This window comes from Citricoccus parietis, assembly GCF_042433045.1.
Classification (GTDB): Bacteria; Actinomycetota; Actinomycetes; order Actinomycetales; family Micrococcaceae; genus Citricoccus; species Citricoccus parietis.
Genome location: NZ_JBHLWH010000011.1, coordinates 115,343 through 169,203, shown reverse-complemented (window position 1 = coordinate 169,203; position 53,861 = coordinate 115,343). Strand labels below are relative to the sequence as shown.

Below are 53,861 nucleotides of genomic sequence, written 5' to 3'. Positions count from 1 at the left end.
CTCGAACTCAGCGCCTGAAACCCCCAACGAAGGATCAGGCCGTTACACCACTACTCGGGACTTGACCGCCTGTCCGACCATCTCGAAGATCTGCCCTCTCAAAGGGATCCAAGGCGCGTTGTGGGGCCCACCCTGACGGCACACTTCCGTAGTCACTGAAGGTGCTCGTTGGGGTACAGGCCAATGTTGGTCTGTCCGTCTGCACCTGCCATATCCCAGAGTTCACACAGCCGGTGCCGGGTTGACTGACAAGTCCGATCACTACGCTGGGGAATACCTCATCCAGGTGCGAGTGATGAAGGTGCGAGTGATGACAGGGGCCCCGGGCCCGGCTACGCGACTCTGTTGCGTAGCCGGTTGCCCGGGGTCTCGCCACGTCTGCTGGCGCCGAGGATCGTTATGCTTTGATGTCTCACGATGCGACCGGGAGGTCCCCCTGCAGCAACTCAGACCCCTTTCGCGCCGGGCCGAACTAAAAATGGTCGCGCCCGTGCTTGCGGTCTTGCTCGGCGCCCGGATCACCGTGCAGTCCAACCGCCGTCAGGGGGTCTCGTGCTAGCCGCGGACGGCCTAACCGCCGGGGCACCCGGCGGTTGTCTGCAGCGGGCCCGGGGTTCGCGGACAATCGTATTACTGGGCACCGACGGGGTGGGGAAGACAACCGCAGCCGCGGCCTTGGCCGCCGCCGAGCACAAGGCAGACCGGCCCGCGTTGGTGCTGCGCAACCGGTCCTGTCGCCGTTGGCTGCTGCGAACCGCGCACCGCTTCGGTAGGGAACTGCCCGCAGTGTGGGCGGACCGGATCGAAACCGTGGTGCGCACCGCCAACGTCCTACTCGCTCACACTCGGGCCGGGCGCCGGGCCGGGCTGATAGTCATGGACCGCCACCTGGTGTGCCAGCTGGTACTCCGGGATCTTAGCCTTGATCCACCGATTGTCGCGCTGAGCGGGGGGCGTCATTAAAGACGAAATGCCCGTCTGACCGGGGAGAATGGGACTTGCTTAGGGTTCCGTTCCACCGCGATGAGAGGGCATCTCGTAGATGCAAGTTTCCCATACCCGTTCTGCCCTGTCAGTTTCCTTCGATGAGCCCAATCTCGTGGGTTCCGCGGGGCTGGTGCCGTTGATGGAACTGGCCGCCGAATCGGGCCTGCACTCACTGGCCGGCCGGCAGCTGACGGTGCCCACGGACAAGGGCGCCAACGCCGGGGCCAAGGTGGCGGCCCTGGTGGCCGGGATGTGCGCCGGCGCTGACAGCATCGAGGACATGGCCATCCTGCGCCATGGTGCGATGAAGCGGCTCTTCAACGCCTGTTATGCGCCCTCGACGCTGGGCTCGTTCCTGCGCTCCTTCACCTTCGGCCACGTCCGCCAGCTCGACTCGGTCGCCTCCCGCTTCCTGGCCGGACTGGCTGACCGAGCACCACTGCTGGGTGCCCCGACCGATGGTGATCCGGGGTTCGTGTTTGTTGATGTGGACGACACGATCATCGAGGTCCACGGTTACCAGAAGCAGGGCTCGGGCTATGGATACTCCGGAGTGAGGGGCCTGAACGCGTTGCTGGCCACCGCCAGCACCTCAGACACAGCCCCGGTGATCCTGGGCCAACGCCTACGCAAGGGCTCGGTGGGCTCCCCACGCGGGGCCGCCCGGCTCATCGGGGACTCGTTGGCCACGCTACGGCGAATCAAACCGGCCCTGAGCACCCGGGTCCTGATGCGCGCGGACTCAGCGTTCTATTCCCATGCTGCGGTGGCCGCAGCGCTGAAAACAGGTGCCGATGTCTCGGTCACGGTCAGGATGGACAAAGCCGTCAAGAAGGCCATCGCCACCATCGACACGAAGGCCTGGACGCCCATCAAGTACCCCCAGGCGGTCTTTGATGAGGCCACCGGGACCTGGACCTCGAAGGCCGAGGTCGCCGAGATTCCTTACACCGCCTTCACATCCCGGAAGAAGGCCGAGAGGATCCCCGGGCGACTGGTGGTGCGCCGCATCCCCGAACTGAACCCCGAACACGGGGACGGGCAGCCCACCCTGTTCGACACCCACCGGTTCCACGCCTTCTTCACCACCACCGATCCCGAAGTCCTGGACATCGTGGCCGCGGACGCCACTCACCGCCAGCATGCGATCATCGAGCAGGTCAACGCCGACCTGAAAGACAGCGCCCTGGCCCACCTGCCCTCCGGTCATTTCTGGGCCAACAGCGCTTGGCTGGCCTGCGCGGTGATGGCCTACAACCTCACCCGTGCAGGCGGGATCCTTGCCGCCGGGGCCTTCACCCGTGCCCGCACCGGCACCATCAGGGCCAAACTCGTCAACCTGCCGGCCCGGATCGTTTCCAGCGCCCGGCGGATCCGGCTTCGCTTACCCGAGTCCTGGCCCTGGCACCAGGCTTTCAAGCGGCTCTTTACCGCCCTCCACCGGCCACCGCAGCTCGCATAGAACCGGTCACCAGCCGTTCAACGGCCAGACCAGAGGAACCACAGTGGAACACGACCGGCAGCGAGGCCGGCTACACCACCATGCCCAAAAACCAGATCACCAGGCGCTTACGGAATCAAACCCAAGCTCCGACTCGGGTCGGTGGATCGAGGCTTAGGGGCCTGCCGTCGGGCCGGTTGATGCCGTGGCTGTCGGCGAAGTTGCTGCAGACGGTGACCGTGGCCGTCCTGGACGTACCGGCCGAGACAGCGCAGGAGCGGATCCTGGCCCGCGGAGAGGACCACGAGACGCTGGAGTACCTGGGGGCGGCCCGCGCCGCCTATCTGGACCTTGCCCGGTCCCGGGGGTGGCTGGTGGTGGACGCGACCGGAACGCCCGAGGCGATCGTGGCTCAACTGATGGACGCGGCTGCCTCTGGCCAGCCAAGGAACGCACTCCAGCCCGTGGCTCGTGCCGGGCACGGTGCCGCCGCCCGCGGGCCCTGCGATTCGTTCCCGGGCAGGGCCTCGTCCGGCCGCCGGTGACACTAGGATCGTCGTCATAAGCCTCGGGTCCGGAGTGAGCGCCGAGTGGATGGCCGGAGGGCGTCCTTCAGATCCTTTGCGGCCGGCATCGTCCTGGCAGTGATCTCCACGACGACGGCCCTGGTCAGCTTATGGCTGACGCACTGAGATCGGCGCGTACCGACCGCCGGTGGCATTCAGGAATATCGTCGGCAATGGGCCGATGGCTTCGGGGGCTGCGCTTCGGTGTGCAATGGGTCTACCCCCTGCTCGTGGCCGGACCGACCCGCAAAGCCGAGGCCTTCGCACAGCTGAACTGAATGCCGGGACGGACCCTGACGCATCAGTGCATCAGGGGGGTCGTCCGGGGAGGCGTGGGCGTCGGGGCGGGGGTGAGGTGGATGGTGGCCTGCTGCAGGTGAGGGACGTGTCCGCGCAGGCCGTCCTCGACGGCGTGGGCGATGCCATGGGCGGTCTCCACGGTCAGGGTGCTGTCGACCGCAATGTCGAGATCGACCTCCAGACGGTGCCCAGTCCACCGGGCCCGTGCACAGCCCACCGAGACTACGCCTGGCACCGCCGCGGCTGTTTCCTCGACCGAGTCCAGGGTGCCGGGCTCGATGCCGTCCATGAGCCGACGCACCACCGTGCGCATCGAGCCGACCAACACGACGACGATGACCGCGGCGATGAACAGCCCGATCACCGGGTCGACCCAGGGCAGGCCCAGCCAGGCACCGATGACGCCGAGCACCACCGCCAGGGAGGTCAGGGCGTCCGTGCGGGCGTGCTGGCCCTCGGCGATCAGGGCCGCCGAGCCGATGCGCCGCCCGGCCCGGATGCGGTAACGGGCCACGAGCTCATTGCCCGCGGCCCCGACGATGGCGGCGGCCAGGACCCAGCCCAGGTGCGTCAACTCCCGCTGGGTGGTCAATGCCCGGACCGATTCCCATACGATCAACGCAGCCGAGAGGGCGATCACAGCCCCAATCAACAGGCCCACGAGGTCTTCGGCCCGCCGAAGCCCGTAGTTGTAGCGCCTGGTCGGGACCCGGCGGCCGAGCCGGAAGGCGATGATCAGCGGAATCGTCGTCGCCAGATGCCCCAGGTTGTGCATGGTGTCCGCCAGTAGGGCCACCGATCCGCTGAGCCAAACGATCACGATCTGCAACAGCGCCGTAGCGCCCATCCCGGCCAGGCTGACCCACGCGGCCCGGATTCCGATGGAGCTGGCCTGCTCAGCGGTCTGGATCGCCTCGGAGTGGTCGTGGCTGTGCGGGACCATGGCGTGCTTGAGCCGGCCCCAGGCACTGCGGTGACCATGCCCCTCACCATGATCGTCGTGGTCGTGGGAGTGGCCGGGAGTGCAGTCGTGTGCTTGGGCGTGCTCTGCGCGTTTCACGCTAGGAGCATAGCTACGTAGCTACGCAGATAACAACTCCCGGGGTAAGATGGTGCTGTGCATGAGCAGCCTGTCCACCCTGCCCCCGATGACGAACATGCGCGGATTGCCGCGGAGACTTTCCGCATGCTTTCCGACGCCACCCGGGTGAAGATCCTCTGGGCGCTGTTCCAGGGCGAGTCCAGCGTGAACTCCCTGGCGAACCTCGTCGGCGCCGCCCCCACGGCGGTGAGCCAGCACCTGTCCAAGCTACGCCTGGCCGGCCTGGTGGACAGCCGGCGCGAGGGCACCTTCGCCTACTACTCGGCGAGTGACGCGCACGTGAACCGCCTGCTGGCCGAGGCCCTGTCTCACGCCGAGCACATCACCGGCGCCGCCACGGCACAGAGCTCGCACGGCTACCGCGCGGCAGGGCGTGCGTCGCAGCGGTCCCGCTGACCCCGACTGGCCACACCGGGGGCGCGGGTAAGACACCGCCCGCACCTTTGTTTGGCGCGCCGCGGCGGCCAGAGGTGGGAAGGAACCCGCGGTCCACCTGTTTTGCAGAACCATCCGCGCCGGTGGCCTCGGCCAGCTCGGTTCCACGGCTCTGGTGGACTACTCCCCCCTCCCCCGATACGTGCCCCGTCTGGTTGTCGCCTTCCGTCTTCGCAGGTGCAGCAGCATCACCAATGGTCCGGTCTGGAACCGTCCGGTCCAGAGCCAGGTGAAGGCGACCGCCGCGGTCCATAGGACCACCGTGACGAGGATCCCTCCCGCCAGGGAGTCCGGGCCGGGGCGGACGATCACGGCCAGGGCTAGCAGGTGTCCCACGTAGACGGTCAGGGACAGTCGGCCGGTGGCGGCCAGCTGAGACAGGTACCGGGACGCAAAGTTCTCGCCCACCAGGCACGGGCCCAGCACGAACAGCGCGGCGCCGGAACTGGAGATTAGCCACAACGGCATCTGCGAGTGGGTGGTCGCGGAGACGAGCCGGTCCAGCCCCACGGTCCGTCCCGGCGCGCCCAGGACCAGGATGAGGACCTGCGAGAGCAGGTACGCGCCTGGGCAGATGGGGACGCGTGGGTCCTTTCAGTGCAACAGCAGAACAGACGGCGCCGATCGGGCCGGGGCGGTGGATCCCGTGAGAGGTTCTCGAGCATCTGCTCCATCTCGGCGATCTCGGCCTCCTGGGCGTCGATGACTTGTTCGGCCAGGACCACGGCCTGCGGGTTCTGGCCGCTGTCGACCTCGTCCTGGGCCATGTCGACGGCGCCCTCGTGGTGGGTGGTCATCTGTTCCAGGTACAGCCGGGCCGCTCCGGTGCGCAGGGGGAGAATGGAGAGTCGGTCCTCGCCATGTGGAGCGAGGCGGAAAGGAACCTGTGACCCCCTTGTCCCGCAGAACCATGATCGCCAGCGGCCTCGGCCTGCTCGGCTCCACCGCCTTGGTCGCCTGCTCGCCCACGATCCCGGCCACCGGCGGCGTCGGCACAGCCACCCCTGGCGGAGCCACAGGTACGCTTGACCCCCGGGCCCGGGATCTGCTTTCCGTCCACGGCATCGAGGCCGCGACCGCCGAGGACGCCGTCACCGCCGTGGACCGGGTTCCCCAACCGCGCCCCCTGAGACTCACTGGCTCCGTCGGCTACGACCAGGTCACCTTCGCCGACGACTCCGACGAGGTGACCGTTCCCCTCACCGGCGGGCAGTTCTATCTGTCCATGGCGCCCTACCGCACCCAGACACACGGGTGCTATTACCACAACCTCGGAGGGTGCCAGGGCGAACTAACCGACACCCCGGTCCACATCACCGTGACCACCGATGCAGGCCAGACCCTCCTCAACGAGGACACCACCACCGGCACCAACGGCTTCATCGGTTTCTGGATCCCCCGCGACCACACAGGCACCGTCACCATCACCGCCGACAGGGCAACGGCCAGTACACCCTTCGACTCCAGCCCAGACGGACCCACCTGCCTCACCACACTGCACCTAACTTAAACCGACACGGCCCTCTCGCCATCCCGGAGCCGCACCGCCGGGAGACGGTGGCACTGCGCCTGCTGCGCCCACTGACCTCGGCCCCTACGACGCCCCTGTCACCGTGACGGACGGGCCCGGTGCCGGCGGACGGCGGCTCGATTCGCACACCGCACGGAGCAGTACCGCTGGCGGCCGTTGCGGGTGATGTCGACGACGACGTTGCGGCAGGGCTCGCCGGCACAGCGGCTCAGACGGTGCATCCCCCGCGTGGCCAGGTGCAACGAGGTGCCGACGCTGATGACAGCGCGCAGGACGAAGGGCATCGAGTCGTTCTCGTCCCGATAGTGGAGGTGCCACCCCTCGCCGTCGTGATCGGTCAGGCGCGGGTAGGCCGCGGCTGCTGCCATCTGCTCGTTCAGCAGGCGGGCACGCTCACCGTCCTCCGGGGCATCGACGACGCGCAACCAGTCCTCCACCACCACGCCGGTCGCGGCATGGTCATCTGCTCCGGCGGGGAAGATCATCGTCATCCCGAAGTCCCGGGTCCGATCCTCGATGCCCTGGCGGTCATCAGGCCACTCGTTGGCCAGGGAGGCCGCGAGCAGGACCGCGTATTCTCCGTAAGGGTTGAGATGCATAACGCCATTACATCACGATGGCCTCATGACCTCACCCCACACGTTTCCCCTGCCCCTCCAGGAAGATCGGTCCACCCGGCACGAGCATGCGTGGCGGGCGGAATCGCGGCATCTGACGTCCGAGGGATTGGTCCTCTATGTGCGCTGCGGGGACTGCGGAGTCCTCCGGGTCGATGTCCAGGAGAACCAGGGCCTGCCGCCCGCGGCCCTGAGCCGGGTGATCGGGGTCAGTCCACTGGAGTGGCTCGGCGGATGACGGCCTTGGCCCGGTCATAGGACTCGGCGTCCTTGGCCACGAAGTGGTCGTCCGCGGTCACCACCGTGGGGACGGTCTCGAAGCCGTCGTGGTAATGCCGGACGCGGTCCGCGGCGCCGGCGTCCTCCCAGATGTTCACCCAGTACACGCGCTCCCGCTCCTCGGTGCCGAGCTCGCGGATGAGCCGGGCGCAATACTGGCAGCCGGGCCGCCAGTACACCACCACTCCCCCGGCCGCCAGGTGCTCGTCCACCCCGGAGACCGGCAGGGACCGCACCTGGGTGGTGGAGACGAAGCGCAGGGCGAAGAACAGCAGGATGGCCGCGGCCACGTAGTTCAGCGGGCCTCGGCCGATCAGCCCCCAGTAGGCGAAGAGCAGCCCGAGGGCGAGCATGACGGCGGGCACTAGCCAGGCCTTGGACATCAGCTGGCGCATGGATTCAGTCTCCCACGGTCGGCATCGGCAATAACCACTGTGCCCGTGGGCTCGACTGACCAGTCGTCTCCGACGGGTCCAGCACCCCGGCCACCGTCCAGTCCGGGTGATTGGTGCCGTCCCCGGACGCCGGGCGCCGCACCGGGACTCCGGCCTCCTCGGCGATCAGGGCCGCGGCCGCCCAGTCGTGTTCCTGGATGCCGAACTCGGCGTAGGCATCGAGCGTGCCGTCGGCGACCATGCACAGATCCAAGGCCGCCGCACCGATGCGCCGCACGTCCCCGAAGTGGGGCATGAGCGCCGCCAGAGCACCGAGTTGGAAGTCGCGTCGCTCCCCCGCATAGGCGAAGCCCGTGGCGAGCAACCGTCCGGAGCGCCCCGGGATGGGCCCGTTCAGGCGCACCGGCTCCCCCGAGGCCGGCGGAAGGTCCGCCTGCGGGATCCCAGGGGTGTCCACAGTGGAGAAGGCCCCGCCACCAGCCGAGGCATACCAGGTCCGGCCCAGGGCGGGCGCGACGACGGCCCCGGCCAGCCAGCGCGTCTCGCCTGCCGCCGCCGGCCCCTCCACGGCCACGGAGGTGCAGAACTGGGGTATCCCCCGGATGAAGTTCGTGGTGCCGTCCAACGGGTCGATCGACCAGCGGTAGCCCGAGGGGTGCTCCGGCTCGGTGTGGCCGTACTCCTCGCCGGAGATCGCATCATGCGGGCGGTAGGCGGTGATGACCTCGCGCACCGCCTGCTCCGCACGGCGGTCGTAGTCCGTGACCCAGTCCGAGCCCGAGGACTTGGTGACCGCTCCGAGCTCGGCGCGCGTGGCCGGCGTCGGACCCAGGGGACGTTCGGCGAGCACCGCGGCGCCGGCGCGGGCCGCGGCCCGGGCGACGGCCAGCAGTCCCTTGGCGCTCATGCGGTCTCCTCCACAGTGTCGGTCTCAGTGTCCGTGTCGGCGTCAGTCTCGTCAGGGCCCTCAGAATCCGTCGGCCCCTCGGCCAGCAGCGTCCGGAACCCCTCCTCGTCCAGCACCGTGACACCGAGGGACTCGGCCTTGTCCAGTTTGGAGCCGGCGTTCTCCCCGGCGACCAGGTAGTCGGTCTTCTTGGAGACGGAGCCGGACGCCTTGCCCCCACGGACGATGATCGCCTCCTTGGCGGAATCCCGGCTGAAGGTCTCCAGCGACCCGGTCACCACGATCGTCAACCCCTCCAGGGTGCGCGGGGTGTCCACATCCTGTTCGTCCTCCATCACGACGCCGGCCGCATGCCAGCGCGCGACGATCTCCCGATGCCAGGCTGAAGCAAACCAGTCGATGACCGCTTCGGCGATGATCGGCCCGACCCCGTCGACGTCCGCCAGGCGCTGTTGTGCCGCGGCGCGGCGCTCGTCCGCGGCCGTTGCTTCCGTCCCGGCGTGCCCCGCGGCCCCTTCCGTGGCCAGTGCCTGGAGGGCCTGCAGGGAGCCGAATGCCGTCGCCAGGGAGCGGGCCGCCGTCGGGCCCACATGCCGGATCGAGAGCGCGACGAGCACCCGCCACAGCGGTTGGGTCTTCGCCTTGTGCAGTTCCTGGAAGAGCCGGCGGGTGTTCGCGGTGGGCTCCGAGGGCTTCTTGGCGGTGCCCTGCGTCCAGAAGTAGGGCTTGAGTTCCCACTCACCGGAGGGCACGGGCTTGTCGGTCTCGGGATCCTTCTTCCGCTTCTCCCGCCAGACCATGACCTCGCGCAGCCGGGCCTGGAACGCGGACAGGTCGTCCGGATCGAAGGGGACCTTCAGGTTCTTCTCGCGGTGGTCCGCCAGGTCGAAGAGCTCGGCGTCCTCCGTGATGATCCCCGGCCCCTCGGGACGCACGTGCTGATTGTTCTCCGCCGGATCCGGCCCCGGGCCGTTCGTCAGCCAGAGGGCAGCCTCCTCGCCGAGCGCCTCGATGTCGAAGGCCCCGCGAGAGGCGGCGTGCTCGATGCGGCCGGTGAGCTGGGCGGGGCAGGAACGGGCGTTGGGACAGCGCAGGTCCACATCCCCGTCCTTGGCCGGCGCGAGGGTGGTGCCACAGGACGGGCACTCGGTGGGCATGACGAACTCGCGCAGTTCATCCTCCCCGACTGGGCCGGTCCCCTCCACCTGCTTCTTTCCCTCGCGCAACGGCAACACCGGACCGACGATCTCCGGGATGACGTCCCCGGCCTTGCGCAACACCACGGTGTCCCCGATGAGCACGGCCTTGGCCTTGACCACGTCCTGGTTGTGCAGGGTGGCCATCGAGACGGTGGAGCCGGCCACGAGGACGGGCTCCATCACGGCGTACGGGGTCACGCGGCCGGTGCGCCCCACGTTGACCCTGATGTCCAGCAGCCGTGTGTGGACCTCTTCCGGCGGGTACTTGTAGGCCGCCGACCAGCGAGGCACGCGGGAGGTGTGGCCCAGGGCCCGCTGCAACGCGAAGGAGTCGACCTTGATGACGATGCCGTCGATCTCATGGACGAGGTCATGGCGCTGGTTGCCGTTGTCCTCAATGAAGCCGAGTATGCCGCCGTTGCCCTGACCGCCGTCCCCCTCGCCCTCGCCCTCGCCCTCGAGGGAGTCCACGATCTTCGTGTACGGGCTGGTGGGAAGACCCCAGGAGGCGAGAAGGTCATAGGTGGCGTGCTGGGACTCGGCGTCGAGGCCGGTGTGGGCACCGATGCCGTGCACGAACATGCTCAGCGGCCGCTTGGCCGTCTCGGCGGGATCCTTCTGCCGCAGGGAGCCGGCCGCGGAGTTGCGGGGGTTCGCGAAGGGGGCCAGGCCATCGCGCACCCGCTGTTCGTTGAAGGTGCGGAAATCCGCGCTGGGCATGAAGATCTCCCCGCGGACCTCCACCTCGGAGGGCCAGCCGGACCCGGCGAGCTGCTGCGGAATGTCCTTGATGGTCATGACGTTGTGTGTGACGTCCTCACCCGTGGTGCCGTCCCCCCGGGTGGCCGCCCGGACGAGCTTGCCGTCCCGGTAGAGCAGGTTCACGGCGAGCCCGTCGATCTTGACCTCGACGAGCCAGCGGACGCCCTTCTCAGCAGCGCTGGGGGCGATGTTCGCGATCGAGGCGGAGGTCTTCGCGTACCAGGCGCGCAGCTCATCGATGGAGAACAGGTCGTCCAGGGAGTACATGCGGGCCAGGTGGGTCACCGGGGCGAAGGCGGCGGAGGCCTCCCCGCCGACCTCCTGGGTGGGCGAGTCATTGGAGACGATCTCCGGATGCAGCGCCTCCAGGTCCTCGAGGCGGCGGTAGAGCGCGTCATACTCGGCGTCCGCGACCAGCGGGGCATCGTTCTGGTAGTAGGCCGTGCGGTGTTTGCGGACCTCATCCACGAGGTGTTCGTACTGCTCTCGCAGGGACTCCGGCGGGATGTCCCCCGCCTCGGGCTGGACGGCGGAATCGACCTGCGGATCGACGCTCGGATCCGTGACGTTCTTCTGCTCGCTGCTCACCGGTCCAGCCTAGCCGGGCGCACCCCCGGGATAACCCTCTGCCTGATCGCGAGCGCTCACCGGGCCTGGGCCGCCCCGAGCACCGTGCCCTCGGCGTCCAGGGCCTCGACAACGGCGTAGGGCAGTTCCGCGGCATCGTCCGGAACGGGGATGGCCGTCTCGAACCCCTCGCGGTCGACGACGGCCTGCTCGGTGGCGCTGCTCTCGTCCTCGCCGGCCACGAGCCGCCACCGGGCGACCTCGGTGGCTCCGTTCCAGGAGACGTGGGCGAGCCGTTCACCGTCGCGCTCCTGCACGGTGACATCCGGCTCGACGGCGGGCCGCCCCTCCCAGGCGAACTTGTACGCCCGGTAGCTGCCGCCGCCGCCCTCGAACTCGTCCCCCATGCACTCGTCGCCGTGGCAGACGTCGTAGATGAGCTCGCCACCGGGCGTGTACTCGGAGTAGTGCGGGCGGGCACCCCAGCCGATCAGCATGTTCCCGTTGGACAGCTGCTGCGCGTTGGCCATGGAACTGGCCACTCGATCGGAGGGCGGAAGGTACTCGGTGGCCACCTCCGCGGTCATCGCGTCTCCGTCCAAGGCCAGGCGCAGACCGCGGGAGGACTCGTCATCGCTGCCACCGTGGGAGTGGTTGTCCAAGAGGGTCAGCGTGCCGTCTGGGCTCCGGTGTGCATCGTGCTGCCAGGTAAAGTCCGCTCCCTCGCCCATCTCGAAGTCGCCGGCCGAGCCGCCCAAAGTCCATTCGACCGCGCCGGTGGCGCGGTCCAGCTTGTACACCGCGTTGGTGTGGCGGGCCGAGACCAGCAGGGAGCCGTCGTCGTCCTCCGTCACGGAGTTGATGTGGAAGTAGTCGAAGGGGTGCTCCTCAGTGCCCAGCTCGGGCGGTCCGGTCTGTGGGTCGGAGGCTTCGGACGAATCGGCCTGTTCGGATTCCTCGGCTTCCTTTTCCAGTTCCGCCTGTTCGTCATCGAAGTCGAGCATGGTCTCCGTGAGGGGAACATGGCCGATGGCGCTCCACTCGAAGAGCACGTCACCGGTGGCGATGTCGACCTCCTGGATCACGGCGTCCTGGATGTACCCGTCCTCCGGGCCGCCCACGTCGCTGAGATCTGCCGGTGCCGGCACGTAGGCGGCGATCAGCATGGTGTCCTCTGGCGTGATCGTCGTGTCGTGGAAGTCCGCCAGGCCAGGCCCCAGCGAGCCGCCGGTGGTGACGCGGGCGATCTCCTCATAGGACTGGTCGAGGACGATCACCTCACCATCGCCCATGCCCCCGTCACTGGTTCCCTCGTAGACGGTGAGCACCGGTTCTCCCTGGTACTCCTGGACCCGCAGGTCGAACGGGTTGTCCTCCGAGTCGTCGTCCTCGGCCGGGCTCATCCACACCAGCTCGCCCCGGGCGTCCAGGATCACGGCCCCGTCCGAGGGAGTCTCCGAGCCGTAGTTCGGGGTCAGAAACGTGAACTCCTGGGACTGCTCGTACTCGTCTGACCAGGCGGGACCAGGGGTGATCTCCACCACCGGAGGCTTGAGGTCCGGGCGGCTGGCGAAACTCTGGTGCGGTATCGGCTGCTTCCCCACTGCCGCTCCGCCCCCGCCGTCAGCCGTACAGGCGGAGACCGCCAGCGCCACGGTCAGCATCGCTGACGCCGCGAGCACCCGAGAAGGATGCTCGCCTCCATATCCAGACCCGGCGCGCATGCGTTGTGTCTACCTTGCGCGGCAGGGCCGCGCCAAGCTTCGGCCGACGGCGGCCGGTGATTTGCTCAGTCCGGTCGGCCCCGCCCGGCACAGCCGGTTCAGTCCAGACGGCGGCGCAGCCGGGTCAGTCCTCGTCGCCGAGGGCCTGATCCAGCAGCGGCAGGTCATCCGGAGTGACCAGGTGGGAGGTCACGGCATGCTCCACCAGCCGGGCACGGCGGTTCGTGGCCAGCTTGCCGCCACCGCCGCGCAGTCCGGCCACGCCCACGCGGTCCAACTTGTCACAGACGTTGTCCAGCTTGCGGTTGAACCGGGTCAGCGGCCAGCCCAGCCTCTTGGCGGCATTGGCAGAGGACGGCACCGTGGAGAACCCGGTGCCGCCGCGGCGCAGGATCGGCTCGGCCAGGGCCACGATGAGTGCCTTCTGGGCCGGGGTGAAGATCACCGGGCCGATGGTGGTCTCCCCCACGGCGTCATTGCCGTTGGACTGCTGCATGAACGAGGGACTCTTCAGGTGCGCCGAGAACTCATAGGTGGTCGGCCCGGCCGTGAACACCACGTTCAGCTGGCCGAAGACCAACGGGATGCGGGAGCCGGGCGAGACCCAGGCCTGCATGCCGCCGGAGGAGTCCGCCACGGTCGCGGAGATCATGGTGCCCACGTTGGACAGCCACCACAGCCCGTCGATCTGCCGGATCTCCATGAACCGGCGGTGCAGGTACGGGTTGTCGTCGATCTCCAAGTCACCCTCGCGGCCGATGGTGAACACCTGGTCCGGCATGACCTCGTACCACTCGCCGACGAAGTCGATCGACAGCGCCGCCGCGCTGCCCTCGGTGGGCTGCTGGTCTCGATGGTCCTGCCCGTCCGGCAAAGCCGGCTGGACCCGTTGGCCTTGCTCGTCCACGCTCATCGCCACTCCCCCCTGGTTGTAGGTCTCACTCCCATGATGCCGGTAAAACCTGTCCAGAGCCGTCATTGTGTCGACCTGGCGGTTCCGTGCCCGGCCATGACCGCCCGTGCGTGCGCTGCAGCACAGACAGGGTCGTCAGTCCGCACACCCGACCGTCGGGTCAGACTGCTTCCCGTTGGACCGGATCACCACGACCTCGATGCACGTCCGGTCCTCCTCCAGCACGGGGGTGGTGGCCGAGGCCTCGTCCGCAGTGGTGATCCGCCCCTGACCCGTGGCCGTGGACGTCCTCCACATGTAGGTGTCCCCCTCCTTCGGATCAGGGTTCTCCCACGTGAACACGGCTTCGGCCCCGTCCGCCGTGGCCGTCACGTTCTCGGCGGCCGCCACGGGATCCTCGGGTTCCGGCAGGGGCAGTCCCGGCGACTCACTGATGAAGGTGGGGTCCGGGTCCTCCCGCGGCTGGACGGCCATGCTGTTCGCCAGCCAGACGGCACCCACGATGCCCAGCACCAGCACCGCCAGCGAGGCGATGATGCCGACCTTGTTCTCGCCCATCCAGGCGGCGAACGGCGAACCCGCCGGTTGTTCCTCCACGCGCCGCGCGGTGGTGCCGTCGGGCTCCCACTCCCCGCCGGCGTCGGGATAGGACCTCGCCGGGCGTGACGGCGCCCGGGAACCGGCCAAGCCGCCTCCGACGCGCCCGCCCATGATGGTGGGATCGTCGTCCGGGGTCGGGCCGGCCGGCGCGGTTCCCCGGGCAGGTCGCATGACCGTGGCATCGTCCACTTCATCCTGCCGACGTCCCGGCGCGGAGGGCGGGGGCATCGGTGGGAAGTGGCGTGAGGTGTTCGTGGAACCGCGATCAGGATCGATGGAGACGATCTGCCGCACGCGGGTGGCGTCCCCGCCCTCCTCGACCTCGTCATCCTCCGCTTCCAGGGAGCCCGACTCGTCCATGACCTCGAACGGTGTGACGGACAGGCCCAACTCGGCCTGGACCCGTTGCAGCGCCAGCGCGAACGAGTGCGCCGAGGGGAAGCGGGATCCGGGGTTCTTGGCCATCGCCGTGGCCAGCACCAACTCCAGCGAGGCCGGCATGTCCGCCCGGTTCAGGGGCGGCAGAGGGGCCTTGGCGATCCTGGAGATCAGTTCCTTCTGCGAGTTGTCCGCACCCGGCCGCACGAACGGGGACCGCCCGGCGAGCAGGGTGTAGAGCGTGGCACCGAGGGACCACACGTCCATGGCGAAACCGTCCGGGCTCCCCCCGGCGAAGGCCTCCGGCGCGGACCACGGGATGGACATCCCGGCATCGTCGTCCAGCATGTCCGTGGTGCCGGAGATGCCGAAGTCCGTGAGCGCGGGGCGGTTGTAGTCCGTGGTCAGGATGTTGGCGGGCTTGATGTCCCGGTGCACGATCCCGGCCCGGTGCGCGGACTCCACGGCAGAGGAGACCTGGATGCCGACGGCCAGGACCTCGTCCACGCCCAACCGGGAGCGGCGGTAGCGCAGGTCCAGGGAGGGCCGGGAGCAGTACTCCATGGCCAGGTAGGAGTGGCCGTCCTCGGTGATGTCCGCCTCGTAGATCGTGACGATGTACGGGTGCGAGGACAGCTGGGCCATGAGGTTGGCTTCGGATTCGAAGGACTTGCGCGCCCGTTCGGTCTTGAGGCCGGAGAGCAGCACCTTGACGGCCACCTTGCGGCGAGGCCGGTCCTGCTCGTAGAGGTAGACGTCCGAGAAGCCGCCGGAGCCCAGCAGGCTGACGTACCGGAACCCGTCGATGTGCGGCGGCGGGGCCGGTGGCCGTTTACCGCTCACAGCAGCCCCTCGAAGCGCAGCGAGACGCCATCACCCAGATCGGCGATGTCACCGTCCAGCACCATGAGGGACTCGCCCTGACCCAGCCGTCGCGGCGCCTGTCCCTCGCGGATCAGCACCGTGCCGTTCGTGGCCTTGAGGTCCCGCAGCTGCACATGCCATCCCTCCAGCACCACCTCGCAGTGCGAGCGGGAGATGTCACCGTTGGGGCTGCGGACCTGCAGCATGCGGGGCATGGTGCCGGAGCCGACCCGGTGGGCCTGCGGCTGGCGCCCGATCACGGCCGGTCGGTCCAACTCCACGACCTCCCCCGTGGACATGCGGATGCGGCCCAGGGACGGACGGCGCAGCTGTTGCGCCTCTCCCGAGAGTGACTGGCCGCAGATGCCGCAGGTGGCGCTGGTCGGCGGGTTGGCGTGCCCCTGGGAGCACTGGCGGGCCAGGACCACCGGCCCCGTCGACGGCGGCGGGACCGGGCCGGGGGCGGGCGCGCTGGGCGGCAGGTCCTGGGGGTCGAGGTCCGACTTCATCACGGTCTCACCGTCATGGTCCTCCTCCCTGGCGGTCCCCGCAGGGCCCGACGTCGGCCCGGCCGAGGGCGCTGGCGGAGCCGGGATGGGTGCCGGGATGGATGCCACGCCAGGAGCAGACGGGGACATGACCGTGTCAGCGTCATCCGCATCCTGCGCGTTGGTCGGGATCCCGCCGGTGGCATCGGAACGGGACTCCGAGTCGTCGTGCGAGTGATCGTCCGGTGACTGGTCCGGGGCGACCGTCATCCCCAGGTCCGCAGGGACCACGACCATCTCACTGGCGACTGGCTCCGGAGGCTGAGCCGGGACGGTCTTGCGGGCTGCGGCCAGCCACGGCACCGAGTCGATCAGCTCCTGGGGGCCGGGGACGGGGCTGCTCGGCCGGGGCTGCCTGTCGCTTGAGGCCTCCACGGCGCTCGGCGAGGCTGGGGGCCCAGCAATGGTCCGGTCATCGACATCGTCGGTGTCGGTGCCGGCCTCGTCGTGGGTCTGCTCCTCCTCGCCGTGCACGTCGTCGTTCTTGTCAGCGTCCTCGTCAGCGTCCTCGGCGTCGGCCGTCTCCGTGCTCGGCTGGACCTGGGTGGTCTCCCCCGTGGCAGCCGTTTCCTGCTCGGATACGGATTCAGACGGCTCCGTGCGGGGGCCCGGTTCAATCGTGGCGTTGATGTCCGGTTCGAACTCTGGTTCCGACTCGTTCTCGGGGCCGGCTTCGTCGGCATCGCCATCATCGTCCGCTGACTCGCCGCCCTCAACGTCGGATGTCTCGGCGTCAGCCTCGGACGTTCCTGCGTCGTCGTCGATGTCCTCAGCCGGCGCTGAGCCGGCATCGGCGTCCACGCCGTCGTCCGTCTCGGACGTCTCTGCATCGTCGACGGCGTCGGCCGAGGACTCTTCGGCATCGTCGGCCGGGATGTCAGCGGCGTGGTCCGCCGGGCCGACGGCAGGCACGGCGAGATCGACATCAACCGCCTCGTCGGCCTCGTCGGCCTCGTCCGAACTCGACTCGGAACGCACCACCAGATCGGCGTGCAGGGCGGCCAGTCGAACGGCACCGGCCTCCAGAGGCAGGTTCTCCACGTCCGCCACGGCATCGTCCACGAGCAGCTCGAAGGATTCCACGCCGTGGACGACCCGCTCATTCCAGGTGGCCACTCCGGTACCGATCAGTTCCGTGTGGCTTCCGTCGGTGCAGTTCATCCGCAGCACCACATCACCCCGCAGGATGGCGTGCAGCGTGGTGCCCTCGCGGAAGGACACGATGGCGAAGGAGGGCAGTCCCGTGAGGTCCAGGCGGCCGGACAACACGGTGGCCAGCAGCCGTTCGACACCGGGCGTCCCGGCGAGCAGGTCCCAGGCCACGGCGGCCGTCTCCTCGCTGGCGTCCGCGGGCAGCGCCACCAGGCACCGGCCGCGTACGAGGCCCAACCATGGGCCCGCACTGTAGCGGACCTTCGCCGTCTGGCTCACCGTCATTCCCCTTCACCCTCGTCCATGCCGAACACGCGTTCCCCGTTGACCATCCGTCCGCCGCTGCCCCCGTCGAACCGGGGGCGCGTGGTCTGCTGCTCGTCCGCCTCACCGGGCCGCGGGGACGTGGACTCACGGTCGCCCTCGGCATCCGTGTCCTCCACGTCCACCACGATCACCGTGATGTTGTCCCGGCCGCCACCGTCCAGGGCCCGCCGGATCAACGCATCCACGGCATCCTGCGGCGAGTGGTTCTCTGCCAGTTCACGGCGGATCTCCTCGTCGGGCACCTCGGACGTCAGTCCATCCGAGCAGACCATGAGCCGGTCGCCGTCATGGACGGACAGCATCCAGAAGTCGGACACGGACGCCTCACCGGTGCCCAGGGCCCGGGTGATGACATGCCGGCGCGGGTGGTGCCGGGCCTCCTCATCCGTCAGGTACCCCTCGTCCACCATCTCCTGGACCTCCGAGTGGTCCACGCTGACCTGCTCGAACTCGCCCTCGGAGAGCCGGTAGGTACGGGAGTCCCCCACATTGAAGACCATCCAGTACAGCCCCTGCAGTTCCCGGACGATGGCCACCCCGGCCAGCGTGGTCCCCGCACGGGATCCCCCGACCCGGCGGATGGCCTGGTCCGCCGTGACCATGAGCTGCTGCAGCTCGTCAGCGGTGAGATCGTTGCGGACCTCCTTGACCCCCGCCGCCAGCGTCTCCACGCAGATCCGGCTGGCGACCTCGCCGGCCTCGTGGCCGCCCATGCCGTCGGCCACGGCGAAGAGGTTGCCGGTCACCACCAGCGAGTCCTCGTTCAGTTGCCGGCGCAGGCCCCGATGGGAGCCGAAGCCATAGTTGAGGCGGAAAGGTCTTTGGGGCACATCCACACTGGAATTCAAGGTCATGCAGCCGACACCGTGAAGGAACGGTCACCGAAATGCACCGTGGCCCCGACCGCCGCCAAGACGGGCTGGCCGGGATCGAGGCGCTGACGTTCGCCCCCGCGTGGGGTCACGCCCGAGCCGTTGGTGGAGTTGCGGTCGGTCACCCACACGCCGGTCGAGTCGACGGTCAGGTGCAGGTGCGTCTTGGACACGGAACGGCCCATGTCAGCGAACGGGATGAGCAAGTCCACGGTCTCCCCCGCGGCGGCGGCCGGGTTGCGGCCCACCAAGGCCGAGCCCGCGAGCACGTGGCTCTGGCCGTCGTCGAACCGGAGCTTGACGGCGGCGGGTCCCCTACTCACCTGGCTGCGCAGCTGGGTGGATCCCATTTCCTGGTCCGGGTCACCCGGGTTCGCCGTCTCGGCAGCGCCCCCGACCAAAACGACCTGATTCTCGTTGTAGCCCGAGGAGGACTGCCCCGCACCGGACGTGGCCGGGGCCGGAGCACCCGCAGGGGCCGGAGCTGATGCTCCGGCGGCGGCCGGCGCGTTGGCCGCCGCCTGGACGGCGGGAGCCGGTCGGACTGCGGATGTGCCGGTCGCGGGTCCGGGGAAGGGGCCCGACGGCGGCTGGGCCGGCTGCTGCGGTGCGCCCGGCTGGGGTGCCCCGGGGGCGGCGGCCTGGCCCGCGCCGGGCACGGAGGTGATGGGGCCGGCGGCGACGGCCGGGTTGAAGGCGGGCCAGCGGGACGCCGGCGGCACGGACACCCCGGTCTCCGGATGACCGGGGTCCCCGGGCTGCAGGGCGCCGGGCGCGAAGGTGGACGGGCCGTAGAGGCCACCGCTGGTCAGCGGGTTGCGGCCGGTGTTCACATCCACCACGAGGGTGCGGGCCACCTTGTCATGCCAGCCCTGGCGCTGGTGGTTGGTGTCCCAGATGTTGGACAGCAGCATCAGGATGGGGCCGATCACCGGGACGATACCGCTGACGGAGACGATGACCCAGCGCAGGAAGATCGGGCCCCAGCCGGCGGGAGTGCCCTCCTCGGAGGTGACGCGCAGGCCCAGGACCAGGTTGCCGGGAGTCTTGCCCGCGGACGCCTGCCAGCCCCACAGCCACACCGTGTAGGCCAGCGACACCACCGAGGCGATGAGCAGGGCCATGGTGTAGGTGGCCAACGCCTCCTGTTGGGCCACCCCGGCGGAGTCCAGCACCGCGGGGAACGTGGCACCGGTGGCGATGCCCACGGCCAGCGCCGGAATGATCTGGTCGATCACCCAGGCCGCCAAGCGCTTGCCGGCCGGTGCGTTGACCAGGTTCAGGGTTTTCTGCACGGGGTACCTTATTCCTGTTTCTCGCTAGCTTGCTGGTCCACTGTACGGACTCCGCGGCTCCGGCCGCCACGCCGGGCGGCACGGGCCTGGCGTTCTGCGGTCCGGTCGCCTCCGCGCCGTTCGGCCATCCGGGCACGATCCGCCTGACGCTGCTGTCTCTTCAGCTGGCGGCGCTGACGGTGACGGGCCCGGGCCTCGAGCATGAGCGACCGCGGCGTGTACTTCGCCCGGAACCGCTGCCAGCCGCTCACCGAGTCACGCATGCCGGCGATGTTCTCGTCGACCCTTGCCCAGTAGTCGGCGACCTGGGCCTCGTTCGGCTCTCCCGGGCCGAAGACGGCCTGGTCCGCGCGGCGGGCCAGCAGCGTGGTGCCGGCGGCCGCCGTCGGGAAGGCCCCTACCAGCTCCGTGGCGTGCTCGCGCCGGGTGCCGGAGCGTTGGGGTTCGGAACCGAGGTCCGTGGCGAGGCTGAGCACCTCGGACCAACCGCCCGAGACCTGCTCGGCGGGTGTCTGCGCCTCACGCCGCCTCTTGCGGCGGCGGCCCTTGAGGATCGCGATGATGAGCAGCGGGATCATCAGGATCAGCAGCGGGATCAGCGAGTAGACCACGATCATGACGATATGGCCCCACTGGTCCCACCAGGACCGTTCCTCCTGCTCGGCATCCTGGGGCTCCGGTGCCGTGTCCGGAGGCAGGTCGGCCTGCTCCTGCGGCGGCGGCGGGGGCTGGAGCACCTGCGGTTTGGGCGTGGACTTGGGTTCCTGCTGCGGCGGCGTGGGGACGTTGTCCTTGTCCGGGGTGGGGTCCAGGGCGATCCAGCCGACGTTCGCGAAATTGACCTCGACCCAGGCGTGGACATCCTTGCCCTTGATCTGGATCGGGCCGCCGTCCGCGGGATAGTTCTCCGGATAGAAGCCCATGACCACGCGGGCCGGGATGTCCAGGGACCGGGCCATCAGAGCCATGCCGACGGCATACTGCTCGTCATCTCCGATCCACTGCTCGGCGTCCAGCAACTGGGTGATGCGGCCGGCGTAGTGGCCGGAGAGGGAGGTGACCTCGCCCTCGCGGCCGTTGGAGAAGGCGCCGGACTCGTGAAGGGTGGACGCCAGGCCGCTGACGATGCCGAAGGGCTGGTCCTGGTTGCCCGTCAGTTCAGCGGCCTTCTCCGGGACGACCTGCGGCACCCCGGTCAACTCCGGCATGACGATCTCGCCGAAGTCCTGCCCCTCGAGCTCCTCGGGCGCCACCTGCACCGGGAAGACCACGTCCGCGGTGTAGGAGTCGCCCTCCTGCAGCGGGATGGTGGACAGGGCGGTCTCGTTGCCGTCGTTGTAGTAGAGCGACGTCGAGAGCTGGTCCGCCCGCGGTCCCTGCAGCACGGCGCCGTTGAGCTTGCCGCCGCCGGGCAGCCAGACCCCGTTGTAGGCCTCGATGCTGATGTCCAGGGTGCCGGTGGCCCGGTTCGGGATCTCGGTCTCGGCCATACCGGAGAGCCGGGAGGCATCACCGACGGGCGAGAAGTTGCCCCCGGACTGCGGGTTCACGTTGTAGACCATGCCGTCATAGGCATCCAGCGCGGCCAGCCGGACCCGCTGCCCCTCCGGCAACCCCTCGACCGTGAACAGGACCTCCTCGTGCTGGTCCTTGACGTACTGGCGGAACTTCATCAGCGGGCTCGGGTAGTCGAACAGCTCGATGGGCGGATCCACGACGTCGCGCAGCACCTTGCGGTCCTGGTCCTGCAGCAACAGCGGCGAGGCGGAGGCGGTCAGCAGACCGGCGACGGCAAGCACGGCGGCTCCCATGCCGACGCGGCGCCAGACCATCTTGCGTGCGGTCGCCGGATTGGACACCGTGGTGGTGTCTGCCGCGTCAGCGCCGCCTGTGTCTGTTCGAGTTCCCTGCACGCGCATCCGGTGGTGACGCCACGCGAGCCAGGCGACGGCGCCCATGATCAGCAGCATGCCGCGCACCACGGCCATGGGCGCGTCCTTGGTGCCGAACATGATCCCGACGACGGTCATCACCAGCACGGGGATGACGGTCCAGTAGGGCATGCGGACCCGCCAGGCCAGGAGACCGGCCACGAGTGCGGTGAACATCCCGGACAGGTAGGGGGCCACGAGCATGCCGCCGTTGACGCCCACCGGGGCGGCCACGGTGAGGATGTCCTTCCAGGCCGTGACCGGCCCGGTCACCAGGACCACGAGTGCATCCAGGCTTGGAAGGAAGCCGACGGCGGCCTCTGCGGGAGCCGCCAGCGCGAACCCGAAGACGAGGTAGCCGAGGATGGCCGCGCCGGTGGACATCCACACGTTCCAGCGTAGGTAGGCGCTGGCCAGGGCGATGCCGAGGCCCAGCACGATGCCGCCGAATCCGGCCACCAGGTAATGCCAGTCTCCGGCGAAGGTGTCCTGGAAGCCCAGCAGGCCGAGGCCGAGCAGCACGATCAGCACCGCGGCGTCGATCACGATCTGGGCCCAGGATAAGCCGAACCTGAATCCCTTCTGCCGGGCCTGCTTCGGCAGGGTCGGCATGGACTTCCTCGCGCCGCGGGCCATCATGCCGCCGCCTTGCGCAGGGCCAGCCCGAGGTCCTGCAGGTCGCCGATCGAGACGACGGTGAGGTCGCCGATGTTGGCGCGCTGGGTCTCCAGGCCGTGGGCACAGCGGATGGCGAACGCACGCACGCCCGGGGGCACGTGGTTGGTGGCCTTGCGGAGGTCTCCGGCGGTCGGCTGGTCCCCGGTGATGAGGAAGAACACGGAGGCGTTGGGGACGTGGTCAGCGGTCTCGCGAGCCACGTCCACACTGGTCTTGCGCAGGGGTTTGCCCTCAATCCGGGTCATGTCATCCAGCATGTTGCGCCCTGTCTCCGTGTGTACCGGGCCGGCATGGGTGCGGATGGACAGGTTGCGCTGTTCCTTGAAGGCCTCGAGACCGATGGAGGACGCGACCGAGATCGCGAGCTCGAAATCGTTTTCGGTGGCGTACTCGGACGTACTCGTGGACAGGGCGATGGCCAGGTGTGCGCGCCGGGTCTCCTCGAACTGGCGCACCATGAGCTTGTTGGTGCGGGCCACCGTCTTCCAGTGGATGTGGCGGCGATCGTCTCCGGGGACATAATCACGCAGCGCGTGGAAGGAGACGTCCGCGCTGGACAGGTCACGGGTGGGCAGGCCCTCGAGGTCGCGGATGAACCCGGCCGAGGAGCCCTGCAGTGCCACCGTCCTCGGGTGGACATACAGTTCCTCCGGCTCGGTCCACTTCAACTGGCGGCGCAGCAGGGCCAGCGGATCCTGGCGCACGGAGCGCACGGGGCCGACCGTGATGACCGCACGGCGATGCGTGGGAATGGTGAAGAGGTCCTCGTGCACGGCACCCGGGCGCATGCGCGGCAACTGGAAGACGGCGGTGGCCCGCCCCACGGGCAGTTCCATGGCGGCCGGCATCAAGGCCTTGTCCGCCGTGTTGGTCACCTCGATCGCGCCGACGGCACGGTCACCCACGGCCACGCGGGACCGCGCGAGGTCCAGATCCACCCGATAGGAGGACCGGCCCAGGATGAACCCGATGGCGAGCAGCAGCAGGAACACGCCCACCAGCCCGGCCACGATGGCCTCGGCCCAGCCGAAGACGAGTCCGACGACCCAGGACCCGACGGTGATGACCAGCACGAGCCAGCCCAACGGGGAGATGACCTCCAGGACCGGCTGGACGTTCTTGCCCCACCACCCGGTCGCGGCCTCGAGGGCCGGCTCGGTGGTGACCGCCGTCGTCTCCCGCAGGCGACGCCAGCGGTCCTGAAGCTGGACCGCCGCCTTGCTGGCCCGTTCGGAGGACTTCGAGGGGCCCTTCTGCTGCGGGGTGGTGGCCTGGGGTGCCGATCCACGGCGGCTGGGGGCCTTCGTGGAGCGCCGCGAACGTCGCGTTTCGGGTGATGACTGCGTGCTCATGTGGTGCGGGGGCCTCTCATGCGCCGGTGGCGGACGAGCCACCGCGGTACACGGTGTCCTCGTTCGCCTCGTCGGCGGCAGAACCGGCAGCCGGACCGGACGCCATGGCGGCGGCCGGCACGGGGGCCTCGGACCGATGCTGCGGGGCTCCGACAGTGGCCAGGACGCGCGTCAGGACAGCCTGGGGCGTGGCCCCGGCGAACTCGGCCTCCGGGTCCAGCACCAGTCGGTGGGTCCACACATGCGGGGCGAGGTCCTTGATGTCATCCGGCAGCACGTAGTTGCGGCCGTAGGAGGCGGCACGCACCTTGGCCGCGCGCACCATGGCCATGGCCCCGCGCACGGAGACGCCCAGCCTGGTCTCGTCCGCCAGGCGGGTCTCCTCGGTCAGCTCGGCGATGTAGTTCAGCACGGCCCCGTCCACGTGGACGGTGGTGGCCAGCTCGGTCATGTCCCGGATGGCCTGGGTGGTGATGATCGGGGTCAGGGCACCGGAGCGGTCCTTCGTGGCGGCGCCGGAGAGCAGCTCCACGGTGGACTTGCGGTCCGGGTAGCCGATCGAGGTCTTGATCAGGAAGCGGTCCAGCTGGGCCTCGGGGAGCTTGTAGGTACCGGCCTGCTCGATGGGGTTCTGGGTGGCGATGACCATGAAGGGGCGCTCGTTGGTGTAGGTGACGCCGTCCACGGTCACCCGTGACTCCTCCATGACCTCCAGGAGGGCCGACTGCGTCTTCGGCGAGGCGCGGTTGATCTCATCGGCCAGCACGATGTTCGCGAAGATCGGCCCCTGGTGGAACTCGAACTCCTGGGACTTCTGGTCGTAGATGGTCACACCCGTGACGTCCGAGGGCAGCAGGTCCGGCGTGAACTGGATGCGGGAGTGGGTGCCCTTGACCGTGGCGGCCAGCGAGCGGGCCAGCATGGTCTTGCCGGTGCCGGGGGCGTCCTCGAGCAGGACGTGGCCATCCGTGAGCATGGCCGTGAGGACCAGCGAGATGACGTCCTCCTTGCCCAGGATGGCCTGGCCGATGTTGTCCGAGATCTTCTCGAACGTCCCGGCGAACCACTCGGCCTGTTCGGTGGTCATGGTCATGGGTGTTGCTCGCTTTCGTGGGGCTTCAGTGTGCTGAGTGGTGAGGTGAGGACCGAGCGACCAGGAAACTACCAGGGCCGCATCTTGTTGGAGTCGATGCCGTTGACACGTGCCCAGACGTTGAAATGCGGACCCGAGTAGGTGCCGTGCCAGCAATTGATCATCTTGCGGGCGCTGCCCCCAGACCCCACCGAGATGGTGTGGGTGGAATTATTGAACTGGTGCGTCCCGCCCCGGTCAGACATGCACTGGACAACGTGGTTGCCCGCTGGGAAATCCTGGACCGATACCTCCAGCTTCCGGCAGTCTGACGTGCACTGACCGGGGATGTTGACCGTGTCACCCGGCTGCATCGTGACCTTCGGCTGTGGCGGTGGCGGCGGGGCCTCGTTCGAGGTGGCCGGCTTCGGCCATTCCCTCGACTGCTGGGCGGAGGAGTCCAGGGTCGTGGCCACCTTGACCACGACCGTGGACGTCGTGGAATACCCGACGTCCTTGGTGAAGGAGCCCGACGTGGCGTCGACCTTCTGGCCGTCCACCGTGACGGTCATGGTCAGCCCGCGCCCGTTCTCGTAGTCACGTACGTTGGGGTTCCAGCTGAACGACACCTTCTTCTCGCCGCCGCTGGCCTTGACGTTCGCGGCGTCCTTGATCGGGCCGTAGGCACTGGTCTGGTTGGAGGATCCGGAGGCGTCACCGGCACCGGCCGCATTCAGGGCGCGGACCCTCACGGTCACGTCCTTGCCGTTGCTGCCCACGTTGATGGTGCTGCCCGGCCTGCTGATGTTATTCCAGCTGCCACCGCTGACCTGGTACTGGTAACCGGTGATCGGCGAGCCGTTGGCCGAGCCGGGGCTGAAGTCCACCTTGATGGTGTTGTTCTTGCCGGTGGCATCGATCGAGGGCTTGGATGGCGCCTTCGGCCGCCCGTAAGGGGTGACCGCAGTCGAGCGTGGCGAGCCTTCGGATTTCCCGACCCGGTTCTCTGCCACCACGGAGAAGGAATACGACGAGGTGGTCTTCAGGCCGGTGACCTGTTGCGATGTCCCACTGATATCGCTGATCGTCCTGTCCAACTTGCCGCCCTCGTAGACGTGCAGGTGGTACTTCGAGATGGACGCGCCATTGTTGTTGGGCGCACTCCACCGCACGTTGGCCACACCTCCGTTGACGGCGGACTCGGCCCGGGAGGCCGAGGGGGCCAAAGGCTGCATGGGTACCCCGGCCGGGGTGATCGATGACGACCATCCGGAGAATTCGCTGGGCCGGTCCGCGTCGTTCACGGCCTGGATCCGGAACTGGTAGGCGGTGCCGTTCGTCAGGCCCTCCCACGTGGTGGAGGTGCCCGAGACCGTCTTCTGCGTCACACCGCCCGCGGGTGCCGGTGAGATCTCCACCGTGTAGGAGGTGATGGGCGAACCCCGATTGACCGGGGCGGTCCACGTCAGGTCGATCTTCTGGTCCCCGTCCGTCCCCGTTGGCGGGGCCGGCTGTTCTGGCTCCACATCCGGCCGGGCCGGGGCCGAGGACACCGAAGGATCCGACTCGCCGACCTCGTTCGTGGCGGTGACCGCGAAGGTGTACTCCTGGTTGTTCGTCAGTCCGGAGATCGTGCACGTGGTGGCCGCGCACTCCTGGTTCACGCCATCTGCGGTGACCGTGTAGCCCGTGATGGCCGCACCGTTGTTGGCCGGAGCGTCCCACGTCAACACGACCTCAGAGTCACCCACGGAATCCACCCGGGGTATACCGGGAGCCTCGGGCACGCCCTTCACGTTCAGCGTGATGGTGCCCTGGACGTGGCGGTCGGGATCCTCCGTCATGTCCTGCACGGTGTACTGGACCGTCATCTGGCCGACCAGGTTCTCATCGGGGGTGACCACCACCGAGTCACCGGAAACCACGGCCTCTCCCGCTCCGCCGGCCAGTTCGGTACCCACCAGTTGAAGCTCACCCTCGCCCTCGAACGGATTCACGTCGTTCGCGAGGACGGGAACCGTCTCAGCCCCGCCCTGATGGGCGTCCGGCACGGTGTCCGGGTTGGCCACCGTCAGTGGGCGGTCCGAGGCATTGACCGTGAGCGTCACCTGCGCCGGCACGGGATCGGACTTGCCGTCCGTCACCGTCACCTGGACGGTGCCGCGGGTGCCCTTCGGGGTGTCTGCACCGGCGCTGGCGGTGAGCACGGACCCCTCGAGGTTGACATCCAGGCCCTCGATGGAAGACTCCCCCAAAGCGAAGGTGAGGTTCTCGGCGTCGTCCGGGTCCGGGTCGGAGGCGGCCTGGGCCAGATCGAGGCTCGCCGGATCGCCACCGGCGGCAACCTCCATGGTGTTGGACTGGAACAGCGGCGGGATGTTCTCATCCGGGCGCGGCAGCACCCGGACCGGCTGGGTCAGGACCGCCTTCAGGCCCTCGGCGTCATCCGGTCCGGAGCCGTCTGTCACCTCGAAGGTCACGGAGGCGGCGCCGGTGAAGTCCGCGGGTGGGGTGAAGACCAGGTCGGTGGCGGAGCGGACCAGGCCGCCCTCGGACTCCGGCGTCGAGGACACCTTGGACTCCTCGGTGAGCCGTGGCGACTTGCCATCCCGGACCACCACGAGGTCGTCCAGGTTCAGGGGCAGTTCCTCACCGGCCGTCACCTCGATCGGCGCGTCGGAGCGCAGCGTCGGGCGGGCCTCACCAGCTCCGGGGACGATCACGAAGGCATAGGCGGAGAGGTCGTCGGCATCCGTGAGCCGGTAGATGATCACCTGCGGGTTGGACTGCACGGGGACCACCAGCTGGTTGTCCTCCGTGAGGGTCACGCCCTCCGGGTTCTCCGGCAAGTCCACCACCAGATCGTCCGGGGTGCCGTCCGGGTCCTCATCGTTCTTGAGGATGTCCACCGTGACCTGGTCTTCATCCACGGTCTCCCGGAAGGAGACGCGGTCGTCCCGGGCGATCGGCGCACGCAGCGGTGCGTTGGGGTCCGACTCGACCGTCAGCGTTCCGGTGTCCTGACCACCGCGGCCGTCCGTGATGGTGTAGCGCACGGAGACGAACCCGGCCTCCGCCGGTGAGGTCAGCAGGATGCGGCCATCCACCAGGGCGGCGTCCGAGCCCTCGGTGGCCTCCAGCGTGTCCACGAACTTCAGCTCGTCCCCGTCCGCGTCCGTGTCATTGGACAGCACGTCCACGGCCACCGGCCGGTCCGGGCGCACCTGGATGGAGTCATTGACGGCCACGGGAGGGGTGTTCTCCTGCGCCACGGGGGCGATGCCGACCATGATGGTCCCGGTGGAACGGGCCCCGAGGCGGTCCTCGACCACGTAGGTGAACACGTCGGTCCCGGTGGAGCCGGCCGTGGCCGTGTACTCGATCGAGTTGGCCGTGACCTTCGCGGACCCCTTGGTGGGGGGATTCTCCAGCTGCACCAGGGACACCGAGTCCCCATCCGGGTCGATCCCGTCCAGCGGGATCGGTATGGCGACGGTCTCGCCGGAGAACACGCGGCCCTCCACGGTCTCCGGAGACGGCGGTGAGTTGTTCTCCAGGTCCAGTGCGTTGATGTGGAACGTCACCCGGGCTGAGGCCTGCTGGCCGTCCGGTCCGGAGACGGTGTAGACGGCGGAGACCGTCTTGGCCTCCTCGCCGGCACGGAACCGGATCTTGTTGTCCGAGACTGACACCAGGCCGTCCGCCTCGTCGACGCCCTCGGCCAGCTCGGGCTCGAGGGTGAGTTCGGCACCGTTGGGATGGACATCGTTGTCCAGGACCGGCACGGTGACCACGTCTCCGGCCCGCACCACGGCGGTGTCCGGATTGGGCCGCGGCGGCTCCATGGACTCCGGGGCCGGGATCGGGATGACGGTGACTTCGCCCTTCGAGGCGGCCGTGCCGTTCGTGACGGTGTAGGTGAACGTCACCGGTTCGGTGAGTCCCTGCTGGTCTGTGACGCGCAGGACGGCGTTGCGCTCCACGGAGACGTTGAAGGGGGCGTCCTCCGGCACGTCCACCTGCTGGGCCACCAGCACGCCGCCCTCGGGATCGGAGTCGTTGCCGAGGATGTTGACCAGCACCTCGCCGTTGGCGGGCAGCAGCGCCACGTCACGCACGGCCACCGGCGTACCGGTGTTCTTGTCCGGGTCCTTCACGTCCACCCGGATCAGCCCCGGGGCGGAGGCCGGCCCGTTGGTGGCGACGTACTTCAGGTAGAAGGTCTTCTCCTGATCCGAGCGGAAGGACACGGTGCCCGTGTCACTGTTCATGTCCACGTCCGCACCGGAGATCGGATCCACATGGGCCAGGCGCAGCTCGGTCCCGGTCGGGTCGAAGTCGTTCTCCAGCGGTGAGAAGGTGGCCTCCTCTCCCACGTTGACGGTCACGTGGTCCGTGGCCGTGATCGGCGGGGCCGCACCCTTGGGCAGCACCTCGATGACCACCCGGCCGGTCTCCGACTCGCGCCGGTCGGAGACGGTGATCTCCAACTCCTTGGTGCCGTCGGTCTTGCCGACGTCCTCGAAGGTCAGCACGCCGTCCGGACGCACCCGCACCACATCACCGTCTTCGGAGACCGCCCCCATCAGTTGCAGGTCGTCCCCGTCCGGGTCCTTCCAGTCCGTCAGGATGTTCTGCGAGACCTCGGTTCCGGCCTGGACCCGCAGGGTGGTCACCCGTTCCTGGACGGGCTTGCTGTTCTCGTCCTCTGGGACCACGCGCACGGTGGCCTGGGCCTGGTCGGTCCCCCCACGACCGTCGTCCGCCGTGTAGGTGAAGGAGGACGAACCGCTCGCGTCCTCGGGGACCACCATCTGGAATCCCGTGCCGTCGTAGATCTCCTGCAGGGTGCCGGTCTCAGGCTGGTTACCGGCCAGTTCCGCGGTCAGCAGGTCGCCGTCCGGGTCCACGTCGTTGAACAGCACCGGCAGGGCGGTGGTGCGCCCGGCACGGACGCCGAAGGTGTCATCCTCGGCGACCGGCTTCTGGTTCTCCTCCTGGCGGTCCGGCAATTCGATGGAGTCGGTGATCTCGTCCGACTCCTCTTCCTCCTGCTCGCCCTCGCCCTTCGGCGGTTCCAGGTCCGCCCAGTTGTTGACGATCTTCATGCCGTCCGCCACGAGCCAGGTGTTGCCCTGCGAGATGTCGTTGAGCACCACCACGTCCCGGTTGACCCGGAACACCATCTGGGCCTCGGCCGGCATCTCGGGGATCTGCTCGGTGGTGTCCTGGGAATCATCGTCGCAGTCACGCTGGTACAGGCCGGAACCCTGCCAGGCCGCGTGCGTGCAGGTCCCCACGCGCACCGGCTGGATCGGGGCGCCGGTGGTCTCCACGGTGGTGTACTGGGGCTCCCCGCCGGCCAGCGGCACGGTCGCGGTCTTGTTGGCGAGCGCGACGACGGCCCCGTCCGCCTCCGGTCCCGGCGCCTGGAGCTTTCCCTCGGCGGGGTCGACGACGCTGGAGGCCTCGCCCTCGGAGGTGACCAGGGTGCCGGAGGCCGCATCGAAGATGACGCCCGTCTCCCCGACGGCCGAGATCTGTGGCTCGGCCATCCCGGCGAGCCCGTCGATCTCGGTGGACGAGACCTCCCGGAAGCCGGCCGGGTCGCTATCCGCGCCGTCGTCGTTGCCTTCTGGGGCGCCGTCCGTGTCCTCCTCGCCAGCCGGGGCCTCGCCATCCCCGACCGCCTCGGTGGAGCTGCCCTGATCGGACTGCTCGCGGAGCTCCTCGTCCGTCAGCGGGCGGAAGCCCTTGATGAGGTTGGCGTCCAGGTCGGCCACCCACACCGTGTCGTCGCGGCCCACGGCCGAGAGCACCCGGCCCTCGCCCTCGTAGAACGGGTCCGCGGATTCGGAGGAGATGGCCCCGAGGTTCTGGGTGGTGGCGGCGTAGACCCGGCCCTGCTCCGTGTCCGAGACGGCCACGATGTTCTCGCCGTAGGAGAAGGAGGAGTTGGCCGGGAGCATCGTCTCGTCGGAGAGGACGAAGGCGGCCGGGTCCACGGTGGTGGCGGCGCCCATCTCGAGGTCGCGGAGGTAGACCTGGTCCGCGTGCTGCGCCAGGTCGAACTCGGTCATGGTGGTGGCCACGCCGCCGTCGAGGGTCTGAGACTGGTAGTTGAGGTGGGCGACCTTGTTCTCTGCCGCGTTGACCACCCACACGCCACCGTCATTGAGATCGACGTCCGCGGTCTGGAAACCCGGATAGAGGATGGCGCCGGTCACGGCCACGGCGGAGACACCCACGAACGCCGTCGCCTTCAACGCGCCCTGGCGCCCGGCGCCGAAACCTGTCCCCACGTTTTATCCCCCGATGGTGAAATCACGGGCCGTCCTGCGCGCCAACGGCACAGCGGCCACTGAAGGGGAAGTCTACCGGTTCAGCCGAAGGCGCAAACCTGAAATGGCCCTGAGGGCATGGGTAGTTCTCCCCATATACGCCCGTGACCGTCGGCCAGTGTCAATCGACCACGAGACCATTGCCGGAGCCGGGCATGAGGATGGACGGCCGGATCTCGCCGAATCCCCGGACCATCCGCGGAGGCTGCGGGACCAGGACGAACCGATCGTCCGCCTCCAGTGCCATGGCCGTCATCGCGTCCACCAGGACGGTGCCCGGGTCCGCGAGCGCGGTCAGCCGGGAGGCGAGGTTCACGGTGGGGCCGTAGATGTCCCCCAGCCGGGAGAGGACGCGGCCCCACACCACGGAGACGCGGGACGAGGGCAACACGGGGTCGTCGGCCATGGCCTGCGCCAGCGCGAGGCCGATCTGGGCTCCGGCCTCCGGCGTCTCGGCGTTGAACAGGACCTCGTCACCGACCGTCTTGACCAGCCGGCCACCGCCGATCGAGATGATCTCGGCGCACTTGTTCTCGAAGCGCTGCACCATCTGGGCCAGCGTGCGCTCGTTCATCTGACGGGACAGGGAGGTGTAGGAGACCATGTCCGCGAAGCCCACCGCGCGGGCCAGCGGCAACGGGGCGTCGTCCTCAGACCCGTCCCGGCCCACGGCACTGGCCGCCAGGCCCGCCTCCACCCGGACGGTGAGACGCTGCACCGCCGAGTTGAGCTGCCGCCGGTAGGAATAGGCCATGACCTCTTCGAGGGGTTCGATGATCTCCGGCAGCATCCGGACCACCTCGCGGCGGGCCTGCGGATCCGTCATGCCCTCACTGATCTTGTTCTCCACGAGGGCCTCGATCTGCCACACGACCATGCGATCCGTCATCTGGCCGATGGAGCGGGTCAGGGAGATGGCCGTCTCCTCGTTCAGGATGCCTCGCCGGACCAGGTCGATCATGGTGCCGATCGCGTCGGTGTCCTGCTGGGTGAAGGCCCGGTCCTCGTCCTTGACATTGGGGAAGCCCAGGGCGCGCCAGAGCTTACGGGCCGAGATCAGGGAGACGCCGAGTTCACTGGCCATGTCCCGCCGGGTCATCGAGCGCGGTCCGCCCAGCAGGTCCTTCTCCAGGGCCGAGATCGCCTGGGTCCAGGTGGTGACCTCCTGCTCGTCCTCCAAGGCCAGCGCGGACGTGGTGGTGGTGTCCGGGGCCGGCTGCCGGGCCTGGCGTTCCACGCCCTCCGCGGGGACCTGCTCCATCTGCGCTGTCTGCGGCAGCGGTGCGTCAGCGGGGCCGTCCTCGGGCGTCCGGGCGGGGCCGGGTGCCGGGGCGGGGCCTGTCGCCGGTGCGGGCCCGGACGGCTGATCGGCCGCGGGCTGGACACCCTCGGTCAGCAGGCCCAGATCACCGTGGTCATCCAGGGACGTCGGTTCGGGCAGGTCATCCCAGTCGTCCATCGGACCGGTGTACTCAGCCACGGTAGCCACCCCTCATCATTGGTCCTGGTGCCGACCCTGGTGCCGGTCGAAGTGCCTGTCCCGGTGCTGGTCGCAGTGCCGGTCCCGGTGCTGGTCCTGGCTCCGCGGGTGGGCCGGCCGTCCCGGCGTGGGCGGAGATCTCCTGGTGCAGGGCGCCGACTTCCCGGAGGATCAGTTCCCGCAAGCGCGCCGCCTCGGGCATGTTCGCGAGCACCCACGAGCCGCCGGCCCCATGGTCCACCAGGAGGTCCCCGGAACGGGTCATCTTCTGCCCGCGGCGCTGGCGCAGGCGGACGTCGTAGACGGAGAGCAGGTGCAGGGAACGCTCCCTGGACTTGCCGATTCCGGCCCGTTGCAGGATGCGGCGCGTGGTCAGCAGGGTGCGGCGGTTGAACCAACGCCAGGCGGGGCGCAGGCAACCGAAGAGCAGGGCCACGGCGGCCAGGATCCAGGCGACGACCACGAGCCAGCTGCGGGATTCCACCATGAAGTCCGCCAGGTCCGGCCGGGCGAGGAAGCCCTGCACGTAGCCGGTGGCCACGGCGATCAGCATGAGGCGCAGGACGGGCATCGTCAGGGCACGCGGGTGCGAGCGGGTACGCACGCGTACCTGCTCACCGGGCGCCAGCCTCAGTCCCACGTCGGGCCATCCTCTCCAGGGATCATCGGGTTGCCTCGGACTGCAGCGGTCCGGCTGCAGTCCGTCAGCGGCGCAGGTGCACCACGTCAGCGGCGGAAACCTCCAGCAGGTCACCGCGTCGAGTGGTGCCGGGCACCGCTGTGTCCATCTTCCCACGGTCGGCCGGCTCCACGAGGAGGGTTCCGCCGGGTCCCAGCGCCCTCGCGGTCCCCGTCAGCCGGGAACCGTCCGGCAGGTGCACGGTCACCTCGGTGCCCAGGGTCGCCAGCCGGCCCACGACGCCGGCCGCGGCCGGATGCGCTCCGTCCACCTCTCCGGGGTGCTCGCGGACCGCGCGGGTGAAGCCGTCCAGTCGCGCAGAGAGCGCGCCCAGCAGGGCGTTCAGCAAGTCCGGTGCCGAGGGCACGGCCCCCTCGGGCACCCACTCGGCGACCGACGTCGCCGTGGGGACCGGGGCCCCGCCGGGACCGAAGTCCAGGTTGAGGCCGAGCCCCAGCACGATCCCGGACTGGTCCGGCAGTACCGAGGCGAGGATGCCGCAGAGCTTGCGGCCGTCCTCCGCCAGCAGGTCGTTGGGCCATTTCACCTGGGCCGGGACTCCGAGACTCCGCAGCTCTGCGCTGGTGGCGGCGGCCGCCACCAGTGTGACCCAGCTGAAGTGCTCCACGGGCAGTTCCGGGCGCAGCACCACGGAGACAGACAGGGCCGTGCCAGGAGCGGTGGTCCAGCCGCGCCCCCTGCGGCCGCGGCCCGACCGCTGGTTCAGGGTGGCCAGGGCGGACAGGTGTGGCCACCGGTCCGGTTGGGCCGCGGCCTGGGCGATGAGCTGTTCCTGTGTCGAGTCGGCCTGCTCCAGCCACGTAACGGTCATGCCTCTAGGTATAGCGGGTGGTACTGGTCATTCGCTGGACCAATACGGGGGCCACCGGCACCAATCTTGTGCGGTTCCTACAAGAGGTAGCGGTCCGCGCGTCACTAGACTGGGCCCTGGCCGTGATGTTCACGGGGCCTTCCCCGAAACCACCGCCGCACCGCTTGTATGAAAGTTCCAACCGACGGAGGACCTGTGACCGAACCGGATCTGACCACCACGGCCGGCAAACTGCAGGACCTGGAGCGCCGCCGGGCCGAGGCCGCCCTGCCGTCCGGCCAGGCCGCCGTGGACAAGCAGCATGACCGGGGCAAGCACACCGCCCGCGAACGCGTCGAGCTGTTGCTGGATCCCGGATCGTTCATCGAGTTCGATGCCCTCGCGGTACACCGCACCACCGCCTTCGGCATGGACCGGAAGAAGCCCATCGGTGACGGGCTGGTGTCCGGCTACGGCACCATCGACGGCCGCATGGTGGCCGTGTACTCCCAGGACTTCACGGTCTACGGCGGCTCCCTGAGCCAGGTCAACGGCGAGAAGATCGTCAAGGTCCAGGAGTTCGCCGCCCGGAACGGCTGCCCGGTCATCGGGATCAATGACGGCGGCGGGGCACGGATCCAGGAGGGCGTCGCCTCCTTGGCAATGTTCGCGGACATCTTCCGCAACAACGTCATGTCCTCCGGTGTGATCCCGCAGATCACCCTCATCATGGGCCCCTCGGCCGGCGGCGCCGCCTACTCCCCCGCCCTGACCGACTTCATCATCATGGTGGACAAGACCTCGCACATGTTCATCACCGGCCCGGACGTGATCAAGACCGTCACGGGCGAGGACGTGGACATGGAGACGCTCGGTGGCGCCCGCCAGCACAACGCCTCCACGGGAACCGCCGCCTACCTGGCCGCCAACGAGGAGGACGCTCTCGAGTACGTGCGCGAGCTGCTTGAGTTCCTCCCCTCCAACAACCTGGCCGAGGGGCCGGTGGAGCCCTTCGAGGAGGAGCTGGAGGTCACCGCGGAAGACCTCGAGCTGGACACGCTGATCCCCGATTCGGCGAACCAGCCCTATGACATGCTCACCGTGATCGAGCACGTGGTGGACGACGCCCACTTCCTGCAGGTCCAGGAGCTCTATGCGCCCAACGTGATCTGCGGACTCGGCCGGGTCGAGGGGCATTCCGTGGGAATCGTGGCCAACCAGCCGATGCAGTTCGCCGGCACCCTGGACATCAACGCCTCGGAGAAGGCCGCCCGCTTCGTCCGGTTCTGCGATGCCTTCAACATCCCGATCATCACGCTCGTGGACGTCCCCGGGTTCCTGCCCGGCACGGACCAGGAGTTCTCCGGGATCATCCGCCGCGGCGCCAAGCTCATCTACGCCTACGCCGAGGCCACCGTCCCGAAGCTGACCGTCATCACCCGCAAGGCCTACGGCGGTGCCTACATCGTCATGGGGTCCAAGAAGCTCGGCGCGGACCTCAACCTCGCGTGGCCGACCGCCCAGATCGGCGTGATGGGAGCCCAGGGAGCGGTCAACATCCTCTACCGCCGGGACCTCAAGGCCGTCGAGGAGTCCGGGGGTGATGTGGAGGCCAAGCGCCAGGAGATCATCGAAGGCTACGAGGCCGAACTGCTCAACCCCTACCAGGCGGCCGACCGCGGTTACGTGGACGCCGTCATCACGCCGGCCGAGACCCGGACCCAGATCGTGCGGGGCCTGCGGGCCACCTTCCACAAACGCGAATCGCGGCCCGCCAAGAAGCACGGGAACATCCCCCTGTGAGCGGCCGGGACACCTTGGACCAGGCAGAGACCCTACAGACCATGGAGACGGACACGACCCGGGAGGCCATGATGGACACGCAGCACCCCACCTCTGAGACCAATCAGGCAGCGGAGCCGGCCCTGCTCGTCAAGGGCAACCTCGATGCCGAGGAGACGGCCGCCCTGACGGCGGTCATCCACGCCGTGGCCGCTCAGGCCGAACAGCACCGGCGTGAGGGTGCCGGACGCACCGACCGGGACCGCACCCTGGACCGCCGGCGCCGCCTCGGGCTGTGGGCCCGTCCCGGTTCCGGCTCCTGGAAGCACGCCGCCGGACAGCGCTGACCCTCGCCTCCAGCCCCAGCCCCAGCCATCCTGCCGAACGACAGTGATCATCCGTGTGGCGCGGCAGGATCGGTGTGGGACGAGGTTCGTTCGACCGAGTCTTCAGTCGGTCCCGCCGCGCACCACGTCCACGTGCACGTGGTCGAGGTGGCGCAGGATCTCATTGCCCGGGTCAGAGGCACGGTAGTCCTGCCACTGCCCGCGTGAGCTGCGGGCGCTCCAGACCTGGTCATCGAAGATGACGTACTGGATGTCCAGGTCTTCGGCATGGGCGACCAGCCAGTGGGCCAGCAACCATCCATCCCTCCGGTTCTCCTCGGACACCGGGCGGAAGAAGATGTCGATGGCCCGGCCCTCGTAGTGGGTGGACCCTTCCTGATGCCCCTGATCCACGCCGCCCGGCGCGAACCCGCCCAGGCTCTGCTCACCGAACACGTCGGTCATCGACTCCCTGACAAGCTCCGCGCGTGGCGTCAAACCGGTGGCGGCCGGCTGCTGCTCCGGAACGTCTTCACGCACCGACCCGCGGCAGCTCAGACTTGCACCGGCATCCTCGGGTGGCCCCTCGGCCAGACGCCGCACGACCGACGGGTCGAGGCCTGAGGTATCCGGGGCGGCCATCCCCCGCGCCGAGAGCGCCACGGCCGTGGTGGCCAGCTTCGCCTCCTCGCGGTCGAGTCCGACCTCCCCGTCCGCGGTACTCACCGTGCACTCCCCGTTCCATGGCAGTAGATCGCCCCGCGAAAGCTGGCCACTGAACAGGCCGGCCCCGATGAGGACCAATGACCCCGCGATCACCACGAAGAGGACGAGGCCCGGGAGCGGCGCTCGGTTCGGGCGACGGCGCTCCTGCGTCTGCTCGGTCATGGCGGGGGTGTTCTCCTAGTGGCGTCGAGAGCCGTCACACACCACGTCCGGGACTGTTTCGCCGGGTGTCTCAGCAAGCTCTACCGTCAACGCTACGCCCCCGCGTCGCGGTGTAGGAGGCCCGGCGACGTCGAGACCATCACGTCGGAAGCGGTTAGGGTGCTGGCATGAGCGAACCCACCGGCCACACCCCGCCGCACCAGCAGAACCAGCCCGGTCAGAACGGCCGGCCCCGCCAGCTCTCCTCGATCGACGCGCTGGCCAACCGCTACTTCGCCGACACCCTCGCCCTGCACCCCGAGGAGGCCACCGCGCTGGGCCACCCCGGCCACGAGACCGAGTACTCGGACTACTCCCCCGCCGGAGCGTCCGCCCAGGACGAGCTGAACCGGGTCCTGCTCGAGGACCTCGACCGCCTCACTCCCGCCGACGACGTGGACCAGGTCACCGCCGCCGCGCTGCACGAGCGGGTGGGGCTGGAACGCCGGATCCACGCCACCGGCCGCACCGAGCTGAACAACCTGGCCTCCCCGGCCCAGGAGATCCGCAACATCCTGGACCTGATGCCCATGGAGACCGAGCAGGACTGGGCCCAGATCGCCGGCCGGCTGGCCAACCTGCCCGATGCCCTGGCGGGATACGCCGAATCCCTGCGGGCATCGCGCGACGCCGGACAGGTCGCCGCCCAGCGCCAGGTCGACATCGTCATCGAGCAGGCCGAGGCCCACTCCGCCGCCGGGGGCTTCTTCCCGGGGCTGGTCGAGCGCGCGTCCGCGGCCGGCGTCGTGCCCTCCGCCCTGCTCACCGAGCTGGAGGCCCAGGCGAGCAAGGCCGGGACCGCCTACCAGGAGCTGGCGGACGTCCTGAAGGAGGAGGTGCGGGACAGCGCGCCGGAACGGGACGCCGTCGGGCGGGACCTCTACGAGCTGTACTCGCAGGAGTTCCTGGGTGCCCAGATCGATCTGGAGGAGACGTACGCGTGGGGGCAGGAGGAGCTCGCGCGGATCATCGAGGCCCAGCAGGCCGACGCCGAACGGATCCAGCCGGGTGCCACCATCGACGAGGCCCGCGCGATCCTGGACGCGGACCCGGCCCGCCGGCTGCAGGGCACCGCGGCGCTGCGGGACTGGATGCAGGGCGTCACCGACACCGCACTGCAGGAGATGACCCGCTACTTCGAGATCCCCGCCCCGATGGACCGGGTCGAGTGCATGATCGCCCCCACGCAGGAAGGCGGCGTCTACTACACGGGCCCCTCGGACGACTTCTCGCGGCCCGGCCGCATGTGGTGGTCCGTGCCCGCCGGGGAGGACTCCTTCACCACGTGGCAGGAGACCACCACCGTCTACCACGAGGGCGTGCCGGGTCACCATCTGCAGATCGGCACGGCCATGCTGGCCCAGGACGAGCTGAACGACTGGCGGCGCAATGGGCTCTGGACCTCGGGGCACGGCGAGGGCTGGGCCCTGTACGCCGAGAAGCTCATGGACGAGTTCGGTTTCCTCACGGATCCGGGCGACCACCTCGGCATGCTGGACGCCCAGCGGATGCGTGCGGCCCGGGTGGTGTTCGACATCGGCGTGCACTGCGGCTTCGAGGCCCCGGCGTCCGAGGGCGGCGGCGTGTGGACCCCCGAGCAGGGGTTCGCGTTCCTGACGAAGCACCTCAACGACTCCCCCGGACAGATCCGGTTCGAATTCATCCGGTACCTCGGCTGGCCGGGGCAGGCACCGTCCTACAAGGTCGGCCAGCGCATCTGGGAGCAGATCCGTGCCGAACAGGCCGACCGCGCTGCAGCCCAGGGCCGCGAGTTCGACCTCAAGGCCTTCCACACCCGGGCCCTGCGCCTGGGTTCCATGGGGCTGGACACCCTGCGCAAGGCGATGGCATGAGCGGCGGTTCGGGCGCTGAGCTGAGCGCCGCTCCGGCGCCCGGACCTGAGGCCACTGAACGTCAGGAGCACGACGGCGGCGCACCGGTACCGCGGCTGGTGCTGGCCTCGGCCTCGCCGGCCCGGGCCCGGATCCTCGAGGCCGCCGGCCTTCCGTTCACCGTGGTGGTCTCGGACGTGGACGAGGACGCGATCGCCGCAGCCCATCCGTTGGCCAGTCCGGCCGAGACCGCCCAACTGCTCGCCCGGGCCAAGGCCGAGGACGTCGCGGGGCACCCCGAGGCGTCGGGCGCCCTGGTGATCGGCTGCGATTCGGTGTTCGAGCTGGACGGCGTGGCCTACGGCAAGCCCTGGGAACCCGAGGTCGCCCTGGAGCGGTGGCGGATGCAGTCCGGCCGTACAGGTGAGCTGCACACCGGCCACTGGGTCGTGGACAACCGGGACCTGACCAGCCGTGCCGTCGAGACGCCGCTCGCGCCGCCGGCCACCGGAGCGCTGTCGAGCGCCGTGGTGAGGTTCGCCGACGTCGACGAGGAGGAGATCGCCGCGTACGTGGCCACCGGCGAGCCCCTGCAGTGCGCCGGGGCCTTCACGATCGACGGCCGCGGAGCAGCCTTCGTCACCGCGGTGGAGGGGGACCCGAACGCCGTGATCGGCCTGTCCGTCTCCACCCTGCGGACGCTGCTGGCGGAGTTCGGGGTCTCCCTGGCGTCCCTGTGGGAGGCCGGCGGCGCCTGAGCCGGGAGTGCCTGAGCCGGCGGTGTGTCTGCCACAACTGTGCCTGCCGGCGGTGTGCCCGCTGGCAGTGTGCCTGTTCTCACACGGCCGCAGGCACTTTTCGGGTGAGGCGTCCGAGGCCGCGGCGTTAGCGTGGAGAGGCCCGTGCGGAGTGTTCCGCCGCCGTCCACCAGGAGAACTCCCATGGCACCCACCCAGACCACCGAGGCGACCGCCGCCGCGTCCGGCCTGACGGCGTCCGAGCGCTCCGTGCAGCCACCGGTTCCCGCGAGGACCGCCCGGCTGGCCATCTTCGCCCTGGCGATCGGCGCGTTCGGCATCGGCACAGCCGAGTTCGCCACCATGGGCCTGCTGCCGTACATCGCCGAGGGCTTCGGCGCCACGATCACCGAGGCGAGCCACGCGGTGTCCCTCTACGCGATCGGGGTGGTCATCGGCGCTCCGCTCATCGCCGCCCTGACCGCCCGGATGGAACGCCGGCGCCTGCTGCTGGGTCTGGCAGCCCTGTTCGTCATTGGCAGTGTCGGCAGTACTCTGGCACCGTCGCTGCCGTGGATGCTGGTCTCCCGCTTCATCACCGGGTTGCCCCACGGGGCCTTCCTCGGCATCGGCGCCGCGGTCGCCTCCACCCTGGTCTCCCCGCAACGCCGGGCCACCGCCATGGCGAGGGTCATGCTCGGGCTGACCGTGGCCAACATCGTGGGTGTGCCCGCGGCGGCCGCCCTGGGCGCCCAGTTCGGCTGGCGGACCGCCTACGGAATGGTCGCCCTGATCGGGTTGCTCACGCTCGTGGCCGTGTTCGCCCTCGTACCTCGCAGCAAGCCGGGGCTTGCCCCCTCCATCCGCGGGGAGCTCCGCACACTCAAACGCCCCCAGGTCATCCTCACGCTCGTGGCCGGTTCCATCGGCTTCGGCGGGATGTTCGCGGTCTACACGTTCATCTCTCCGACGATGACCGACCTCACCGGGTTGTCCGAGTCCGCCGTCCCCTGGGTGCTCGTCTGCTATGGCGTCGGCATGACCCTCGGCTCGCTCATCGCCGGCCCGCTCGTGGACCGTTCCATCGAGAAATCCGCCCTGCTCGGCGTCACCAGCCTGGGGCTGGTCCTGTTGGCGTTCGCCGCCCTGGCGCACGTCCCCGCCGTCGCCATTGCCTGCGTGCTGCTGCTGGGAGTCGCCGGGTCCCTCTTCACCACCGCCCTGCAGGTGCGACTGCTGCGCGACAGCGGCGATGCCCCCTCGGTCAGCGCGGCCATGAACCACGCTGCGTTCAACTTCGCCAACGCCCTGGGCGCCTTCCTCGGTGCCGTGGTGGTGGACGCCGGGCTCGGGTACCGCTCGCCGGCACTGCTCGGCACCGGCCTGACCGTGGTGGGCCTGGCCGTCATGATCCTGGCCGTGATCACGCACCGGCGCGCTCGCACCGGGGCCGCGCCGTCGCCTGGGCAGTAGCAGGAGGACGATTGTGGGATTCCTACAATCGATCCCGCGTGACGCGGGGAAAACGCCCCGGATCCTGTAGGAAACCCACCGCCACGTCTAGGCTCGGCAGGTGGGCTGCCCCGGCATCATGCCCCGGCATCAGGTCGGGTCCGGCCCCCTCGCAGATCCCCTGCGCCGACGCTTATGAAGGAGTCCCGCCCCGATGTCCCAGCCGACGCCGACCGCCACCACCGCAGCCCGCCCGTTCTCGCGGGTGCTCGTGGCCAACCGCGGGGAGATTGCCGTCCGCATCATCCGCGCGGCACATGACGAGGGACTCACCGCCGTGGCCGTCTACGCGGAGCCGGACCGCGAATCCCTGCACGTGCGCATGGCGGATGACGCCATTGCGCTGGGCGGGGCCTCCGCCGCTGACTCCTACCTCGTGGTGGACAAGATCCTCGCCGCCGCCCAGTCCTCCGGCGCCGATGCCGTCCACCCCGGCTACGGCTTCCTGTCCGAGAACGCCGACTTCGCCCGCGCGGTCGAGACTGCCGGACTGGTGTGGATCGGCCCTCCGGCCGGCGCCATCGAGCAGCTGGGGGACAAGGTCTCCGCACGCCACCTGGCCCAGAAGGTCGGCGCGCCGCTGGTGCCCGGCACCGCCGACCCGGTGGCGAACGCGGACGAGGTCCTCGCCTTCGCCGACACGCACGGTCTCCCCCTGGCCATCAAGGCTGCCCACGGTGGCGGCGGCCGCGGCATCAAGGTGGTCCGCAGCCGTGAGGACATCCCCGAGATGTTCGATTCCGCGGTGCGGGAGGCCACCGCCGCCTTCGGCCGCGGCGAGTGCTTCGTGGAGCGCTTCCTGGACGCCCCGCGTCACGTGGAGACCCAGTGCCTGGCCGATGCCGCGGGGAACGTGGTGGTGGTGTCCACCCGCGACTGCTCCCTGCAGCGCCGCAACCAGAAGCTCGTCGAAGAGGCCCCGGCGCCCTTCCTGACGGCCGAGCAGCAGCAGCGACTGTACGAATCCTCCAAGGCACTGCTGGTGGAGGCCGGCTACGTGGGCGCGGGCACCTGCGAGTTCCTCGTGGGCACGGACGGCACCATCTCCTTCCTCGAGGTCAACACCCGCCTGCAGGTGGAGCACCCCGTCTCCGAGGAGGTCACCGGCCTGGACCTGGTGCGCGAGCAGTTCCGCATCGCCCGCGGTGAGGAACTGGGCTACGGCGATCCGGCGGTGCGTGGCCACTCCTTCGAGTTCCGCATCAACGGCGAGGACGCCGGCAAGAACTTCATGCCCTCCCCCGGCACCCTGACCCGCTTCCGGCTGCCCTCCGGCCCGGGCGTCCGCGTGGACACCGGCGTGGAGGAGGGCGAGACCATCACCGGCGCCTTCGACTCCATGGTCGCGAAGTTGATCGTCACCGGCGCCACCCGCGAGCAGGCCCTGCAACGCTCCCGCCGCGCCCTGGCCGAGATGCAGGTCGCCGGCATGCCCACCGTCCTGCCGTTCCACCGTGCCGTGGTCTCGGACCCGGCCTTCGCACCGGCGGTCGGAGCCCCGTTCACCGTGCACACCCGGTGGATCGAGACCGGCTTCGAGAACACCATCGCCCCGTTCGCCGGCGCCCCTGGGGCCCCCGGAGACGCGGAGGAGGAGCACGAAGACCGCCGCTCCGTGACCGTGGAGGTCAACGGCAAGCGGGTCGAGGTCACCCTGCCCGCCATCCTGGGGGCCATCTCCACCGTGGCCACCGGTGCCAAGGCCGGCTCCCGCCGCCGCAAGTCCCGCGGCACCCGGGGAGCCACCGCCACCGGAGCCAACGGGGACACCCTGACCTCACCGATGCAGGGCACGATCGTCAAGGTCGCGGCCGGCGTCGGGGATGCCGTGGCCGAAGGCGACCTGATCGTGGTGCTCGAGGCGATGAAGATGGAGCAGCCCCTGACCGCGCACAAGTCCGGGACCATCACCGAGCTCAGCGCCGAGGTGGGCGCCACGGTCACCGCGGGCGCATCGATCGCCGCCATCGCGGACTAGGACTCCCAGGACCGCTCCTCCTGCAAGCAAGACCGTCTCACCATGTGGACTTGATGTCCGCATGGTGGCGCCCGCGCGTAGAGTCGTCGGGTCGCATTTCGCACCGGCCCAGAGCCGGCACACCACTGACGTTGCATTGCATGAGGAGCAACCATGTCCACTGACCTGTCCCAAGACAGCTCAACCCCGGATCCCGGGGCCGGCGCGGTCCATGTCAAGGACGATGGCACCAAGGAGCTGGGCGTCCCCCGGTCCCGCGTGGTGCTGGCGTCCCTGATGGGCACCACGATCGAGTTCTACGACTTCTACGTCTACGCCACGGCGGCGGTCTCGGTCTTCCCGCTGATCTTCTTCGCTGCCGGTGACGAGGGCGCGGCCCTGCTGGCCTCGATGGCCACCTTCGGCGCGGCCTTCGTGGCCCGGCCCATCGGCTCGGTGGTGTTCGGCCACTTCGGTGACCGCATCGGCCGCAAGGCCACCCTGATCGGCTCCCTGCTCACCATGGGCATCGCCACGTTCCTCATCGGCCTGCTGCCGACGTACTTCCAGATCGGCCTGTGGGCTCCGGCCCTGCTGACCATCCTGCGCTTCTGCCAGGGCCTCGGACTCGGCGGCGAGTGGTCCGGTGCCGCCTTGCTGGCCACCGAGACCGCGGCCAAGGGCAAGCGCGCCTGGGCGGCGATGTGGCCCCAGCTCGGCGCCCCCATCGGATTCCTGCTGGCCAACGGCCTCTTCCTGATCCTGACCCTGAGCTTCAACCACGACTCCACCAACCCGGACATGGACGGCGCTTTCCTCACGTGGGTGTGGCGGCTGCCGTTCCTGCTGTCCGTGATCATGGTGGTCCTGGGCCTCTACGTCCGCCTGCGCCTGCAGGAGACCCCGGTCTTCCAGCGCGCGGTGGACAATGACGAGCGCGTCAAGGCTCCCCTGGGCGAGGTCTTCCGGAAGAACTGGAAGGAGCTCATCCTGGGCACCTTCATCATGCTGGCCACCTATGTGCTCTTCTACCTGATGACCACGTGGATCCTCTCCTACTCCATCAGCTCCCCCGAGGCCAGCGGCCTGGGCGTGCCCTACGCGGACTTCCTCGTACTGCAGCTGATCGGGATCCTGTTCTTCGCCGCCTTCGTGCCCGTGGCCGGCTGGCTGGCGGACAAGTTCGGCCGCAAGCCCACCCTGATCGTGATCACCATCCTGCTGATCCTCTTCGGCCTGACTTTCGGCTGGTGGCTCAGCGCCGGCTCGATCGGCCAGGGCACCGAGCTGAACACCACGCAGATGATGATCTTCCTGATCGTCGGCATGGCGCTCATGGGCCTGACCTTCGGCCCCATGTCCGCCGTGCTGCCCGAGCTGTTCCCCACCAACACCCGGTACACCGGCTCGGGCATCGCCTACAACGTGTCCTCGATCCTCGGCGCCGCCCTGACCCCGTTCGTGGCCCAGTGGCTCGTGCTGAACTTCTCCGTGGCCCACGTCGGCTACTACCTGTCCTTCGCCTCCGTCCTCACACTGATCGCCCTGATCATCGCCCCGGAGACCAAGACGAAGTCCCTGGACACCGAGGCAGAGACGGTCACGCTGCCCTGACTTGAGCTGACCTGAACTGACCGGCCACGCCGGTCGGAACGTACGACGCCGGCCCGGCACCCCCGCGAGGAATCGCACCGGGGTGCCGGGCCGGCGTCGTCCGCAGGAGCGCAGACCACCACCCGGACGGGACGTGGTAGACCGGAGACACCACATACGACGAAGGAGCAACTGTGAAAACCTGGGTGATGGACAAGGTCGACGCCGACCTGCGGTTCGAAGAGCGCGAGAAGCCGAAGCCGGGGCCGGGTGAGGTGTTGATCAAGGTGGTGGCCGCTGGGCTGTGCCACAGCGACGTCGGCTACCGGGAAGGCGTCATCCCGATCATCGTCGACCTGCCGATCGTGCTCGGCCACGAGGTCTCCGGAATCGTCGAGGAGGTCGGCGAGGGCGTCACCGAGTTCAAGGTCGGGGACGAGGTGGCCCAGGCCGTCAAGGCCACGGACGCCCCGGGCGTCTCCCGCGACGGCGGCTACGGAGAGTACGTGATCGGCAACGTCGAGATGCTCGTGCACAAGCCGGCCGGCGTCGAGTGGTCCCAGGCCTCGGCAGCCACCGACGCCGGGGTGACCTCCTACTCCGGCGTGGTCGTCCACGGCGGGGTCGAGAAGGGCATGCGCGTCGGCATCCTGGGCCTGGGCGGCTTGGGCATGACCGGTGCCCGCATCGCGGTGGTGCAGGGGGCCGAGGTCATCGGCATCGAACCTCGCGAGGAGGCCTGGCAGGAGGCCAGGGATCGCGGCGTCTCCCGCGTGGTCAAGGACGTCAGTGAGCTGGCCGGTGAGGACCTGGACGTGGTCATCGACTTCGCCGGCTTCGGGGAGACCACCGTGAAGGCCCTGGACGCCGTGAAGTTCGGCGGCAAGGTCGTCCTGGTCGGCATGGGCAAGCTCGAGTTCGACTTCCCGTCCTTCGACTTCATCACCCGGGCCATCACGCTCCAGGGGTCCACGACCCTGGGTAAGCGCGAGCACCTGGACGCGGTGCTGAAGATGATCGCCGACGGGGATCTCACGATCACCTCGGCGGACATCGGCTTCGACGACATCCCCGAGGGGCTCGATCGACTGGCCAAGGGCGGGGTCGTAGGGCGGCTGGTCGCCCGCTACGACCGCTGAGCCCTCCGCCAGCGCACCACGACGCCGGCCCGGCACCCCCGCGAGGAATCGCACCGGGGTGCCGGGCCGGCGTCGTTCCGGCTTCTGTTCTCCGCTGTGAGGGTGAGCGGTCAGAGGTGGACGTGGAGGCGGCGGGCCGCCTCGGAGATCGACCCGGAGATCGAGGGGTAGACCGTGTAGGTGTTGGCCAGATCGTCCACGTGCAGCTTGTGGCTCACCGCCAGCGCGATCGGGTAGATCAGCTCGGAGGCGCGCGGGGCCACCACCACGCCGCCGATCACGGTGCCAGAACCCTTGCGGGCGAAGATCTTCACGAAGCCGTGGGTCACGTTCTGCATCTTGGCCCGGGGATTGGTGCTCAGATCGAGCTTGAGGATGTCCGCCTGGTACTTGCCGGAGGCCACCTGCTCCTCCGTCACGCCGACGGTGGCGATCTCCGGGGAGGTGAAGATGTTCGAGGACACCAGGTGTGGCTGGAACGGCTTGACCGCGTCCCCCATCAGGTGCGCCACGGCAACGCGCCCCTGCATGGCGGCCACGGAGGCGAGGGCGAAGACCCCGGTGCAGTCGCCGGCGGCATAGATGCCGGGCACCGTGGTGCGGGAGACTCCGTCCACGGCGATGTGGCCGGAGTCGGTCAGCCGGACGCCGGCCGCCTCCAGCCCGAGATCGGCGGTGTTGGGGATCCCGCCGACGGCCAGGAGGCAGTGGCTGCCCTCCAGCATGCGGCCACCGGAGAGGTGCACGCGCACCCCGGTGGCGGTGCGCTCCACGGACTCAGCGCGGGTCTTGCCGACCACGTTGACGCCGTCCTCCACGAAGGCGTCCTCCAGCACGGCGGCGGCGTCCGGGTCCTCCCCCGGCAGCACACGGTCCCGCGAGGACACCAGGGAGACCTTGGCACCGAGCTGGTTGTAGGCCGAGGCGAACTCCGCGCCGGTGACGCCGGAGCCCACCACGATCAGGTGCTCAGGCACCTCCGTCAGCGAGTAGACCTGGGTCCAGTTGAAGATCCGCTCCCCGTCCGGCATGGCGGTCGGCAGTTCGCGCGGACTGGCGCCGGTGGCCAGGAGGATGTTCTCGGACTCAATCGTCTCGGTGCCGTCCTCGGTGACCACCTCCACCGTGGTGGGCCCGGTCAGCCGGCCCCTGCCGATGACGATGCGCACGCCCGAGCGCTCCAGGGCCCGGCGAATGTCCCGGGACTGCTCGGAGGCCAGGTTCAGCAACCGCCGGTTGACCACGGTCATGTCCGCCCTCGCCGGATCCTCACCCAGCGCCACGCCCAGCGCGGGGGCCCGCCCGGCGCGGCGCATCGAGTCGGCCGTGGCGATGAGGGTCTTGGAGGGGACCACGTCCGTCAGCACGGCGGATCCGCCCATGCCCTTGGACTCGACGACGGTCACCTGCGCCCCGAGCTTGGCGGCCACCATGGCCGACTCATAGCCGCCGGGGCCGCCGCCGATGATGGTGAGGGAGGGACGGGGACGCGAGTACATGGGGGTGGAAGTCACAGACACCATTGTGTCCCACCCCGCGGCATCACGCCGAATGCCGATCGGCCGAACCGCAGGCTGATTCCGCCGCTTCCCACTAGGCTGACGGTCGTGACTGACGCATCCGCCTCCACCGGCTCCTCCACCGCCCCCAGCTTCGACGACCCGTCCGGCCACTCGCCGCTGCAGGGCGACCATCCGGGGTTCTCCGAGGCCCGGCGTGCCGCCGCCGCCCTCGCCCAGGTGACGGGCGTGGCCCGGCACCGCATCGCCGTGGTGCTGGGGTCCGGCTGGGGCGGCGCCGCCGAGCTGATCGGCGAGACAACCCACACCATCCCCACCGCCGAGCTGCCCGGCTTCGCCGCCCCCTCGGTGCCGGGGCACAACCCGACCGTGCGCTCCGTACGCCTGAACGGTAACGGGAGTGAGGACGGCGCCGGCGCCGGGCACGCCCTGATCTTCGGCTCCCGCACGCACTACTACGAACACCGCGACGCCGGCGCCGTGGCCCACACCGTGCGCACCGCGGCCGCCGCCGGGGCCGAGATCGTGGTCCTGACCAACGGCTGCGGCTCCCTCGTACCGGAGTGGGCCCCGGGCACCCCGGTGCTGGTGGCCGACCACATCAACCTCACGGGCGCCACCCCGCTGGTCGGGGCCAACTTCGTGGACCTCACCGACCTCTACTCCCCCCGGATCCGCGAGATCGCCCGCGAGGTGGACTCGTCCCTGCCCGAGGGGGTCTATGTGCAGTTCTCCGGACCCCAGTACGAGACCCCGGCCGAGGTGCGCTACGCCAAGGCGATCGGCGGCGACCTGGTGGGCATGTCCACCGCCCTGGACGCCATCGCCGCCCGCCACGCCGGCCTCGAGGTGTTCGGCATGTCCCTGGTCACCAACGCCGCGGCCGGCTTCAGCGGCGAGCCCCTCAGTCACGCCGAGGTCGTGGAGGCCGGGCAGGCCGCCGGACCACGCATCTCCGCCCTGCTGGCCGGCATCATCGACCGCCTCTGAGGCGCCTGGGCCACCTGGCCCGCCCGCTCCAGCCGAACAACCTGACACACCTGACGCACCTGATAACTGATCTGAAACCCGAGGACTTTCCCGTGACCGCTGTTGACATCGATCCCGCCCTGATCGCCGCCGCCGTGGAATGGGCCCGCCAGGACCCCGACGACGGCGACCGCGCGGTCCTCGAGGCCGAGATCGCCGCGGCGCAGGCCGGGGACGGCGCGGCGGTCGCGTCCCTCGCCTCCCGCTTCGCCGGCCCGTTGGAGTTCGGCACGGCCGGGCTGCGGGCCGAGGAGGGTCCCGGCCCGGGCCGCATGAACCGGGTGGTGGTGCGCCGGACCGCGGCCGGACTCGCGACCTACCTGCTCCAGTGTCTCGCCGCGATGGCCCCCGGGCAGTCTGCAGATGCCTCAGCGGATCCTGCTGTGGATGCCACGGCGAGTACCCCGGCCGGTCACGAATCCCGGCCCCCGCGCGTCGTGGTGGGGTATGACGCCCGCCGCGGCTCGAAGACGTTCGCCCTGGACTCCGCCGCCGTGTTCGCCGCGGCCGGACTGGAGACGATCCTGCTGCCCTCCGAGCTCCCGACGCCGGTGCTGGCCTTCGCCGTGCGACATCTGGACGCCGATGCCGGCGTGATGGTCACCGCCAGCCACAACCCGCCCGCCGACAACGGCTACAAGGTGTACCTGGGCGGCCGGATGACGGACGGGGCCGGCCGCGGCGCCCAGATCACCGCGCCCAGCGACCAGGACATCGCCGGCTGCATCGACCACGACGCCCCGGTGGACTCCATCCCGCTGGCCGCCGACGGCTGGACGGTGGCGGACCGTGGCATCGCGGCGTCCTACCGGCTGGCGGCCTGCCGGGTCCTGGACCCCGAGCGCACCGGCCACCGCCGGCTCAACGTGGTCTACACGCCCCTGCACGGGGTCGGCGGGGCCGTGCTGCCGGACCTGTTCGAGGACGCCGGCTTCGAGCGGCCGTACACGGTCCCCGAGCAGGCGGAGCCGGACGCCGCCTTCCCCACCGTCGCGTTCCCCAACCCGGAGGAGCCCGGCGCCATGGACCTCGCCCTGGCCGCGGCCCGGGACCGCGGCGCGGACCTGGTCATCGCCAATGACCCCGACGCCGACCGGCTGGCCCTCGCGGTGCCGGACCCGGCCGCTGGAGCCGGCGCGGGCGGCGCTGCGGCCGGCTGGCGCATGCTCTCCGGGGACGAGGTCGGTGTGCTGCTGGGCAGCCACCTGATGGCCGGGCTGCGGCCGGCGGGCGCCGTCGTCGGGAATTCCGTGGTGTCCTCCCGTCTGCTCGCCCGGGTGGCCGCGGAACGGGACGTGCCGCACGAGACCACCCTGACCGGGTTCAAGTGGATCGCGCGGGTGCCCGGCCTGGGCTTCGGCTACGAGGAGGCGCTCGGCTATTGCGTGGCGCCGGAGATGGTGCGGGACAAGGACGGCATGACGGCCGCCCTGGTGGCGGCTGAGCTGGCCGCCGAGCTCGCGGACCAGGGCAGGACCCTGCTGGATGCGCTGGATGAGATCGCCCTGCACTTCGGGGTGGTCGCCACCGGGCAGCTCTCGGTGCGCGTGGCGGACCTGGCCCTGCTGGACGCCATGATGACCCGATTGCGCCTGGAGCCGCCGGTCACCCTCGCCGGCCAGGACGTCATCGAGACCGTGGACCTCACTCAGGGCTACCGGGACCTGCCGGGCACCGACGCCCTGATGTACACCACCGCGGACGATTCCCGCGTGGTGGTGCGTCCGTCCGGCACCGAGCCCAAGCTCAAGTGCTACCTGGAGGTGGTCCGCCCCGTGCAGGCGGCCACGCAGCTGCCGCGGGTGCGGGCCGAGGCGTCCACCGCCCTCGCCGAGCTCTCCGCCTCCATCGGCGCGGCCCTGGGGCAGCCGTGACGGACCGCCACGGTAGGCTGGAACCCATGCAGAACGGCCCTGAATCCACCGCGTCCACCGGTTCCGCCGAGCCCACCACCTCGGAGCTCGCCCAGTACATCGACCACACCCTGCTCAAGCCGCAGGCATCCCGGGAGGACATCCTGGCGGTCTGCGCCGAGGCGTCCGAGGCGCAGGTGAAGAGCGTGTGCGTCAACCCCGTGTGGGTGCCCACCGTCACCGAGGCGCTGGCCGGGTCCGGCGTGCTGACCTGCACCGTGATCGGCTTCCCCCTGGGCGCCACCACCACCGCCGCCAAGGTCGGCGAGACCGCCGACGCCGTCGCCCACGGCGCTGACGAGGTGGACATGGTCATCGACATCGCCGCCGCCCTCGCCGGGGACCGCGCAGCGCTGGTCGCGGACATCGGCGCCGTGGCCCAGGCCGCCCATGACGGTGGCGCGATCCTCAAGGTCATCATCGAGACGAGCCTGCTGGACGATGCCGCCAAGGAACTGGCCTGCAGCGCCTCCGTTGAGGCCGGCGCGGACTTCGTCAAGACCTCCACCGGGTTCTCCACCGGCGGCGCCACCGTCGAGGACGTGGCCCTGATGCGCCGCGTGGTCGGCCCGGAGCTCGGGGTCAAGGCCTCCGGCGGCGTCCGCAGCCGCGAGGACGCCCTTGCCATGATCGAGGCCGGCGCAACCCGGATCGGAGCCAGCTCCGCCCTTGCTATCCTGAAGGCAAGCTAGTTTTTATCGCACCATCGGCACCCGGCGACGCCGCCGGTCCACGCCACCGCATGAGGAGACATTGTGATCGTTAACGGCAAGCCGAAGAACCACTCGGGAGAGGGCCATTTCTGGGGCAACCTGCTGATGACCGTGGTGTGCTTCCTGCTTTTCGCCGGCTCCATCTACGCCATGGGCTGGTGGTCCCTCGAGGACGTCTGGATCCCGGGCGGCATCGCCATGGTCCTGGCCGTGCTGGCCTACCTCATCCCGCAGCAGTTGCTCGGCCGGAGCAACTCGGTGGACCACGAGGCCATCCACGTGGAGGATCCGAACGCCCACCACGCGAGCCACTGACCCGGAGGGCCGTATCCCTCTAGCACAGACCCCCGCAGCACCGCTGCCGACGCAACGTCCACGCCGGAACACCGGCGTGGACGTTCTGCGTATCGTCTCCATCGTGGCCGTGGTGGCGGGCCACTCCTACGGGTCCCGCCTGGTCGGCGGCGAATACCTGGAGATCTGGCGGATGCCGCTGTTCTTCTTCCTCACCGGCTACTTCTGGACTCGCGGCCGGCCCTTCGTCTACGAGCTCCAGGCCCGGTGGCGGACCCTGGCGGTGCCGTACCTGATCTGGGCCGTGATCATGAGCCTGGCCGCCTGGGCCTGGACCCGGGACACCCCGGAGGAGTTCTGGCCGCTGATGGCCAACGGCTGGTACGGGGGCTCCGATCAGACCCCGCCGTGGTGGGCCTTCTGGTTCATCTCCGTGCTGTTCTTCGTGACCCTGCTGCGGCGCATCCTCGAACGGTTTCCCGTGCTCGTGACGTGGGGGGTCGCCGTGCTCGGCCTGGCCCTGTCCATGCTCCCGGACAGCCTGCTCGGCCGCACTCCGTTCGGGCTCGGTCTGGCCCTGCCCTGCCTGTTCTTCGTCCTTGCCGGGGAGTTGTTCCGCTACGAGCTGCAACCCCGGATCAAGCGGAACCGCGCGTTGATCGGGGCCGTGCTCATCGCCGTCGGGCTCCTCGCGGTGACGCTGGGCGTGGAACCCCTGAACATCAAGTTCTCCGGCTTCGGCCAGTTCCTGCTCACCCCCGTGGTGGGCGCGATGACGGCGGCCGGCTTCGTGCTGGTCTTCAGCACCGTGGTGAACCGGCTTGTGGCCGGCGCCGCCCGGCCCGTCAACGCCCTCGTGCGGACCGGCACCGTGGTGGTGCTCTTCCACGGCTGGCTGCTGCAGACCCTCGTGGACGTGGGCATCCTGGACGACGGCGCCAAGTTCGTCCTGACCGTGCTCATCAGCTGGGCCGTGGGCCTGGCCATCAACGCGACGCCGCTGTCCCCCTGGCTGTCCGGGGTGCCCGCGCCCCTCTGGTGGGTGCAGTGGCGGGCCCGGCGGCGGGAGCGCGCGGCGGCCGGCTGACTTTGACTGCTGAGGGATCCCCCTGGGAGGCCCACCATGTCGGCCGGCCCTATGTTGGGAGCACGCCCTCGGGGTTGCGATCTGTTGTGCCGTGTTCTGGCGCGGCCGCGTTCGCGGCACGTCGGGCCGCGGCCAGTTCCAGTACAGAGCCGAAGGCCACCACTAGCAGGAGCAGGGCGAGCAAGCCCAGCAGCACCCCAGCGAGATAGATCCAGTAACCGCTGAGCATGGCCTCGTGGTAGAAGAACTCCACCCCCTCGGCCCCCATGCGCATGTCCCCGGCCAGGGTGGCCAGGGCCCCACCCGTCCCGGTTGCCACCGTCCCCAGGGTGGCCACCAAACCGGCACCGGCCAGAGTGGCCACGAGTTTTGCCTTCAGCGTCCTGGCTAGGTCATCCACCCCGAACAGCCGCGCATCGGTGGGCCGTGGATTCTGGGCCAGGCGGTGCAGCACCAGGACCGTGAGCGCCAGCAGCGCCAGGGTCGCGGTGATGGCCGGTACGGCAACGAACCATCCCGGGAAGTTGGCAGTCACCGTCTGAGTGGTCAGCGGGCCCACGTAACCGAGTGCAGGGTCGTCGGCTGCGATGTGGCGTTCTACGGCCAGCTGGGTGAACCGGCCGCGAGCGTCCCGGGAGGAGAACAACCCGGTCACCACCAGCCAAGTACAGAGCACGACGGCGGTCAGCGCGGGGATGGCCAACGCCCAGCGCGGGCCGAAACTGAGAGCCCCGCGCGGTCGCAACTCCGCGGAAGTGGCCGTACCCGTCGCAGTGTCGGTGGTTCGACGCCGGTATACGCTCCAGGCCAGCACACCCAGGGCCACCAGTGCCGCCAGTACCGGGGCCAGTAGTCCCAGCGTCCAGGGCGCCGCGTCGTCGTAGTGGCTGCTGACTGTGGTCAGTGGGTCCTGGAGCACAGCATTGATGACTGCATTGGTCCAAAGCGTCGAAGCTAGCCTGCACGCCAGGAATACGGCGAGCCCGGCGGCCAGCGCTCGGCGACCGGCCGAGCTCCAGCCCTGAAGCAGGGTCGCGGCCGATTGGCGACCGGCCGCATCGAGACGCGCGGTCTCCGTTCGCAATTTCCCCCGGGTGCGCGGCATGGCGCGCATCACCACCCAGGTCAGGCCCGCCATGAAGAGTAGTACGGCGATCAGTCCGAACAGTGTGCTGGTCGATATTTCCATGAGTCGGTCCACCTGGTGCCAGGGCCGGTCCCGGCCCGTCATCCGCAGCTGCCACCCCGTTGCCGGAAGGCCCTCCGCCACCTGGCGCGCGGACGCCGGCAGGTGATGGCGAAGATCTCGCACTACGACTAGAGGTCCACGCGCTGACGCCACCCCACAGCCAGCAACCCCTGGGCCTGCTCGAGGGTCAACCCAGTTGCGTGGGC

At 69.6% G+C, this 53,861-nt stretch carries 41 protein-coding genes and 1 pseudogene (1 of these 42 cut by a window edge); 18 read left to right on the top strand and 24 right to left on the bottom strand.

The features are described 5' to 3' along the window. Positions 1 to 1,042: 1,042 nt before the first annotated feature. Both ACFFIO_RS03975 and ACFFIO_RS03970 read left to right on the top strand, forming a co-directional pair. A complete protein-coding gene (locus tag ACFFIO_RS03975) occupies positions 1,043 to 2,449 on the top strand; it encodes an IS1380 family transposase (RefSeq protein ID WP_378040300.1) in 1,407 nt (468 codons plus the stop codon). A 179-nt stretch (positions 2,450 to 2,628) separates the two neighbouring features. Continuing rightward, entirely contained in the window at positions 2,629 to 2,973 is a 345-nt protein-coding gene (locus ACFFIO_RS03970; protein ID WP_378040299.1) for a dTMP kinase, read from the top strand. A 322-nt stretch (positions 2,974 to 3,295) separates the two neighbouring features. Here the strand turns inward: ACFFIO_RS03970 and ACFFIO_RS03965 are convergent, their stop codons facing one another. Further along, positions 3,296 to 4,354, bottom strand: coding sequence for a cation diffusion facilitator family transporter (locus ACFFIO_RS03965; protein ID WP_378040298.1), 1,059 nt, complete (start codon positions 4,352 to 4,354; stop codon positions 3,296 to 3,298). A 57-nt stretch (positions 4,355 to 4,411) separates the two neighbouring features. Here ACFFIO_RS03965 and ACFFIO_RS03960 point away from each other — a divergent pair, with 57 nt between their 5' ends. Further along, positions 4,412 to 4,792 (top strand): ArsR/SmtB family transcription factor, encoded by a 381-nt coding sequence (locus ACFFIO_RS03960; protein ID WP_378040297.1) that lies wholly within the window; start codon positions 4,412 to 4,414, stop codon positions 4,790 to 4,792. Positions 4,793 to 4,951: 159 nt separating this feature from the next. On the opposite strand, the gene ACFFIO_RS03955 is transcribed toward ACFFIO_RS03960, so the two are convergent. Both ACFFIO_RS03955 and ACFFIO_RS03950 read right to left on the bottom strand, forming a co-directional pair. Beyond that, positions 4,952 to 5,341: a DUF418 domain-containing protein gene (locus ACFFIO_RS03955; RefSeq protein WP_378040296.1), complete on the bottom strand. Its 390-nt coding sequence runs from the start codon at positions 5,339 to 5,341 to the stop codon at positions 4,952 to 4,954. A 140-nt stretch (positions 5,342 to 5,481) separates the two neighbouring features. Next, a pseudogene (locus tag ACFFIO_RS03950) lies at positions 5,482 to 5,658 on the bottom strand (DUF305 domain-containing protein); the annotation flags it as partial. A gap of 59 nt (positions 5,659 to 5,717) precedes the next feature. Between ACFFIO_RS03950 and ACFFIO_RS03945 the strand changes: the two are divergent. Next, the gene (locus ACFFIO_RS03945; RefSeq protein ID WP_378040294.1) at positions 5,718 to 6,341 is read left to right on the top strand and encodes a CueP family metal-binding protein; all 624 of its coding nucleotides are present in this window, start codon (positions 5,718 to 5,720) and stop codon (positions 6,339 to 6,341) included. Between the two features lie 98 nt (positions 6,342 to 6,439). Here the strand turns inward: ACFFIO_RS03945 and ACFFIO_RS03940 are convergent, their stop codons facing one another. Beyond that, complete coding sequence (locus tag ACFFIO_RS03940) at positions 6,440 to 6,961, bottom strand: CGNR zinc finger domain-containing protein (RefSeq protein WP_378040293.1); 522 nt, start codon at positions 6,959 to 6,961, stop codon at positions 6,440 to 6,442. A 25-nt stretch (positions 6,962 to 6,986) separates the two neighbouring features. On the opposite strand from ACFFIO_RS03940, the gene ACFFIO_RS03935 reads away from it, so the two are divergent. After that, positions 6,987 to 7,217, top strand: a complete 231-nt coding sequence (locus ACFFIO_RS03935; RefSeq protein WP_378040292.1) for a hypothetical protein — start codon at positions 6,987 to 6,989, stop codon at positions 7,215 to 7,217. Here the strand turns inward: ACFFIO_RS03935 and ACFFIO_RS03930 are convergent. The 16 genes from ACFFIO_RS03930 to ACFFIO_RS03855 all read right to left on the bottom strand — a co-directional run bounded on the left by ACFFIO_RS03930 (position 7,189) and on the right by ACFFIO_RS03855 (position 34,126). Next, positions 7,189 to 7,653, bottom strand: a complete 465-nt coding sequence (locus ACFFIO_RS03930) for a glutaredoxin domain-containing protein (RefSeq protein WP_378040291.1) — start codon at positions 7,651 to 7,653, stop codon at positions 7,189 to 7,191. The two genes, ACFFIO_RS03935 and ACFFIO_RS03930, sit on opposite strands and share 29 nt — an antisense overlap. Positions 7,654 to 7,657: 4 nt before the next feature. After that, positions 7,658 to 8,560 carry an inositol monophosphatase family protein gene (locus ACFFIO_RS03925; RefSeq protein ID WP_378040290.1) on the bottom strand — a complete coding sequence of 301 codons (903 nt, stop codon included), beginning with the start codon at positions 8,558 to 8,560 and terminating at the stop codon, positions 7,658 to 7,660. After that, entirely contained in the window at positions 8,557 to 11,109 is a 2,553-nt protein-coding gene (gene ligA / locus ACFFIO_RS03920; protein WP_378040289.1) for an NAD-dependent DNA ligase LigA, read from the bottom strand. The genes ACFFIO_RS03925 and ligA overlap by 4 nt, the downstream gene beginning before the upstream one ends. Before the next feature lie 56 nt (positions 11,110 to 11,165). After that, a complete protein-coding gene (locus ACFFIO_RS03915) occupies positions 11,166 to 12,812 on the bottom strand; it encodes an arylsulfotransferase family protein (RefSeq protein WP_378040288.1) in 1,647 nt (548 codons plus the stop codon). A gap of 124 nt (positions 12,813 to 12,936) precedes the next feature. Beyond that, a complete protein-coding gene (locus ACFFIO_RS03910) occupies positions 12,937 to 13,593 on the bottom strand; it encodes a hypothetical protein (RefSeq protein WP_115933118.1) in 657 nt (218 codons plus the stop codon). 267 nt (positions 13,594 to 13,860) lie between these two features. Next, on the bottom strand, positions 13,861 to 15,546 hold the full coding sequence (locus ACFFIO_RS03905) for a serine/threonine protein kinase (protein ID WP_378040287.1): 1,686 nt from the start codon (positions 15,544 to 15,546) through the stop codon (positions 13,861 to 13,863). After that, positions 15,543 to 17,546, bottom strand: a complete 2,004-nt coding sequence (locus ACFFIO_RS03900; protein ID WP_378040286.1) for an FHA domain-containing protein — start codon at positions 17,544 to 17,546, stop codon at positions 15,543 to 15,545. The genes ACFFIO_RS03905 and ACFFIO_RS03900 overlap by 4 nt, the downstream gene beginning before the upstream one ends. Before the next feature lie 2 nt (positions 17,547 to 17,548). Further along, positions 17,549 to 18,448 carry a PP2C family protein-serine/threonine phosphatase gene (locus ACFFIO_RS03895; RefSeq protein ID WP_378040285.1) on the bottom strand — a complete coding sequence of 300 codons (900 nt, stop codon included), beginning with the start codon at positions 18,446 to 18,448 and terminating at the stop codon, positions 17,549 to 17,551. Then, positions 18,445 to 19,761: an RDD family protein gene (locus ACFFIO_RS03890; protein WP_378040284.1), complete on the bottom strand. Its 1,317-nt coding sequence runs from the start codon at positions 19,759 to 19,761 to the stop codon at positions 18,445 to 18,447. The genes ACFFIO_RS03895 and ACFFIO_RS03890 overlap by 4 nt, the downstream gene beginning before the upstream one ends. A gap of 8 nt (positions 19,762 to 19,769) precedes the next feature. Beyond that, positions 19,770 to 22,304, bottom strand: coding sequence for a transglutaminase TgpA family protein (locus ACFFIO_RS03885; RefSeq protein ID WP_378040283.1), 2,535 nt, complete (start codon positions 22,302 to 22,304; stop codon positions 19,770 to 19,772). Between the two features lie 23 nt (positions 22,305 to 22,327). Further along, positions 22,328 to 23,722 carry a DUF58 domain-containing protein gene (locus tag ACFFIO_RS03880; protein ID WP_378040282.1) on the bottom strand — a complete coding sequence of 465 codons (1,395 nt, stop codon included), beginning with the start codon at positions 23,720 to 23,722 and terminating at the stop codon, positions 22,328 to 22,330. Positions 23,723 to 23,738: 16 nt separating this feature from the next. After that, positions 23,739 to 24,815 carry an AAA family ATPase gene (locus ACFFIO_RS03875; RefSeq protein ID WP_378040281.1) on the bottom strand — a complete coding sequence of 359 codons (1,077 nt, stop codon included), beginning with the start codon at positions 24,813 to 24,815 and terminating at the stop codon, positions 23,739 to 23,741. Positions 24,816 to 24,883: 68 nt separating this feature from the next. Next, positions 24,884 to 31,096: an Ig-like domain-containing protein gene (locus ACFFIO_RS03870; protein ID WP_378040280.1), complete on the bottom strand. Its 6,213-nt coding sequence runs from the start codon at positions 31,094 to 31,096 to the stop codon at positions 24,884 to 24,886. 160 nt (positions 31,097 to 31,256) lie between these two features. Next, positions 31,257 to 32,396, bottom strand: a complete 1,140-nt coding sequence (locus ACFFIO_RS03865) for an adenylate/guanylate cyclase domain-containing protein (protein ID WP_378040309.1) — start codon at positions 32,394 to 32,396, stop codon at positions 31,257 to 31,259. Positions 32,397 to 32,607: 211 nt separating this feature from the next. Next, positions 32,608 to 33,255 (bottom strand): PH domain-containing protein, encoded by a 648-nt coding sequence (locus ACFFIO_RS03860; protein ID WP_378040279.1) that lies wholly within the window; start codon positions 33,253 to 33,255, stop codon positions 32,608 to 32,610. A gap of 64 nt (positions 33,256 to 33,319) precedes the next feature. Further along, entirely contained in the window at positions 33,320 to 34,126 is an 807-nt protein-coding gene (locus ACFFIO_RS03855; protein ID WP_378040278.1) for a biotin--[acetyl-CoA-carboxylase] ligase, read from the bottom strand. Between the two features lie 195 nt (positions 34,127 to 34,321). Here ACFFIO_RS03855 and ACFFIO_RS03850 point away from each other — a divergent pair, with 195 nt between their 5' ends. Continuing rightward, positions 34,322 to 35,908 (top strand): acyl-CoA carboxylase subunit beta, encoded by a 1,587-nt coding sequence (locus ACFFIO_RS03850; RefSeq protein ID WP_236557783.1) that lies wholly within the window; start codon positions 34,322 to 34,324, stop codon positions 35,906 to 35,908. Positions 35,909 to 35,949: 41 nt separating this feature from the next. Next, positions 35,950 to 36,234: an acyl-CoA carboxylase subunit epsilon gene (locus tag ACFFIO_RS03845; RefSeq protein ID WP_378040277.1), complete on the top strand. Its 285-nt coding sequence runs from the start codon at positions 35,950 to 35,952 to the stop codon at positions 36,232 to 36,234. Between the two features lie 102 nt (positions 36,235 to 36,336). Here the strand turns inward: ACFFIO_RS03845 and ACFFIO_RS03840 are convergent, their stop codons facing one another. Then, a complete protein-coding gene (locus ACFFIO_RS03840) occupies positions 36,337 to 37,101 on the bottom strand; it encodes a VldE C-terminal domain-containing protein (RefSeq protein ID WP_378040276.1) in 765 nt (254 codons plus the stop codon). Between the two features lie 167 nt (positions 37,102 to 37,268). Between ACFFIO_RS03840 and ACFFIO_RS03835 the strand changes: the two genes are divergently transcribed. The 6 genes from ACFFIO_RS03835 to ACFFIO_RS03810 all read left to right on the top strand — a co-directional run bounded on the left by ACFFIO_RS03835 (position 37,269) and on the right by ACFFIO_RS03810 (position 45,910). Beyond that, the gene (locus ACFFIO_RS03835) at positions 37,269 to 38,993 is read left to right on the top strand and encodes a DUF885 domain-containing protein (protein WP_378040275.1); all 1,725 of its coding nucleotides are present in this window, start codon (positions 37,269 to 37,271) and stop codon (positions 38,991 to 38,993) included. Then, positions 38,990 to 39,730 carry a Maf family protein gene (locus ACFFIO_RS03830; protein ID WP_378040274.1) on the top strand — a complete coding sequence of 247 codons (741 nt, stop codon included), beginning with the start codon at positions 38,990 to 38,992 and terminating at the stop codon, positions 39,728 to 39,730. The genes ACFFIO_RS03835 and ACFFIO_RS03830 overlap by 4 nt, the downstream gene beginning before the upstream one ends. A 183-nt stretch (positions 39,731 to 39,913) precedes the next feature. Further along, positions 39,914 to 41,182, top strand: a complete 1,269-nt coding sequence (locus tag ACFFIO_RS03825) for an MFS transporter (RefSeq protein ID WP_378040273.1) — start codon at positions 39,914 to 39,916, stop codon at positions 41,180 to 41,182. Positions 41,183 to 41,375: 193 nt separating this feature from the next. Beyond that, the gene (locus tag ACFFIO_RS03820) at positions 41,376 to 43,199 is read left to right on the top strand and encodes an acetyl/propionyl/methylcrotonyl-CoA carboxylase subunit alpha (RefSeq protein ID WP_378040272.1); all 1,824 of its coding nucleotides are present in this window, start codon (positions 41,376 to 41,378) and stop codon (positions 43,197 to 43,199) included. Positions 43,200 to 43,352: 153 nt separating this feature from the next. After that, the gene (locus tag ACFFIO_RS03815; RefSeq protein ID WP_378040271.1) at positions 43,353 to 44,792 is read left to right on the top strand and encodes an MFS transporter; all 1,440 of its coding nucleotides are present in this window, start codon (positions 43,353 to 43,355) and stop codon (positions 44,790 to 44,792) included. Positions 44,793 to 44,965: 173 nt separating this feature from the next. Then, positions 44,966 to 45,910: a zinc-binding dehydrogenase gene (locus tag ACFFIO_RS03810; RefSeq protein ID WP_378040270.1), complete on the top strand. Its 945-nt coding sequence runs from the start codon at positions 44,966 to 44,968 to the stop codon at positions 45,908 to 45,910. Between the two features lie 110 nt (positions 45,911 to 46,020). Here ACFFIO_RS03810 and ACFFIO_RS03805 read toward each other — a convergent pair whose 3' ends face one another. Further along, positions 46,021 to 47,433: an NAD(P)H-quinone dehydrogenase gene (locus ACFFIO_RS03805; RefSeq protein ID WP_378040269.1), complete on the bottom strand. Its 1,413-nt coding sequence runs from the start codon at positions 47,431 to 47,433 to the stop codon at positions 46,021 to 46,023. Between the two features lie 84 nt (positions 47,434 to 47,517). On the opposite strand from ACFFIO_RS03805, the gene ACFFIO_RS03800 reads away from it, so the two are divergent. The 5 genes from ACFFIO_RS03800 to ACFFIO_RS03780 all read left to right on the top strand — a co-directional run bounded on the left by ACFFIO_RS03800 (position 47,518) and on the right by ACFFIO_RS03780 (position 52,466). After that, positions 47,518 to 48,420 carry a purine-nucleoside phosphorylase gene (locus ACFFIO_RS03800; RefSeq protein ID WP_378040268.1) on the top strand — a complete coding sequence of 301 codons (903 nt, stop codon included), beginning with the start codon at positions 47,518 to 47,520 and terminating at the stop codon, positions 48,418 to 48,420. A gap of 92 nt (positions 48,421 to 48,512) precedes the next feature. After that, positions 48,513 to 50,333 carry a phospho-sugar mutase gene (locus ACFFIO_RS03795; protein WP_378040267.1) on the top strand — a complete coding sequence of 607 codons (1,821 nt, stop codon included), beginning with the start codon at positions 48,513 to 48,515 and terminating at the stop codon, positions 50,331 to 50,333. A gap of 26 nt (positions 50,334 to 50,359) precedes the next feature. Then, positions 50,360 to 51,064, top strand: coding sequence for a deoxyribose-phosphate aldolase (gene deoC, locus ACFFIO_RS03790; RefSeq protein WP_378040266.1), 705 nt, complete (start codon positions 50,360 to 50,362; stop codon positions 51,062 to 51,064). Positions 51,065 to 51,127: 63 nt separating this feature from the next. Next, a complete protein-coding gene (locus ACFFIO_RS03785; RefSeq protein ID WP_378040265.1) occupies positions 51,128 to 51,400 on the top strand; it encodes a hypothetical protein in 273 nt (90 codons plus the stop codon). Positions 51,401 to 51,476: 76 nt separating this feature from the next. After that, positions 51,477 to 52,466 (top strand): acyltransferase family protein, encoded by a 990-nt coding sequence (locus tag ACFFIO_RS03780; RefSeq protein WP_378040264.1) that lies wholly within the window; start codon positions 51,477 to 51,479, stop codon positions 52,464 to 52,466. A gap of 49 nt (positions 52,467 to 52,515) precedes the next feature. Here ACFFIO_RS03780 and ACFFIO_RS03775 read toward each other — a convergent pair whose 3' ends face one another. Together ACFFIO_RS03775 and ACFFIO_RS03770 are read right to left on the bottom strand one after the other, a co-directional pair. Then, positions 52,516 to 53,655 (bottom strand): hypothetical protein, encoded by a 1,140-nt coding sequence (locus ACFFIO_RS03775; protein ID WP_378040263.1) that lies wholly within the window; start codon positions 53,653 to 53,655, stop codon positions 52,516 to 52,518. A 128-nt stretch (positions 53,656 to 53,783) separates the two neighbouring features. After that, positions 53,784 to 53,861, bottom strand: partial view of a GntR family transcriptional regulator gene (locus ACFFIO_RS03770; RefSeq protein WP_378040262.1) — the final stretch only. The gene runs 318 nt beyond the window's last position; 78 of the gene's 396 nt are visible here — the last part of the coding sequence; the start codon falls outside the window, past its right edge; it ends in the stop codon at positions 53,784 to 53,786.

Excerpts from the sequence above, each read along its gene's own strand:
- ACFFIO_RS03975 (WP_378040300.1), top strand. The coding sequence starts at position 1,043 with ATGCAAGTTTCCCATACCCGTTCTGCCCTGTCAGTTTCCTTCGATGAG.
- ACFFIO_RS03970 (WP_378040299.1), top strand. The coding sequence starts at position 2,629 with ATGCCGTGGCTGTCGGCGAAGTTGCTGCAGACGGTGACCGTGGCCGTC.
- ACFFIO_RS03940 (WP_378040293.1), bottom strand. The coding sequence starts at position 6,961 with ATGCATCTCAACCCTTACGGAGAATACGCGGTCCTGCTCGCGGCCTCC.
- ACFFIO_RS03935 (WP_378040292.1), top strand. The coding sequence starts at position 6,987 with ATGACCTCACCCCACACGTTTCCCCTGCCCCTCCAGGAAGATCGGTCC.
- ACFFIO_RS03930 (WP_378040291.1), bottom strand. The coding sequence starts at position 7,653 with ATGCGCCAGCTGATGTCCAAGGCCTGGCTAGTGCCCGCCGTCATGCTC.
- ACFFIO_RS03925 (WP_378040290.1), bottom strand. The coding sequence starts at position 8,560 with ATGAGCGCCAAGGGACTGCTGGCCGTCGCCCGGGCCGCGGCCCGCGCC.
- ACFFIO_RS03915 (WP_378040288.1), bottom strand. The coding sequence starts at position 12,812 with ATGCGCGCCGGGTCTGGATATGGAGGCGAGCATCCTTCTCGGGTGCTC.
- ACFFIO_RS03910 (WP_115933118.1), bottom strand. The coding sequence starts at position 13,593 with ATGCCGGACCAGGTGTTCACCATCGGCCGCGAGGGTGACTTGGAGATC.
- ACFFIO_RS03895 (WP_378040285.1), bottom strand. The coding sequence starts at position 18,448 with ATGACCTTGAATTCCAGTGTGGATGTGCCCCAAAGACCTTTCCGCCTC.
- ACFFIO_RS03885 (WP_378040283.1), bottom strand. The coding sequence starts at position 22,304 with ATGCCGACCCTGCCGAAGCAGGCCCGGCAGAAGGGATTCAGGTTCGGC.
- ACFFIO_RS03880 (WP_378040282.1), bottom strand. The coding sequence starts at position 23,722 with ATGAGCACGCAGTCATCACCCGAAACGCGACGTTCGCGGCGCTCCACG.
- ACFFIO_RS03875 (WP_378040281.1), bottom strand. The coding sequence starts at position 24,815 with ATGACCATGACCACCGAACAGGCCGAGTGGTTCGCCGGGACGTTCGAG.
- ACFFIO_RS03865 (WP_378040309.1), bottom strand. The coding sequence starts at position 32,396 with ATGGAGCAGGTCCCCGCGGAGGGCGTGGAACGCCAGGCCCGGCAGCCG.
- ACFFIO_RS03855 (WP_378040278.1), bottom strand. The coding sequence starts at position 34,126 with ATGACCGTTACGTGGCTGGAGCAGGCCGACTCGACACAGGAACAGCTC.
- ACFFIO_RS03845 (WP_378040277.1), top strand. The coding sequence starts at position 35,950 with ATGGAGACGGACACGACCCGGGAGGCCATGATGGACACGCAGCACCCC.
- ACFFIO_RS03840 (WP_378040276.1), bottom strand. The coding sequence starts at position 37,101 with ATGACCGAGCAGACGCAGGAGCGCCGTCGCCCGAACCGAGCGCCGCTC.
- ACFFIO_RS03835 (WP_378040275.1), top strand. The coding sequence starts at position 37,269 with ATGAGCGAACCCACCGGCCACACCCCGCCGCACCAGCAGAACCAGCCC.
- ACFFIO_RS03830 (WP_378040274.1), top strand. The coding sequence starts at position 38,990 with ATGAGCGGCGGTTCGGGCGCTGAGCTGAGCGCCGCTCCGGCGCCCGGA.
- ACFFIO_RS03825 (WP_378040273.1), top strand. The coding sequence starts at position 39,914 with ATGGCACCCACCCAGACCACCGAGGCGACCGCCGCCGCGTCCGGCCTG.
- ACFFIO_RS03820 (WP_378040272.1), top strand. The coding sequence starts at position 41,376 with ATGTCCCAGCCGACGCCGACCGCCACCACCGCAGCCCGCCCGTTCTCG.
- ACFFIO_RS03815 (WP_378040271.1), top strand. The coding sequence starts at position 43,353 with ATGTCCACTGACCTGTCCCAAGACAGCTCAACCCCGGATCCCGGGGCC.
- ACFFIO_RS03805 (WP_378040269.1), bottom strand. The coding sequence starts at position 47,433 with ATGGTGTCTGTGACTTCCACCCCCATGTACTCGCGTCCCCGTCCCTCC.
- deoC (WP_378040266.1), top strand. The coding sequence starts at position 50,360 with ATGCAGAACGGCCCTGAATCCACCGCGTCCACCGGTTCCGCCGAGCCC.
- ACFFIO_RS03775 (WP_378040263.1), bottom strand. The coding sequence starts at position 53,655 with ATGGAAATATCGACCAGCACACTGTTCGGACTGATCGCCGTACTACTC.